We start from the raw sequence: 46,846 nt of genomic DNA on the forward strand, positions 1-46,846 counted from the left end.
CGGCATGCGGATGGGCTTGGCGGCATGGCCGCCGCTGCATCTCACCTTGGCGGTCGCCGGCGCGGTGGCGCTGTGCGTGCTTGGCGGTTTCCTGTCGAAATTCCCGGCCATGGAATGGCTGCGCTGGCTGGGCGAGCACTCACTGGTCGTCTATGTCGCCTTCACCATCCCGATGTCGCTGTTTCGCGGCGCGGCACTCGCAAGCGGCCTCCTGACCGACACCGGCATGCTCAGCCTGGCGGTGCTGCTGGTGTCGATCATCAGCCCGGTGATCCTCTACTTCATCGTCCAGCGCATCGGTTTCGGCATGTTCCTGTTCGAGCGGCCAGCCTGGGCGCATGTCGACGACGGCAGCGCCGCGCAAGCTGCGTCGAAAACACCGCTGCCTGCCGCCGCCACCCAGTCAAGCCGGACATAACAAAGCCGCAAGAGGCCCTGCAGCCTGCCTCAGCCGTCCCGCAGCCAGACCAGCATCTCGCCGGGCTCGCGGTTGTCCCAGGCGAAATAGGGGATGGCGGTCAGGCGCGTCTCGACCTTGGCCGGCGGTTCGGAGCGATAAAGCCCGTCCTGCCAGCCGTCGCCGGCATCGGCTTGCGCCGTGGCTGCAAGCGTCACCACGCCGCCGAGCAGGTCCGGTTCGTCATGCGCCTCGATGCCGGCTGTGCGCGGCAGGGTCAGTCGATGCAGGCTGGTGTCATTGTCGGTCGCCTCGACGCAGTAGATCAGCGGCCCGCGCGACAGCGCGACGCGGCCGGCATCCTGCCGCACCTCGGGATTGGCATAGAGCCGCTCGATCGGCATTTCGAGGTCGAGCCTGACACGGTCGCCTTTTTTCCAGCTGCGGCGGATGGCGGCGTAGCCGTCGCTGGTCACGTCCTCGAGGTCGATCGTCTCGCCGTTGATTTCGAGCCTGGCGGCGGAACTCCAACCCGGCACCCGCAGATGCAGCGTGAACTCCACTGCGGCCTGCGGCTCGACCGTGATCTCGACCGAGCCGTCCCAGGGATAGCGGCTCGCCTGCGTCAGCGTCACCGGCACGCCCGCTATGTCGAAGCGGGCGGTGGAGTCGCCATAGAGGTGCACGGCCAGCGCATCGTCGGACAGGCTGTAGAAATAACTGCCGATGGAAGCGACCATGCGCCCGATATTGGGCGGGCAGCAGGGGCAGCGGTGCCATTTCCATCTGTTGTGCTTGCCCCGGCTTTCCAGCGGGTTCTCGTAGAAGAACAGCGAGCCGTCGAGCGACAGGCCGGAGATCGAGCCATTGTAGAGCGCGCGCTCCATCATGTCGGCATAGCGAGCGTTCGGCCCCATGCCGAGCATGCGGCTGGCCCAGAACACCAAACCGACCGAGGCGCAGGTCTCGGCATAGGCGGTTTCGTTGGGCAGGTCATAGTCGCTGGTGAAACCCTCATTGTGCGCCGACGGCCCGAGCCCGCCGGTGATATAGAGGTTTTTCGTGGTGAGGTCGTCCCACAGCCGGTCGAGCGCCAGCCGCAGCGTGTCGTCGCCATATTCGGTGGCGATGTCGGCCATGCCCGAATAGAGATACATGGCCCTGACCGCATGGCCGACGACCTTGTCCTGCTCGCGCACCGGGATGTGCGACTGGCTGTATTCATAGGTCTTGAAATGATAGGCCTTCGGATCGGCGCCGCGAGCGCGGGCCTCCTCGTCGAAATAATGCGGCTCAAGGCCACGCTGGTCGATGAAGTATTTGGCCAGCTCCATGTATTTCCGCTCGCCGGTCACCCGCGCCAGCTTGACCAACGCCAGCTCGATCTCCTCATGGCCGCAATAGCCCTTTTTCTTGCCGGGCTCGGGGCCGAGTACCGAGGCGATGTGGTCGGCATAGCGGCACATGATGTCGAGCAGCTTGCGCTTGCCGGTCGCCTGGTAGTAGGCGACCGCGCCCTCGATCAGGTGGCCGGCGCAGTAAAGCTCGTGGCAGTCGCGCAGATTGGTCCAGCGCTTGCCGGGCTGGATGCGCTGGTACCAGCTGGAGAGATAGCCGTCTTCCTGCTGCAGTCTGCCATACATGTCGATGACGGCGTCGATCTTCTTCTCCAGTTCGGGATTCTTGCGCCGGTAGAGCGAATAGGCCGCGGTCTCGATCGTCTTGCCGAGATCGGAATCCCAGAACATCTGCGTGGTCACCGTCGAACCGGTGAAGCCGGGGGAGGCGGCCTCGTCGGGCGACGGCGAGTGGAACGGAATGACGATGCCGGGCGAGGGACGGTCGGGGTCGATCTGCTCCAGCATGCGCGCCTCCACGCAGCGGTCGTAAAGGATGTCGGCGGTGCGCGTCGCGACCGCCTCGGCGCGGTCGCCCCAGAAGCCGCGCACGTCGACCTGCGGCACCGGCAGCGGGCGGAAGGCGAGCTTGGGCCTGGCTGTGGTGGCGGGCCGGGGGGATGGCGATGCTGTCATGAACTCACTCCATTCGATCGATTACTTGACGGCCCCGGCCATCAGGCCGCGGATGTAGAAGCGCTGCAAAGCCAGGAACAGGATCAGGCAGGGCACCATCATCACGGTGACGCCCGCCTGCACGGCGCCCCAGTCGATGGCGCCGAAGCGGCCCGACTGAAGCGCGGTCATCATCACCGGCAGCGTGAATTTGGACTGGTCGGTCATCAGCACCAGGGCAGCGAGGAACTCGTTCCAGGCGCCAAGGAAGGCAAACAGCGCGATGGTGACGACGCCAGGCCAGACCAGCGGCAGCATCACCTTTATGAGCATGGTGGCGTTGCCGGCGCCGTCCATGCGAGCGGCCTCCTCGATCTCGCGCGGCACCGCGTCGAAGGCGTTGCGCATCATGAAGATCGAGAACGGCAATTGAAGCGTCACATAGACGCCGACCAGCCCGGTCAGCGTGTTGTGCAGGCCAAGCTTGGTCAGCACCAGGAAGATCGGCGTCAGGATCGACTGGAACGGGATCATGATCGTCGACAGGATGAGGACGAAGAACAGGTCCTTGAACGGAAACCGAAACCGCGAGAAGCCGTAACCGGCGAGCACGCTGACAATGACCGACAATATGACGGTCATCACCGAGACATAGATGCTGTTCTGCGCCGAGACCCACAGGCCGTCGCCGAAACTGTTCAGCGTTTGATAGTTCTCGAGCGAGAAGCCCGTGGTCGGCCAGGGCGGCAGCGGCGGCAGGCGCGCCTCCTGCGCCGGCTTGAAGGCCGACAGCACCGTCCACACGATCGGCGCCACGAACAGCAGCGAGGCGATGATGCCGGTGGAGTGCCTGGCGAGGCGGGCGGCGAGCTTGCCTCTGGCTGATATCGCCTGCGCCATCAGTCGAGCCCCTCGGGCTTGCGCAGCAGCCAGAGCTGGACGAGGCTGAGCGCCACCAGAATGACCAGCAGCACCATCGACAGCGCCGCGCCATAGCCGAGCTTGAACGACACGAAGGACTGGTTGAAGATCCAGTAGACCGCCGTCAGCGTCTGGTTGCGCGGGCCGCCGCGCAGGATGATGTAGAACTGGTCGAAGGCGAGGATCGAGCCGGCCACCGACAGGATCAGCGCCAGCGCCAGCGTGCGGCGCATCAGCGGCAAGGTGATCGCCCGGAACCTGGCGAGCGGCCCGGCGCCGTCGATGACGGCGGCCTCCTGCAGGTCCTGCGGGATCGATTGCAGGCCGGTCATCAGGATGATCATGGTGAAGCCGGCGACCTTCCACACCACCATGGCGATGATCGACCAGAAGGCCGGCTGGAAGGTGGCGAGCAGGTTGAACTTCCTGTCGATCAGGCCGAGGTCGTAGGCGGCGGGGCTGAACAGGCCGGAATCGACGTTGAGCAGCCACGACCAGAGCAGGCTCGCCGAGGCGAAGCCGACCACCGCCGGCATGAAGAACATGGTGCGGTAGACATTGGTGAACGGGGGCGGCCGCTCGATGAAGATCGCCAGCGGAAAGGCGACGGCGAAGATCGCGATGGTGACGACCAGCGTGTAGTAGCCGGTGAACCTCAGCGCGTTCCAGAACCTGGTATCGCGCAGGATTGCCCAGTAATTACCGAGGCCTATGAAGGAATGCTCGCCCATCAGCGGCCAATTGTGCAGCGACATCCACGCCGTCATGCCGAGCGGGATGACGAAGAACAGCATGACGAGCGCGACCGCCGGCGCGACATAGAGCAGGCCGATCCACTGCCGGCGCCCAGCGCCGACGAGCTTGCGGGCGCGGGGCGGGGCGGTGGTTGTGATGGTGGTCATGGCTGCGCGCTCGTTCTTCCTTCTCCCCTTGTGGGAGAAGGTGGATCGGCGCGCAGCGCCGAGACGGTTGAGGGGTGCGCCAAGCAATGAGGCAGGTGCGATTTCGAACTTGTTGCCAAGCTGGAGCACCCCTCATCCGACCTCGCTTCGCGAGGCCACCTTCTCCCACAAGGGGAGAAGGGAGAACCAACCCTCCGACGCTCCGAAGCGGAGATGCAACCGAGTCTTCTCAACGCGATAGCCCTGCCATTTGAACCAAAACAATTTCCGGCCGCCCGCCCAGGGAGACAGGCGAGCGGCCGGACAGGCGCCTATTTCTGCGGCGCCTGGTCGATGATCGACTGCATGGTTTCCTGGGCGTTGGCGATCGCGCCATCGACGTCGTCGCCGAAGAACACCTCGTTGATCATCTGCGTCCATGGGCCGTTGGCGGAGTTGATCAGGTCGTTGAACACCACCGAGTAGGGGGTCTTGCCCTTCGCCATCGCCTCGGCGGCGATCTGGTAGCGCGGATCGAGATCCTTGAGCGCGTCCTTGGCGATGTCGCCGCGCACCGGCAGGCTGCCGTATTTGGCGAGGATGGTCTGGCCCTCGAGCGAATAGGCGAAGTCCAGGAACTCCTTCACCACGGCGAGCTTCTTGGTGCCCTTGGTGACGACGAAATTGTCGCCGCCGGCAAAGGACGACCAGTTGCCATCCTTGCCCGGCAGGAAGGTGATGCCGTAGTCGACATTGGGATACTGCGTGTTGAGCGCGCCGATGGCAAAGGCGCCAGAGGGCGAGATGCCGATATTGCCGGCGGCGAAGGCGGCGAAGAAATTGGCGCCGGTGTCGGTCTGCGCGCCCGCCGGCACCAGGTCCTTCTTGACCATGGAGCGGTAGAGATCGATGGCGCCACGCAGCTGCGGGCTGTCCAGCGTCGCCTTGGAGCCGTCCTCCGACAGGATGTCGCCGCCAGAGGCCCAGATCAGCGGCGTGAAGGTGAAGATGTTGCAGCCGCCGCAATTGCCGGAGAAATAGAAGCCCTTGATGTTGCCGCCAAGCGCGTTGACCTTCTCGGCATCGGCCTCGATTTCGGCCCAGTTGGTCGGGCCTTTTTCTGGGTCGAGGCCGGCCTGCTTGAACAGCTTCTTGTTCCAGATCAGCACCGAGGCGTCGGCCGAGAAGGGCAGGCCGTAAATATGGTCCTTGTAGGTGCCGGTCTTCACATGCGCCGGCGACAGGCTGGCGAAATAGGGCAGGGACTTGGCCCAGTCGGTGATGTCCTCGAGCTGGCCGGCGGCGGCGAAGGACGGGGTGTAGATCAGGTCGAGCGAGAGCGCGTCGGGCGCCGTGCCGCCGGCGGCGGCCGCGCCATATTTTGGGATGATCTCGGCATTGGGGATGATGTCGAGCTTGACCTGGTCCTTGTTCGCCTTGTTGAAGGCGTCGACGATCCTCGGCATGAAGTTCGAGCCGTCGGCGCGCACCCAGATGTTGGCGGTCTCGGCGGCGGCAAGTTGCAGGCCGCAGCCCAGAGCGGCAGCGGCCAGGGCCAGTTTGGCAATCAGGTTCCTCATGTTCTCCTCCTCCAGGGTTGGCCGCTGTCCGCGGCTTGGCGCCGATCGCGTGGCGCTTTGTTTCAGCCGTCCGGCGGACGGCCGCAGGACTGACGCACCACCAGCCGGCACGGCAGTTTTCTGATGCCTGGCGCGGCGGATTTGCCGCCGACCAGGGAAAGCAGGGTCAGCCCGGCCTCGCGGCCTAATGCTGCCAGGTTCATGTCGACCGAGGTCAGCGGCGGGCGGGTCGCCTCGGCCACGATCTCCCAATTGTCGAAGCCGATGACGCCGACATCATTGGGCACGCCGAGGCCGCGTTCGCGCAGAGCATCGATGACGCCGCGCGCGATCTGGTCGTTGCCGCAGAAGACAGCGTCCGGTTTTTCGCCGTTGCCATCGAACAGTTTCGCCACGGCGTCATGTCCCCAGGCCTCAGACCAGGCGCCGAGCAGCGGCTCGATCACCGGCAGGCCGTTTTCCGTCAAGACGGCGCGGTAAGCCTGAGCCCGTTCGTGCACCACGGCAAAGCTCGCCGGACCGGTGACATGGGCGATGCGCTTGCGGCCGAGCCGGCGGAAATGCTCGATCGCCAGCCGCGCCCCGCCGCCATCGTCGGAGACGAAGGCGACAGCGTCGGGATCGGGCTGGGTGAAGGCATAGATCACCGGGACGCGCAGGTTGGACAGGTCGACCGGCAAATGGCGGTCGATGCGCTTGCCGGTGGCGATGATGCCGTCGACGCGCTTGTCGAGCATGGCCTCGACATGGAGCTGGCCGAGGCGCGGATCCTCCTCGACATTGCACAGGAACACCGAAACGCCGGCATCGACCAGGGCGTCCGATATGCCCGACATCAGTGGCAGCGAGAAACGGCCATAGGTATCGTTGGTGAGCAGGCCGACGGTGAAGGAGCGCCGCCTCAGCAGGCTCTGCGCCAGGCTGTTGGGACGAAATCCCAGGCTGCGCGCCGTCTCGCGGATGCGCTCGCGGGTCTCGGCCGTCATGCGCCCCTGGTCATTGAGCGCCTTCGACGCGGTGGCGACGCTGACGCCGGCCCGGGCGGCCACGTCGCGCAAGGTGACGGGCTTGGGAAAGACCGGAACTGGCTGATCGTCCGATGCCATCGCGGCAAGAATCCTTAGCTGGGAAAAGGTTTTCCCTTATCGGCCGGAATAAGGCCCGGCCAATGGCCGAGCCTGATCGGGGCTGTCTGGAAAAACCTTTTCTCAACTCAGGCTAGGGCACATCAAAGACCTGTTCAAGAGAAAAATTTGCAGTCGCTGGCGCGATCGGATTTTGCGTGAGGGCGCGGCCAATCGGTGCCGGGTCCACGCCGTGCGCATTCATGGACTCAAGACCGCTTCGGCAGCTTCTCAGCGGAAATCATCCGATGTCAGCATATACAAGCTCTTGTGGGTGCGGCTGTAGGCCTTGGCGGCGACGTCGTGGATCGTGGAACTCGACCTGTCGAAGGCGGCAAGATAGCCGGCCTCGTCGGCGGTGGTGTCGGGCTGCATCCTGGTCATGGCATCGGCGGCCACGGAGAAGGAAATCTGCAGCATGCCGTCATGGCCGACGAAGCGGATGCGTTGACCGGCCACGTCATAGCTGCGGCTGCGGTTGGGGAAGGTCAGGCTCATGTCTTGACCCCCGTTGCGGCGGCCTTCTTGGCCACCCGTTTCGCCTTCGGCGTCGGGTTCAGCGCTTCGGCCACGCGGTCGGCTTCTTCCTTGGCCAGCCGCAACTCCCTCAGCCGTTTCGTCTTGATCTCCCTGGCACGCGCCTCGGACATGTATTCAGCGGTCGCCTTGTTGTGCTCCGCCGTCTTCTTCTGCTTGTCGACAAAGCGGGCTTGGGCTTTTTCCATCAGAGTCTGATTGCCATCGGCCATCGAACAAATCTCCTTCATGCTGAAATCGTGAAAACGAACTTGTCCGATAAATAGGCGCTCGGCAGGAAAAATTCAATCTTTCGAATTATTTGGCGCTTTGCCGGCGCCGAGAAAGCGAGCGCTGAAATAATACTTTTGAATATTCTCCCGCGGCCAAGATTATCCTTGCCTCCGGGAAATGTAGGTCGGGCCGAGGTGCCAACGGACGCTATTTCGAACGGAAATCCGTTTCGCACCTTCCTGAAATTGCCTAGGATGGTCCGGTGGTCGATTGGGGGCGTTTGCGGAAAACGGAACCGCGATTCTGTATACGGAGACAAGCCATGTTTGCCGCCAAGGCCATCGACGCCTCCAACAAGGCCGAATTCTACCGCGACCTCGCCAAGCAATTGAAGGCATTGCTGGAGGGCGAGGGCGATTCCATCGCCAACGCCGCCAACACCTCGGCGCTGATCTTCCAGATGGTGCCCGACCTCAACTGGGCCGGCTTCTACTTCCTGGCATCGGACGAGGAACTGGTGCTCGGCCCCTTCCAGGGCAAGCCGGCCTGCGTGCGCATCACTGTCGGCAAGGGCGTGTGCGGAACGGCGGTCGAGCTCGGCACTTCGATGCTGATCAAGGACGTGCATGATTTCCCCGGCCACATCGCCTGCGACGCCGACTCGCGCTCCGAACTGGTGGTGCTGCTGGAAGACGAGGAGGGTGTCTTCGGCGTGCTCGATCTCGACAGCCCGACGCCCGGCCGTTTCGACAGTGCCGACCAGGCCGGCATCGAGGCGCTGGCGGCAATCTATGTCGCGGCGACTTCGTTCGAGGATTGAATCCGGCTCACAAACAGATTCAGACAAGGCCTCCTGGAGCGGTTCAGAGTTTGATAGAATCTCTGACCCGCTCTAACTTCTTGTTTTTACTCAACTCCCAAGGGGAAGCGCTAGGCGCTTCTCCCGGGAAAACCGCTACGCACTTTTCCTGGAATTGCTCTAAGCCCTTGTTTTGACAGATGCCGTGTGCCCCTATGCCTTCACGCGCAGGGACAGGCGGATCAGGCCAGCTTCACCAGCATCAGGCTGAAGCCGCCGATGAACAGGAAGGCGCAGAAGGCGAGCGCCAGCGGGCGCAGGCCGCGCGAGCGAAGCTGCGAAATGTCGGCCTGCAGGCCCATGGCGGCGAGCCCCATGGTCAGCATGATGGTGGTGGCAAGCACTATCGCCTGCTTCACTTCGGCCGGTACCGCCACAAGGCTGTTCAGCGCCACGACGGCGACGAAGGCGGCGACGAACCACGGCATGGGCGGGCGCGCCGCCGAGGGGTCGCCGCTCTTGCGGCGTGCCATCAGGCCGAGCGCGATGACCATCGGCGCCAGCATGGCGACGCGCGTCAGCTTGGCCACGGTGGCGATCTCGCCGGATTGGGTGCCGTTCTGGAAACCGGCGCCGATGACCTGCGCCACCTCATGGATCGAAGCGCCCGCCCACAGGCCAAAAGCGTGCTGGTCGAGGCCAAGCAGCGGCGCCAGCAGCGGGAAGCCGAGCATGGCGACGGTGCCGAACAAGGTGATCGAGGCGACGGCATAGGTGACGTCCTCATCGCGCGCGTCGGTGACGATGTTGGTGGCCACGATCGCCGAGGCGCCGCAGATCGAAGTGCCGGCGGCGATCAGCTGCGCCAGCTTGGCATCGACGCCGATCAGCCGGCCGAGCGTGATGGTGAAGAGGAAGGTGGCGCCAAGGGTCGCCGCCACGATGCCGACGCCGCTGGCGCCGATCGAAACCACCTGGCCGAGCGTCAACTGGAAGCCGAGCAGCACGATGGCAAAGCGCAGCAGGCGCTTTTGCGAGAAGGCGATGCCGGCCCTGGCGTGCGCCGGCGTGCCGAGCACATTGGAATAGACCATGCCGGCCACGACGGCCAGGATCATCGGGCTGAACAAGGCGAAGCCGGAGACATTGCGGGCGGAGAAGGCGACGGCCGTGATCATCGACACCAGCACGATCCCGGGGATGATGCCGTTCCACAGGGAATCGAGGCGCTTGCGGCCCCGCGCCAGATCGGCGGAAATCCTGCTTTTCGGAATATCGTTCGCGATGCGGGTCAGGGAAGACAATGCAATTCTCCAGGCGGGTATCCCGGGGAAATGCCATTTCATAATCGATCTTTCCAACGAATTATTTTGGTTGGAATGATCTATTTTTACGAACGATTGGCCGTCCAAACGGTCTCAAGGACGCGTGTGCGCATTGCTCATGGCTTGGCGATGCATCGCACCGAGCTGCGAGAACGCAATCCGTCGGGCTACAACATGTCCTGCCACCGCCGTGCGCCATGAATGACACGCACGATCTCCGCACCGTCGTCCGTTTGGCGATAGAGGATCAAGTAGTTTCCCGCAGGGAACGTGCGCAAGCCCGGTCGCACTTCCGGCCGGGCAATGCCCATGCCCGGCATGTCGGCGATGCGTTCGCAATGGGCATGGATTTCGTCATACCAACGCAACGCCGCCGCAGGACTGTCCTCGGCTATATAAAGCGCGATGGCTTCGATATCAGCTTCGGCCTCCGGTCGAAGGCGTAGCGTCATCGCGATGTGCGCTCGGCAATCCTCGCATCAAGCTTGCCTTTGATCCGGGCGAAGGCATCGCGGCCGTCGACCGGATCGCCGCTTGCCATGCCTTCGTCCCAAAGCCGGCCTAGCTCGTCGATGGCTTGGTCGCGTTGCATCCGACGAAACTTCCACTCGCGCAAGGCCTCGCGCATGACTTCGCTCGCCGAAGCGTATTCGCCCGCCGCAACGGCCTCGCGCATCATGGTTGCCATTTCGGGCGTGAGGGCAACGCTCACTTTCTCGACATTCGCCATCGGCGGGTTCTCCTACCTGGGCAAAGTAGGCAAGTTTACCACCGGCTGCAAGGAGGCCAGGTGGCGCATGACATCAAAGCTGCGCCTCGATCGCCGCCTTGTCGATCACCGACCAGACGTTCCTGATCCTGTCGTTCAGATATTCATAGAAGACGTTCTCGCTGAAGGAGACCTTTTTGCCATTGATGGGCAGGCCGAGGAACGTTCCCTTGGGCGTGCAGTTGAACTGGAGGCGGCTGGCGATGAAAGGCGGATCGGAGATCAGCAGTTGCACATCGAAATAGAGGTCCGGAATTTCCCGAAAATCCCGCTCCAGCATGTCGCGATAGCCTGACAATCCGACGCGGTCGCCATTGTAGTGCACCTCGTCATGGACGAAGCGGTGCAGCCTTTGCCAATCCTGGTTGTTGAGGCAGTCGATATAGCCTCGATAGAGATCGGTTTCGGTCACGGTGATGGCTCCGTTGCTGACGCTTGGACGAGATCATGCTCGACCGGAAGATAGAACGACCGTGGGCACAGTCCAGACGTTCCAGCCCGGTACCGGAATGCATCGACCAGCAGCGAGCACGCTGATGTCGCAGTAGGCATGCGCGCTCTACGACCCAGCCGGATGAGGTCGACATCAACAAGATCCTGTCTAGGCCGACGGCGCAGGAGTGTTGAAACAGCGCTGACAGTTCGACGGCTCGCTTGCGTTCATGACCCACATGCTCGGACGATCGGTTGAAACATCAACCGCGTCGTCATCCACGGGCGGAGCAGCCGCGTAGCGGCGTCGCGAAGACCCGAGGATCCATGCCGCGACCTTGGTGGCAGGTGCAGCGGAGCCCGATTCTGCACCGCTGCGGCGCCTGGAAGTCGCGGCATGGATCCTCGGGTCTGCGCCGCGTCGCTACGCTCCTTGCTTCGCCCGTGGATGACGAAGTCGGGGGCTTGGGCCAATCCCCAGATCTTGACGCACCGCTCTTCCTGCGCCAGCGTGCCGCCATGTTCGCTCGCGCGCCCGCCAACACCAAGCGACGCCGCTCCTGCATAGCGCGGAGCGGCAGGCTGATTGCGCGACGATAAATCCGGCACGATAGATCCGGTTTGTTCGTTTCCCGCCCCGCCCGCACCATCAGCCGGCGGGGTTTTCATGTATGGAGCCTTTTGATGATTGCCAATCCTTCCATCCGGTTTCGGCCGGCCGAGCCTGCCGACGCCGCCGCGATCAGGGATATCGTGCGTGCCGCCTATGCCAGATGGGTGCCGGTGATCGGCCGCGAGCCGCTGCCGATGCGTGCCGATTACGACAAGGCTGTCGCCGAGCATCCGTTCGATCTCGCCGTCGAGGACGACCGCATCGTCGGCATGATCGAGACTTTGCTCGCCGACGATCACCTGTGGGTCGAGAATGTCTGCGTTGCGCCGCAGGCGCAGGGCAGGGGCATCGGCCGGCTGCTGCTGGAGCGCGTGGAAACCAAGGCGCGCGCGGCAGGACGCGCGGAGCTCCGCCTGTTGACCAACGGCGCCTTCGAAGCCAATGTGTCGCTCTATCGCAAGCTTGGCTATACGATCGATCGGGAGGAGCCGTTCCTGAACGGAACGACGGTCTATATGAGCAAGCGGCTTGTTGGATGCCCACCAACCGGAGCGTGAGGATGGCTGCCAGGATCAAGCTCAAGCAACTCCCCGGCCTGTATGCGATTTCGCGGCTTCAAGCCGGTGACGGCATTCCTGCCTGGGCTGACGGACCGGGCTTCGTCAGCGTCACCAGAACCGACGACGAGCTCTCGATCACCTGCCTTCAGGATCGCGTGCCGGATGCCGTCAAGCACGATCGCGACTGGGTCGCCTTCAAGTTGCAGGGGCCGTTTGCGTTCGACGAAACCGGCATTGTGCTGTCCGTCATCAGGCCGCTGTCGGAAAACGGTTTGGGCATCTTCCTGGTATCGACCTTCGATGGCGACCACCTGCTGGTGAAAGCGACAGACGAGCCCGCGGCTAGAGGATTTCTGGGCGAAGCCGGGCATACGCTGCTCTAGGCAGCTCATCGCCGGCCGCTGATCAACGATTGGCGCTCTGGCTCAATCCCTGGCGCGCTGGCTCAACCATTTCTGGGGTTGCGTTTGACAGCGCCGTTCGCGCATCGTTATTTCTAGCCCGATATCACGGCCGGACCGGCCATGCGGCACTCCCAGGGAGAAACCATGTCACACGATCTGCAGTTCTATATCGATGGCGCGTGGGTCGATCCTGTGGTGCCCAACACGCTCGACGTCATCGATCCGTCGAATGAAGACGCCTTCGCGCAGATCTCGCTCGGCTCCAAGGCCGATGTCGACAAGGCGGTGGCCGCCGCCAAGCGCGCCTTCAACACATACGGCTTCATCTCTGTCGAGGAGCGCCTCGATATCCTCAACCGCGTTATCGAGATCTACAAAAAGCGCAGCAAGGACCTGGCGCTCGCCGTATCGCGCGAGATGGGCGCGCCGCGCCAGATGGCGCTCGACAGCCAGGTGGGCGTCGGTCTCGCGCATTTGCAGAAGATGGCCGAGACGCTGAAGAATTTCCAGTTCCGCCATGTCAAGGGCAACCATCTCGTGGTCAAGGAGCCGATCGGCGTCGTCGGCCTGATCACGCCGTGGAACTGGCCGCTGAACCAGATCACCTGCAAGGTGGGTCCGGCACTCGCCGCCGGCTGCACCATGGTGCTGAAGCCGTCCGAAATCGCGCCGCTCGACGCCATCATCTTCGCCGAGATCATCGACGAGGCCGGCTTGCCGAAAGGCGTGTTCAACCTCGTCAACGGCGACGGCCCAGGCGTCGGCCAGGCGCTGTCCAGCCACCCCGACATCGACATGATGTCGTTCACCGGTTCGACCCGGGCCGGCATATTGGTGGCCAAGGCGGCCGCCGACACCGTCAAGCGCGTGCATCAGGAGCTTGGCGGCAAGTCGGCCAACATCCTGTTTCCGGATGTCGACCTCGCCACCGCCGTCAGCAAGGGGGTCGCCGGCTGCTTCGGCAACAGCGGCCAGTCCTGCAACGCGCCGACCCGCATGTTCGTGCCGCGCGACCGCCACGACGAGGCCGCGGGATACGCCAAGGTCGCGGCTGAAAAATTCACCGTCGGCCCGGCCGACGGCGCCAACACCAGGCTCGGCCCTGTCGTCAGCCAGGTCCAGTTCGACAAGATCCAGGACCTGATCCAGAGCGGCATCGACGAGGGTGCGACGCTGGTTGCCGGCGGCCCCGGCCGTCCTGCCGAACTCAACCGCGGCTACTATGTCAGGCCGACCGTGTTCGCCGACGTCACCCACGACATGCGCATCGCGCGCGAAGAGGTTTTTGGCCCGGTGCTGGCGATCCTGCCCTACGACACGGTCGAGCAGGCGGTCCAGCAGGCCAACGATACCGTCTACGGCCTTGCCTCCTACATCCAGGCCAAGGACCTGCAGAAGGCCCGCGACGTGGCGGCGCGCATGCGCTCGGGCAATGTCTACATCAACTATCCCCAATGGGACGCCGGCCTGCCCTTCGGCGGCTACAAGCAGTCCGGTAACGGCCGCGAATATGCCGAATACGGGCTCGAGGATTTCCTCGAGATCAAGGGCATCGCGGGCTATGAGGCGGCGGAGTAGTTCTTTGGCCGCAGCGTAGCTGGAGAGGGGCCGGCGCCGCCCCTCATCTGCCTGCCGGCATCTTCTCCCCCTATAGTGACGGGAGAAGGACGCTTTCGCGGATGATTTCGCCAATCTCCGGCATTGCGAAGGCGGCGCCGGCATTGCGGCCTGCATCTTTCTCCCCGTCACTATACGGGGAGAAATGTCCGGCAGGACAATGAGGGGCGGCGCCGACCTCGGCGATTAGCGGTCTCGGTCACAAGGCCCACACTGATATGCTCAGCCATACCCCCCCATCCTTGCCAATTGGCAGATACATGCTATATATCTGCCATTAGCGAGGTCTAAACATGCAGCTTCAAGCCATCACCACGACGCCGGCCGCGGTCGGCTCAGCCATATCGGATGAAGAGGCCGGTGCGCTGGCGCGCTCCACGGTCAATCTGTTCAAGGCCTGGAACCTCACCGACTTCGAGGCCTGCGTGCTGCTTGGCGGCATTTCGGCCCGCACCTGGGCGCGGTGGAAGGAAGGCGGCATCGGCCGGATCGACCGCGACCTGCGCACCCGCATGGCGCATCTGATGGGCATCCACAAGGGGCTGCGCTACCTCTTCACCGAGCCGGCGCGCGGCTATGCCTGGATCCGCAAGCCCAATGCCACTTTCGGCGGGCAGTCGGCGCTCGACCTGATGCTGCGCGGCGACATCTCCGATCTCGCGGCGATGCGCGAATGGCTCGACGCGGAGCGTGGTGCATGGTGAGTGGACTGGCGGTCCGTCGCCGCGTCCACTGGCCACAGACCTATCGCATCATCCGCTCCATCCATCCGCCGATCGACCTGTTCGAGGATATTGCCGACCCGCGCGACTGGGAGGCGCTGGCCGCCGTCGAGGAGAAGACCAACCCGCGCATCCGGCTCGAGTTCGGCGATCTCGGCAAGGTGCCGGCCGCAAGGCGGGTTTCCGGTCCGGGCGCCAGCTTCGTCATGGCGCCTTTCGTGCATTGCTCGACCTTGCGGCCCGGCCGCTTCTCGGACGGCAGCTACGGCATCTATTATGCCGGCGACAGCGAGGACGTGGCGCTCGCCGAAACCATCCACCATCACCAGAAATTCATGCGCGCGACCAACGAGGCGCCGGGCTGGACGGCCGATTTCCGCGTGCTGATCGGCAGCGTCGACCGCGACCTCGACGACGTCAACGCGGTACCCGGCGTGCTCGACCCGGACGACTACACGGCGTCGCAGGCGGAAGGGCGGGCGCTGCGGGCCTCGGGAAGCGACGGGCTGGTGTGGAACAGCGTGCGCATGCCGGACGGGGAGTGTATCGGCATCTTTTGGCCCGACGTCATCGGTGTCCCGGTCCAGGGCCGCCACTACAGTTACCACTGGGACGGCGGCCGCGTCGACTTCGTGCGCCAGCACGACACCGGCAAGGTGCTCGAAGTGGTGTGAGCAGGGCAGGGCGGCTTGTCCTCACGCCAACGCCGCCGCCAGCAGTTTCGCCTGCGGCGTCAGCGCCTCGAAGCGGCGGGCGCACAGATTGAGCTGGCGCGTGGCCCAGTCATCGCCGAGCCGCAGGCTGCGCAGCGTGCGGGCCGAACGGCGCGCCGCACTTTCGGGCACGATGGCGATGCCGGCGCCTTGCGAGACCAGCCGGCAGACATTGTCGAGGCCGGGCACGCGGATGCGGAAGTGCAGGTGGCCACCGAGCCTGGCGGCCTGGCGGGTGATGTGCTCCTGCAAGGGATGGCCGGCGCTCAAGCCGACGAAGGCTTCGCCGAGAAGGTCGGCAAGGCTGGCGGTCTGGCCTTCGAGGCCGGGCCTGTTCCGCGCCGTAATCACCACCAGGCGGTCGACGAAGAACGGTTTTTGCTCGAGATGCGAAAGGCCGGCCCAGGTCGCGGCGATGCCAAGATCGGCGGCACCGTTCGCCACCGCCTCGGCGATCTCATGGCTGGGGCGTTCGTCGAGCTCGATGTCGATCCCGGGATGCGCGACCAGGAAGGCCGGCAGCGTGTCGCGCAGGAGTTCGCTGGTCGCCGCCGTGTTGGCCATCAGCCGTATGCGGGCGCGCAGGCCCGTGGCATAGGTACCGAGGTCGCCGGCCATCGCCTCGATCTGGTTCTGCACCGCGCGCGCATGGTGGAGCAGCGCCTGTCCGGCCGCCGTCGGCACCACGCCGCGCCGGCGCCGCTCCAGAAGCGGCGCGCCGAGGCTTTCCTCCATGCCCTTGATGCGCGCGCTGGCCGAGGCCAGCGCCAGGCCGGCGAGTTCGGCGCCATGGGTGATGCTGCCGCGTTCGGCCACCAGCAGGAACAGCCTGAGATCGGTGAGGTCGAAGCGCATTTCTCGCTCCCGCAAATCGTGTCGTGCCAGGCTCAGCCTTCGTTCACGCCGAAGGCTGGCAGCGCAACTTCCACATTGTGGGCGGCCCGCATGTCAGTCAAATCATTTGCGACGGAGATAAGCTATGCGTGAAAAAACATCAGGCCGGCAAGGGCTAGGCATTCTTGAAAGCGCAGCGATCGTGCTGGCGATCGCGGTGGCCTCGCTTGCCATGGCGCAAGCGCAGCCTGGTTCGCAGGGATGCGCCGTGGCGGCGGCTTCCGTCAGCCGCGATGCCGTGCCGGCAAGCCCGGATGCCGAGGCGACGGACATGTTGTTGCATGATTGACCGGATTGGCATGCTCGAGTTCCATCCATAATGAACGTCCATCCATGCTAAGCGCCGGGGCCGTCGCCTTCATCGGCGCCGTTTTTCTCGCCGCCGGCCTCGTCAAGGGCGTCGTCGGCATGGGGCTGCCGACCGTGGCGATGGGCCTGCTGGCGGCGGCCATGCCGCCGGTTGAGGCCGCCGCCTTGCTGTTGATTCCGTCGCTGGTCACCAATCTGTGGCAGTTGTTCACCGGTCCATCCTTCCGCGGGCTCTGGAAACGGCTGTGGACGATGATGGCCGGTGTCGTCGTCGGCACCGTGACTGGCGCCGGCCTGCTGACCGGCGCACACACGATGATCGCCTCGGCCGGGCTTGGCGCCGCGCTGATGCTCTACGCGCTTGTCGGCCTGGCCAAGGCCGGCTTCACCACGCCGGCGCGCCACGAGGCCTGGATATCGCCGCTGGTCGGCGTGGCGACCGGGCTGGTCACCGGCGCCACCGGCGTTTTCGTCATTCCGGCGGTGCCATATCTGCAATCGTTGCGGTTGGACCGGGAAGACCTGATCCAGGCGCTTGGCCTCTCCTTCACCGTATCGACCTTGGCCCTCGGCTTCGGACTGTTCAGGGCCGGCGCGCTTGCCTCGCCGACGGCGCAATTGACGGGGTCGGTGCTGGCCCTGGCGCCGGCGCTGGCCGGCATGGTGGTCGGCCAGGCGCTGCGCCAAAGGATGAGCGTCGAGACTTTTCGCACGGTGTTCTTCGCCGGCTTGCTGGCGCTCGGGGCCTATCTTGCGTTGGAGGCTGCGCTGCAGGGCTAGTCTAAAAAAGCCAGCCCCAAAACCTCTTTCGAGTGTTTCGGCGGGGCCCGGCATTTTGGAGGATCAAGCGGTGCGCTTGCGTGCCTGCATGACGCTCAGCCATATGGCCGAGACGAGAAAATAGAAGGCGCCGAACGCGGCATAGGGCGCGATATCGGTGATGCCGGGCGTCGCGGCGCCGATCGCCTGTTTGATGAAGAAGCCGCCGGCAAGCGCCGACTGCGCACCGCTCAGCACCATCGCCCATTGCGCGCCCGCCCGCCAACGGCGCACGCCGGTGGCGAGCTGGAACAGGCCGGAGAGAATGGCCCATGCCCCGAACACCGCCAGGACCGCGTGCGGGCCCTGTCCAAGGGCGATGAAGACCGTGATCGCCGTGATCGTGCTGACCGCCGCGTTGAGCGCCTGGCTGGGATTGGCCTTCAGGCCGCCGCTGCGCTGCGCGTCCAGAACATTGGCGATCGCGTCCCAGGCGGGGTAGGCGACCAGCAGTATCGCCGCGACCGGCGGCGCGCTTTTGCCAAGGGTGAAGGCCGCCGCCACCCACGCGACCGAAAAGCCGGCGCGGAGGAAATAATATGACTTCAGCCACTGCGATGCGGCAACGCCGCTGGGCGCCTGGATGGTTTGAGTGCTCATTGGAACGTCCTGTCTTGTTGGATGGCCCGAGGCTGAGAGGCGGCGGGTTGACCCGCTTGATCACGCCCTCAGGGTTGGATGATTGGAACAGCCCATTCTCGCGCCCTCGGCGCGGGAATGGCTTTGCGCCAAGGCGAAAACAGCGCATAATCAATGGGAATGCGCTATCCTTGCCAAGGAATGTATGAGAACCGGTCGGCCATATCCATGATTGAATCGCCTGAAAACTTGACCATTCTTCCGGATGGAGGGCCGCGTGCGGGTGTCTCCGGCGACCTTCTCTCGCATGTGCTGGCGCAGATCAGGCTTACCGGCGACGAGGTCTTTTCACGCACGCTGGCGGAGGCGGAGCAACTCGATCTCGACGAGGGGCAGGCTCATATCGTCGTGGTGACCGCCGGCGCGCTGCGCATGGAGAGCGAGGACCAGGCCGCCGCCGTCATCGAGGCCGGCGACCTCGTGCTGCTGCCTCGCGGTCCCGGCGCGTCGCGGCTGGTGGCGTCGCATCCGCGCGTGGCGATCGTCGTCTGCCGCTTCTGGTTCGATCCGGACAGCCTGCGGGGGATGATCTTCGCCTTGCCGCACTGCATTCACATCCAGCGTGCCCAGGGGGCAGGGTGGGTCGATGGAATGCTGCCGTTCCTGATGGTCGAAACCAGCGGCGCCCAGCCGGGTGCTGCCTTGATGATTTCCCGCATCATCGATCTCATGGTCATCCGCACCTTGCGCAGCTGGGTGCATGAAGGGCACGCGACGGGCTGGCTCGGCGGGCTTTCCGATGCCCGCATCGCCCGTTCCCTGAAGGCCATCCACGAAAGGCCGCTGCAGCGGTGGAGCATCAATGAACTGGCCGACAAGGCCGGCATGTCACGTTCGAGCTTCTGCGAGCGCTTCGCCGCGCTCGTCGGGCGTTCACCGCTGCGCTACCAGAATGAATGGCGCCTGGGCCTGGCCCGCGATCTGCTGGCCAGGCGGGACGCGCGCGTGGGCGAGATCGGCTTGCGCATCGGCTACGAATCCGAAGCCGCCTTCAGCCGGGCCTACAAACAGCTCTTCGGGCACCCGCCACGGGTTGAATATGCGCTGACGAATGAACCCGGCAAGCAGCCCTGACCGGCGGCATTTTTTAAAAAGTGAGGTGCGGGACCTACCGCACCACCAGCACCGGGATCTCGGTGTAGGACAGCACCTCCGCCGTCTGGCTGCCCAGAAGCAGCCTGCCCAGCCCGCGGCGGCCATGCGAGGCCATGACGATCAGGTCGCAGTCTTGCGCCTTGGACAATTCCAGGATCGCTTCGGCGGGCCGTTTGTCCTCGACATGGACCAGTTTGGCGGAGACGCCGGCGGCATCTGCGGATGCCTTGCATTTGTCGAGCACTTCCCTGCCATAGCGGCGCGATTCTTCCTGGAAGACGGCCAGTTCATCGCCGGCGGCATAGCCGGCCATGGCGCCGCCCCAGGCGAAGATCGGGAATTGTTCCGAAACGGTGACGAAGGTGACGGCGGCGCCGAGGTCCTTGGCCAAAATGAGGCCCTGGGCGACGCCCTTGCCGGCCAGTTCCGAGCCGTCGGTGGCGATGAGCAGATGTTTGTACATGATGATCCGACCTGTGATGCCTGATTACTCTCCAACATAGATAGTTATGCCTCCGCGCTCATTCATTGAGCCAAAGCGGCGGGGATCAGGGCCAGCCAGGGATTCGATATCCAGAGCTTGGTGTCCCGGGCGGTCAATCGTTGGTGTCGGCGCTGCCCCTCATTGCCCTGCCGGGCATTTCTCCCCGTAAACTGGGAGAAAGAAGCTGCCTCAACGCCGCGGCCTCACTTGCAACGCTGCCGATTGGCGAAACCAGCGGCGACAGCGTCCTTCTCCCGTTTACGGGGAGAAGATGGCGGCAGCCAGATGAGGAGCGGCGCCGGCGCATCGAGAAGAGGCATGAATTTCGCCAGCCGGATTCCCCTTCGCGAAATCGTCCTCTAAGGTGCCGGCAACTTTGAAAGGCATTCCATGAGCAGCGCGTTTCCACAGATCCATCTGGTCCGGCATGGCGAGACCGCGTGGAGCCTTTCGGGGCAGCATACAGGCCGCACCGACATGCCGCTGACGCCGGCCGGCGAAGCGGCGGCGCGCGGTGTGGCGGACCGCTTGAAAGGCCTGTCGTTTTCGCAGGTTTGGACGAGCCCGTCGCAGCGCGCCTACAACACCAGCGTGCTTGCCGGCTTTGGGGCCGCGAGCCTCAAGCTGGACGATCTGCAGGAGTGGGATTACGGCGCCTATGAAGGGCGCACGACCAAGGAAATCCTGGCCGAGCGGCCGGGCTGGAACGTGTTTCGCGACGGTTGCCCGCAAGGCGAGACGGCGGCCGATGTCGGCGCCCGCGCCGACAGGATTATCGATCGCCTGCGCAAGGCCAATGCCGACATACTGATTTTTTCCAGCGCGCATTTCCTGCGCGTGCTCGCCGCCCGCTGGCTCGGCCTGCCGCCGGAAGGCGGGGCGCTGTTCGTGCTCGACACGGCCAGCATCAGCGTGCTGGGTTATGAGCATGATCTGACCGAGCCGGTCGTGCGCAAGTGGAACGGGAAGTAGGCAGGCCACATCAACCAGATGCGGTGACGCCTATCGTCTTCGTCATCCACGGGCGAAGCAAGGAGCGAAGCGACGCGGCGCAGACCCGAGGATCCATGCCGCGACTTCGGGGCGCAGCCACGGTGCGGAATTCTGCTCCGCTGCGCTTCACGGCAAAGGTCCCGGCATGGATCCTAGGGTCTCCGCGACGGAGCTGCGCTCCTGCTTCGCCCTAGGATGACGACGTGTTGGGTGGCTTTGGCTAATTCCGATGCTGGACGCTAATCAACTCAAACCGCGCGCCCGCCTCCTACCTCTCGAACTTCCTGATCGCCTCGGCGGTGATGGGCTGGAAGAAATTCACCAGATTGCCGTCGGGGTCACGGAACAGCAGCGAGCGGTTGCCCCAAGGCATGGTGGTCGGCTCCTGCACGGTCGTCTTCTTGATGAGGTCCGACAGCCGGGCGAATTCGGCATCGACGTCGCCGACGCGGAATTCGAGGATGGCGGTGTGGTTGTCGGCGGGGCGGGCGATGTCGCCGCCGAACAGCATCAGGGTGCGCGTGCTGCCGATTGCCAGCGTGCAGGCCGGGGTCGCCAGTTCGGCGAAGTCTTCCGTGTATACGGTCACCGGCATGCCGGTGATCTCACCGTAGAAGCGCACGAGGCGCTGGACATCTGACGTGATGATGCGGACAGAGACGAAATTCATCGCATTGGCTCCTTGATCTCGAAGCCGCGAGCGGGCTTCCCAGCCGATGCATAGACCAGGCCTCCTGACAGCTTTCTGTCAGGAGAGGAGTTGTGACGGTTACGCTTCGGGTTCGGTCCAGACCGGCGGCAGGCCGAAAGCCGCGAACAAATCGGGGCCGAGCGGGCCGACATAGACCGTCAGCGCGGTGATCCGGCCTTCGGCCGGCTCGATGACGTGCAGCGATTGCGCGCGCCATTCCGGGTCGTGAAACCGCTGCGCGTAGATCGCGACCGCGGGCTGGCCGTTGGCCCTTGTCGCCACCGCGCGATAGCCGGCGTAATTGTTCCACACGGTCTTGAAGAAGTCGTGGATCGCCTGGCGCCCCTGATACCAGTCATGCCATGGCGGCATGTGGTAGGTGGCGTCTTCGCGCAGCAGTTCGACGAAGCCATCGAGATTGGCGGCCTCCCAGGTGCTGATATAGCGTTCGAGCAGCAGGTCCTCGTCGGGGCTTGGCCGCGCGCGCTGCAGTGGCCGCCCCTTTGGAAAGCGTTCGCCAAGTGTGGCGCGCGCCCGCTGCAAGGCACTGTTGACCGACGCCGTCGAGCCGCCCAGCAATTGAGCCGCCTCCAGCGCCGACCAGCCGAGCACGTCGCACAGCAAAAGCACGGCGCGCTGCCTGGGCGGCAGAAGCTGGATCGCCGCGACGAAGGCCAGCCGGACGGCCTCACGGGTTTCGTAGCGTGCGTCCGGCCCGGGTGCGCCATCGGCGAGATCGGGCAGCTCGGCGTCCGGGTAAGGTTCCAGCCAGGCGAGTTCGGCGGCCGGCCCGGCAGCGGCGCGGCCTTCGGTCGACGGCCGTGCGGGCTCTTCGAGAATGCGGCGCGCCGACGACCTCGCCTTGATCGCGTTGAGGCAATTGTTGGTGGCAATGGCGTAGAGCCAGCCACGCGGCGAGCCGTGGCCGCCGAATTGCGCGCGGCCGCGCCATGCCTTCAGGAACGTGTCCTGGACGAGGTCGTCGGCCTCGTGCAGCGAGCCCATCATCCGGTAGCAGTGCAGCTTGAGTTCGCGGCGGTGGGTGGTGGTCAGGCGCTCGAAGGCCGGCCGGTCGAGGACCGGCCGGCCCGATGGCCCGGAAGCGCCAGGAGCATCCGTCATTTCAAGTCCACTGTAACGATTTCGGGCCATCCTGCGCGCCTCACGCCGCCGCCGCAAGGCCGCTGCCGCTCACCGTGAAGGCGGTGCCCTGGATCTTGCCGCCGGCAAGCGTCACCACGGCGCTGGCGACATCGGCGGGCGTCTGCATATCGGTCATGCTGGCCAGGAAATCCGCCGGGCTGATGCCGAGATAGGCCGAAACGCCCGATATGCCGCGCTGGCCGACGCCGGTGCCGGCCATGATGCGCATCGGCGCCAGCGCCATGAAACGCAGGCCGAGGCCAAGCCGGTCGGCTTCCTTCTGGCTGTGGGCGGCGAGGAACAACTGCATGCGCTTGGCGCCGGAGTAGCCGCCGGAATTGGGCGGGCCGCCGCTGAATGCAGCGCCGCTGGAGATCAGCACCACGCGGCTGCCGGGCTTCAGCCGGCCGCGCAGCGCCGCCTGGCAGAACAGGAAGGACGCCTTGACGTCCATTTCCCAATTGGCGGAGAATTCGTCCCAGCCCTGGTCCTGAATCGGTGCCGATGGGGCGAAGGCACCGGCGCAGATCACCAGCACGTCCGGTTCGAGAGCGGCGAAGACCGCATCGGGGGCCACCTCCTGCGTGGCGTCCGCCACGAGCGTCTTTACGCCTGACGCCTCCCAGGAGAGTTCCTTCAGAGCGTCCGCGCCCCGGGCGACGGCGAGCACGGTTGCTCCCTCGCTCAGCGCCGCCTTCACGATGGAGCGGCCGACGCCCCGGCTGCCTCCGACGACGACGACATTTTGACCTTGCAACGATCCCATGGTTCACCTCGCTGTTCCGGCCCGGAGGAATTCCGGCGCCTGATGATCAGGACAGCCGAGGCGGGTGGAATTCATCGGTACGTCGGTAAAATCTTTCCGGGGCGCCTGTCAGGCGGCTCTCATTCGTTCGCCGCATGGCCCTCGAGGGCGCGACGTTTGCTCAAGCGCGCAGCAACGCCAGAGCCGATCCATTGCCAGAAGCAAAACGCATCGGCGGTATCCAGATTCTATTCTGATAACCAAGAATTGATTGGAAGTACTGCGCCCGTGATTGGCGATTGGCTCGAAAGCCATCCTAAAACTGTCGGCGGGTGAATTAATTCATAAGGCTGAGGGGAGTTGATATGATCCGCCGCACAACGGGTATCATGACGGTGCTTGCGCTTCTGGGGTTTTCGGTCTGTCCAGCCGCCGCGTATACCCACTCGTTCAGCTATGAAAAAACGGCACTCTCCGGACAGGAGATTTTTCTCTACGGAGGATCGACCCTCAACCCCGACTGTTCGAAGGCCGGCAAGGATGATTTGAGGGCAATTTCCGGACCAAGTCATGGAAAGCTGATGATTATGAACGGGAAGACCTATGCGCACTACGCCAAGAAAGATGCGCGTGCGAAATGCGATTCGCGCAGGGTCGACGGGATCAAGGTCATGTATCGGTCGGCCCCCGGCTTCAAAGGGCGAGACGAGGTGACTTTGTCCCTTCATACCTTCTATGGATATGCGTCCAGGACGGTCATCAGGATCAACGTCGAATAGCAGATTCGTTTTTTGGCTGGTGGCGCCGCGCCGCTTACTCAGCCAGCAACGCCAGTTCCTCCGCCGTCAAATGCCGCGCAGAACCCTTGGCGAGGTCGCCCAGGCGGAGCCGGCCGATGGCGATGCGGATGAGGCGCTTGACCTCGATGCCGTGGGCGGCAAGCAGGCGGCGGATGTGGCGGTTCTTGCCTTCGTCGAGCACGATCTCCAGCCAGGCGGTGCGGCCGCCGCTGCGCAAAAGCGTGATCGCGTTGGCGGTCAGGGTCTCGCCGTCGAGGGTGACGCCCGCGCGCAACCTGTCCAGCGTCGTTTCATCCGGCACCGTGGCGACCTGCACGTGATAGGTCTTGGGCAAATGCGAGGCCGGATCCATCAGCCGGTTGGCGAAGTGGGTGTCGTTGGTCATCAGCAGCAGGCCTTCGCTGGCCTTGTCGAGACGGCCGACCGGCGAGACATAGGGCAGGTCGAGCCCTTCGAGACAGGCATAGACGGTGTCGCGCCGTTGCGGATCGTCACGGGTGGTGACCAGCCCGCGTGGCTTGTTCAGCATCAGATAGACCTTGCGCTCGGCAACGACCGCATCGCCATCGACGACGATGCGGTCGCGGTTCATGTCGACGCGCAGCGCCGCGTCACGCACCACCTTGCCGCCGACGCGCACGCGGCCCGCCGCGATCAGGACTTCGGCCTGCGTGCGCGAGCACAGGCCGAGTTTTGACAGCGCGCGGTTCAGGCTGACGCCGGGAGGTCCGGCGCTGCGGGGCTTGCCGGCTGGCGGCCGGCCGGGCGAAGGTGGTCGTGCTGCCATGCTGTTGCCGGTGATCCGTTCCAGCGGACAGATGCCACGGGCGAGGCGGGCACCGCAAGCCGGGCGCGGCCGGTCTGTTTCCTGTCCCAGCAACAAGCGCTTCAGGCGGATGGCTCGGCCATCACGATGAAATTGCCGCAGGTGTCGTCGAAGAAGGCCGATGTCACCGGGCCCGTGCGTTCCGGAGGCCCGAGAAATTTCACGCCGCGCCCGGTGAGCCGGTCGAACTCGGCGTGGATGTCGCCGACGGTGATGAGCGCCGCCGGGAAACGGGCGTCGTAAAGCGCTTGCTGCGCGGCGCGCGCCGGCGGGGCGCTGTTGGGTTCGAGCACCAGTTCCGTGCCGCCATCGTCGGGTGCCACCACCGTCAGCCAGCGGATTGGACCGCTGTCGTGATCATGCTTTTTCACAAAACCCATGACCGAGGTGTAGAAGGCCAGCGCCTTGTCCTGGTCGTCGACCTTGATGAGGATATGGCGAAGCCGCATGGTCGATTTCCTTTTATTCGCATGGGGTTGACGTCCGTACCTAATCCAGGCTGTTGAAGAACGCCGTCAGCACCGGGGCGTGCGCGGCCGTCTTCAGCATGTGGTTCTGGCCGGGCAGCGTCTGATAGCTTGCATTGGGCAATGCGTTGGCCAGGGCCTTGTTGCCATGCCGCATCCATGGCGGGCTCTTGCCGCCGTCGCTCACCAGTACCGGCACGCGCAGCGAAGCCCAGCGGCTGGGATCGAGCGGCTTGCCAAGCTGATCGCCGCCGACGATGGCGCCATCATGCGGCAAGGTAGGCGCCACCGCCTTGAGCCGTCGCCAGATCGGCATGAGCTTCATGAAGACGATGAGCAGGCGGGGCATGCCCACCGATTTGAGGAAGGCGGTCACGCCGTCGCCGCTCCGGCCTTCGGCCACGGCGGTCTCGATCGTCGCCCAGTCGGCCTGCGTGGTGGTGCGGCTGTCGTCGACGATCAGCGGCGCTTCGTAGAGCGCAAGCTTCTTGATGCCGGGCAGGCGGGTTGCCGCCATAAGCGCAAGCACGGCGCCCGACGACATGCCCCAGACATAGGCCTCGCCGCCGGCCGCCCGCAGCACGGCCTCGATGTCGTCGACCTCGCGTTCGACCGCGTAGGGCGCGGTGTCGCCGCTGCCGCCACGGCCACGACGGTCGTAGCGGAATACGGTGAAGTTGTCCGCGAGCGCCTTGGCCAGCGGACCGCTCGGCCCCATCGTGCGCGAGCACAGCGCGCCGTCGACGAGGATGAGCGGATGGCCCTGGCCGCGGCGCTCGCAGGCGATCGGCGTTCCGTCCCGCGACAGCACGGTTTCAATGGACGGTTTCGCGTTCTCAGCCGGCATGGTTGGCTTCCCGGTCTATCAGCTGCTCCAGCCGGTCGAAGGTCTGCATCCAGCCGCCGCGCATGCCGAGCGCCAGCAGGCGCTCGCGGTCGGCGGCACTCGCCAGCGTTACCTCGAAATGGACATGGGTCCGCATGCCGTCGGGCGTGAAGGTCACGGTGTGGCGGCTCCGGCCCGGCGGATTGCCGGCCCATTCGCGGATTTCCGGATCCGGTTCGTCGCAATAGCTCAGCCTGACGTTCTCGACGACTTCGAGATAGCGGCCCTGATTGCGATAGAGCGCGCCGCTGGCGGTCAGCATATCGATGCGCCAGCGGCCGCCGACGCGCACGTCGAGCACGCAGTGAGGAATGGTGCAGTCCCTGATGCCCCACCATTGCGCCACCAGTCTGGGGTCGGTCCACAGCCGAAAGACGCGCGCCACCGAAGCCTGGAACAACCGTTCGATGGCGAAGCTGCGCTCGGCTGCATCTTGGACGCGCTCGCTCATTTCGGCTTGTCCGCGCCGCGCCGCAGCAGATCCTCCATGCGGTCGAAGCGGCCTTCCCACAGCTTCCGGTAGTCGTCGAGCCAGCGGTCGATGTCGCGCAGCGGCTTGAGTTCGATGCGGCTCAGATGTTTCTGCGCCGCCCGGCTGCGGGTGACGAGGCCGGCCTGCTCCAGCACACCGACATGTTTGGAGACGGCCCGCACGGTGAGCGCGAAAGGTTGCGCGAGTTCGGCGACCGAGGCCTCGCCATCGAGCAGCCGGGCAAGGATCGCGCGCCGCGTCGGATCGGCGAGCGCGGCGAATGTCTGGTCGAGGGAGAATTCAGCAGCCATTTACGGAACCAATCAGTTCTGGAACTAATTGGTTCCGTATAGAGCTTGCCTTACCTCGTCAACAAGGTTCCGGAGAGAGCTGGGGCGCTCGCCGGGAAGGAGTTTCCACCCCGGCAAGCCTGGCGTTGGAAGCTCAGGCGGCTGCCTTCTCGGCCGCGATGCCGTTCAGGATCTGGATCGCATCCGCCGGCAGGTCCAGTTCGGCCGCCGCCAGGTTCTCCCTGAGATGCTCGACCGACGAGGTACCGGGAATGAGCAGGATGTTGGGCGCGCGGCGCAACAGCCAGGCGAGCGCCACCTGCATGGGTGTCGCGCCGAGCTTTTGCGCGACGTCGGCAAGCGTGCTCGACTGCAGCGGCGTGAAACCGCCGAGCGGGAAGAACGGCACATAGGCGATGCCGTCGGCGGCAAGCTCGTCGATCAGCGCGTCATCCTCGCGGTGGGCGATATTGTATTGGTTCTGCACGCAGACGATGTCGACCATGCCGCGCCCCTGCGCGATCTGTTTGCGGGTGACGTTGCTCAGGCCGATATGGCGCACAAGCCCCTGGCGCTGCAGTTCGGCGAGCGTGTCGAGCTGCGGCTCGAGCGACCCTTCGGCGGGTCCGTGGATGCCATGCATGGAGCGCAGGTTCACGACCTCGATCACATCCAGTCCGAGATTACGCAGATTGTCGTGCACGGCCTGCGTCAACTCCTGAGGCGACATTGCGGGGATCCACGATGCATCCGCGCCGCGCCGGGCACTGATCTTGGTGACGATGGTGAGGTTGGCGGGGTAGGGGTGCAGCGCCTCGCGGATGATCTGGTTGGTGACGTGGGGACCGTAGAAATCCGATGTGTCGATGTGGTCGACGCTGCTGGCAATCGCCTCGCGCAGCACGGCAAGGGCTGCCTCGCGGTCCTTCGGCGGGCCGAAGACGCCCGGTCCAGCCAGTTGCATGGCGCCGTAGCCGAGGCGCTTCACGGTGCGGTCGCCGAGCTTGAAGCTTCCGGCCTTGCTGATGTCGGTCATGGTGTCGTCTCCATTGGATCAGCCAGATATAGACAAGGCGCGCCTGCGCGATAATATGGTGCAATCGGCACAGCCTGTGCGGAAAGGCGAACAATGGCGGCGAATCTGGGCGACCTCCAGGCATTCATGGCGGTGGCGCGCGCCGGCGGTTTTCGCGAGGCGGCCCGGGTGGGCGGCGTCAGCGCCTCCAGCCTCTCGGAGACGGTGCGGCGGCTGGAGAGCGAACTCGGCGTGCGGCTTCTCAACCGCACCACGCGCAGCGTGGCGCCGACCGAGGCCGGCGCGCGCCTGCTCGAACGGCTCGGTCCCGCGCTCGGCGAGGTCGAGGCAGCGCTCGACGTGGTCAACGGTTTTCGCGGCCGGCCGGCCGGCACGTTGCGGCTCAACGTGCCTGTGGTGGCGGCGAAACTGGTGCTGCCGCGCCTGTTGCCGCCCTTCCTCGCGGCCTATCCCGACATTCGCCTGGAAGTGACCGCCGAGGACAGTTTCGTCGACATACTGGCGAGCGGCTGCGATGCCGGCATCCGCTATGACGAGCGGCTGGAGCAGGACATGATCGCCGTGCCGATCGGCCCGCGCCGCCAGCGCTTCGCCACCGCCGCCGCGACGGCCTATCTCGACCGGCGCGGCCGGCCCGAGCACCCGCGCGACCTGCTTGATCACGCCTGCCTGCGCGGACGCTTCGCCAGCGGCTTCACGCCGCCCTGGGAGTTCGAACGCGACGGCGAGGAGGTGAGCGTCGAGCCGACCGGCCCGCTGCTGGTCAGCACCGGCACCGCAATGGCGCTCGCGCTCGAGGTGGCCGTCGCCGGCTGCGGCATTGTCAGTCTGTTCGAGGACTGGCTGCATCCCTATTTCGACGATGGCAGGCTGGAGCCGGTGCTGGAGCCCTGGTGGCAGGAATTTTCAGGCCCGTACCTCTACTATCCCGGCCGCCGCCTGACGCCGGCGCCGCTGCGCGCGTTCATCGACTTTGTCGCTGGGATGCGGTGGGACTGATCCCGGACCGAAATCGTGCCGCACATCGCGCCGGCCTTTTCGGCCTGTCGCCACGATTGCTTTCGACCAAAGGGCAAATCCCCGATGTAACACTTTGTTGTCATTGAGGGCCTATCGAGGAGGCGATACGGCGAAAGCCCGGTAAAAGGAAAGGCGCGCGATGGGTTCGCCCTGGTCCGAATTGCTGGCCAATCTCGCGGTCGTCGCGATGTTCGTTTCGGTCTGGATCCACACCCATGTGTGGCTGGATCGCTGGCCGGCCGCCGCGAAGGCAGCGGCCTTCGGCCTGCTGATGGGCGCCGGCGCCATCGTCCTGATGCTGACACCCATGCAGTTGCAGCCGGGCGTGCTCGCCGATCTCAGGGCGACGATGATAGCCGTTGCCGGCTTCTTCGGCGGTCCTGTCGCCGGCATCGTCGCCGGGGTCATGGCCGGCGCCTTCCGGACTTTCGAGGGCGGCATCGGCGCCTTCGCCGGCGCGGTGGGCATCGCGGCCGCCATGCTGGTCGGCGTTGCCGGCAACCTTGCCCTGAAGGGCCGCCGCGCCACCATGATCGACATCATGATCCTTGGCGCGGCCGCGGCGGCGGCGTCACTGCTTGGCCTCAGCGTCCTGCCGCGGGATGTCCTGCAGATGGTTCTGCCGAAGGTTGCGCTGCCGTCCTCCCTGCTCATCTTCGTCTCGGTGGTTTTGTCGGGGCTGACGCTCTACCAGGAGCGGCGTCGCCTCGAAGCGCTGCAATCCCGGCGCATCTACAAGGCCGTGGTGGAGACGCTGCCCGATTGCCTCAACGTCAAGGATCTCGACGGGCGGTTCATCGCGGCCAATCCGGCAACGGCGGAACTGATGCATGCGGCCGATGCCAAGGCACTGATCGGCAAGACGGATTTCGACTTCTTTCCGCGTGAGACGGCGCAGGGCTTCCGCGAGGACGAGCTTGCCGTGCTGGCCTCGGGCGCCTCGTCCACCATCGAACAGCGCCTTCACCACGAGGACGGCACCGATGGCTGGCTGGCGACCTTGAAGGCGCCCTTTCGGGATCGGAGCGGAGCCATCATCGGCCTGATCACGCACAATCGCGACATCACCGTTCGCAAGCAGCTTGAGAACGAGCTGGCGGAAAGCCAGGCAAGGCTCGGAGACGCCCTGACGCACATGGCCGACGGCCTGGTGATGTTCGATCCGGACGGCAGGCTGGTGCTGTGCAACGCCCGGTACCGCGCCATGTTTCCGAAGACGGCGGACATGAGGGTGCCGGGTGCCGATTACCGCGACATCCTGCGCGCCTCGGCGGAGCGCGGCGAAGGGACCACGCCGCCGGACGCGGTCGAAGACTGGATCGCCGGCATCATGGCCGCGCAGAAGCTCGTCAGTCACCGCCAGGTCCAGCTTGCCGACGGGCGCTGGCTCGATGTGCGCACCCGGCCGACTGGCGATGGCGGCAGCCTCAGCGTGTTTTCCGACATCACCGAGGCCAAGCAGGTCGAGGCCGAACTGATGGCCGCCAATGAGAAGCTGAACCTTCTGGCGCACCGTGACGGCCTGACCGAACTGTTGACGCGGCGCGCCTTCGACGAAGCGCTGGCGCGCGAATTCGCCCGCGCCAGCCGCAACGCAATGCCGCTCAGTCTGCTCATCATCGACGTCGATTGGTTCAAGCGGTTCAACGACTATTACGGCCATCCGGCGGGCGATGAATGCCTGCGCGTCGTCAGCCGCTGCATCGAGGCGGCAGCCCGCCGGCCGGCGGACGCGGCCGCCCGCTATGGCGGCGAGGAGTTCGCGCTCATCCTGCCGGAGACCGATGCGCGGGGCGCCTTCGTCATCGCCGAAAACCTCAGGAGCAAGGTGCGCAACCTCGCTCTTGGGCATGCCGGCAGCGAAAAAGGCATCGTTACCGTCAGCATCGGTGTCGGCACCTTCGATGCCGGTGGCGCCGCCATGGAGATCGCCGATCTTTTGAATCGTGCGGACGAGGCGCTCTACGGCGCCAAGGCCGCGGGGCGGGACCGAGTGCATGGATGGCGTCCTCACCTCAGCGACCAACGCGCGACCGGTTCGCGGCGCAAGACTTGAGTCTTCCTAGGCCTAGGGCCGGGCTGCCGGGTAGAATCCGAGGGTGAACTGGCGATTGCCTGAATGAGGATTCGGCGGGCGCCTCTCTCTCAGTTGCTTCAACCGTTGTGGCCTGAATCCATGCTTACGGGATCGAGCTTCACAAGCCGAGCTTTCGCCTCGCCGACGCGTTGTTGCGCGGATCGTATCCTGTCGCAAAGCCTCAGATTGATACCGACGCCACAGTCCTCGTCCAGCATCGCGTTTGCACGTTCCAGGGCAAGTTCCGCTCGGTTGAGGCGCTGCCTCGCCCGGGCCAGTTCCAAGGTCAGAAGTTCCATTACTCCGCTTCCGTGGTTGCGGTCCCTTCCACTGGGAAACCCTCGCCGATTGGTTTGGTTCCGGGCTGTTCGGGCGCGGCTGCATTCGCTGGCGCGCATGCCCATGATGCCCGTCAGGACGGCCTCGGACGGGCAATGCTGGTGTCGAAAGTGCCTGGGAGGACAGGGGCGCCACCGCGGCCGGTCGACGATGTCGTCATCGTGTCAACCGGCACAATGATGACCATGCGAGCGTGCTGCTCCGGCCATAATGGCTTTCCGAAAAGGAACAAGGTGCTGGCGAGAAAACAAACCAGCAAGAGGATGGCCAAGGTGTTGGCGATGATGTCACCAAGTTGCATTTTCCCTCTCCTCCAAATCACGCATCGACAATCGTGAACGGGCATCAGCGGATGCCGAGCCCTCCGCCAAAGCAGGCGGGGCTGTCCTTCTCGAAGCGGGCTGCTACCAGCTCGACGTGAAGGTGACGAGCAATGCGGGGATCAACGCCGATAACGGGACCGCCATCAGCAGCACCATCTCGATAAGACGGGTTTCCTTGTCGCCGAACATCACAACCTCCTCCCGTCTCGGCCCGATGCCGGGGAATTCAGGGTTCGCTCACCAACTGGACGCAGTGAGCGAACCCTATTGGCGCAGGAAGGGACGTAGCTGCGCCAATTCGCTAAAAACATGGGGCTGCTTGCTGATATCAGTCAGCTGCCTGCCATCACGGAGCGACAACGAGTGCGAAAGGCGACCGTTCCCGGCGGGAGCGGCGGCAGGACCATTGCGTTCTTGAATGGGACCTAAGTCCGAGGTTGGCCCGACCGAAGCCCGACCGGGGAACGTTCATCCGTGCCTGAAGTTCGATCCTCAGCGCGGCGACAATCCTGTGCTGTGCCGATTTCAAATGGAGGAATTCATGAACAAGAATCTTGCCGCCGTAGCCGCGGTTCTGTTGCTCGCGGGTGTCGGCGCAGCCGCCGCCGAAGACGTCATCATCCAGCCCGAGCAGGAAACGGTGATCAAGGAATATGTGAAGAAGCAGCCGCTGGCTTCGGTGAAGGTTCCCGGCGTCGAACTCAGCCTCGGCACGGCTCTGCCCGACACGGTCGAGCTTCACGAAGTCCCCAATGTCAAATATCGCTACACCGTGATCGATGACCGGACGGTGATCGTGGATCCAGGCACCCACAAGATCATCAAGATCATCCAGTAACAACGCCCGGCCCGCCACCGGACTGGTGGCGGACCGGCTGCAAAGCGGGTTGCCCGCGCAATCAGAACTTGCGCGGGTCGATACCCTTGGTGCCCGGCCCATAAGGGCTTGGATAAATCTCGCCGATGGTCATCAGTTCGATCCCGCCGTCGAGCGTCGAGCCGATGATCCTGACCTCGGGATCATCGCAGCAGAACTCCCAGATCACCTGCCGGCATTCGGCGCATGGCACGCCGGAATAGGGGCCGTGGCAGACGACGCCCCTCTAACGGCTTGCCACCTTGTGGCGCAGAACGAGGCGGTATTCGTGCCAGATCAGCCAGATGACGACGAGGTCGAATATGGTGAGCACGATCAGCCCCGCGGAGTGGGTATAGCTGAAGCGGTAGAGCTGGTAGACGATGAACAGCAGCAAGGCGACCAGTGAGGCTGGATAGGCCCATAGCTTCCCCCTCAGCAGCCCCGCCACCAGGGCAATCTTGATGAGGCCATGGCTGAGAAGGTAAAATGCGTAGAAATGCTGCGTTCCGACGGAGAAATGGTTCGCCGCGTTCATCAGATGGCCGGCGATGGAATCATGCGGGTCCTCGACCAGCTCTTCCTGCGTCAGCCTGTTCACCAGCGACACGATGGTGCTGGTGCTGACAAAGGCGAGGAGCAAGCCGCCGACGCATTCGATGAGCGCATGTGCGCCCTTTAGCAGCAGGCTGACTTCGAAAATCTGGTGGACACGCTGCTCGTTCATGGCTCTCCTGCCATTTGGTGTGGCGGCTCGACGATAAGGTGAATTGATGGACGTGACGGCTACACATTGGATCAATTCGGCGGCGGGAATAAGCCCGGCGCTGGATCTGATCATGATCTCGGTGACGAAATTCGGTGTCCCGCTCCTGATCGCCTGCGTGGTCCTGCAATGGTGGAGCAGGACGGACCGGACCCACGTCCGCCATGCCGCGATCGCGGCGGGGTTGTCTTTCCTGATCGGACTTGGCGCCAACCAGATCAGCCTGCTTTTCGTGCATCGCGTGCGTCCCTACGACGCCGGTGTGACCCATCTCATCATTCCCGCCAGCGCCGACTGGTCGTTCCCCTCGGATCACGCGACGGCGGCTTTCGCCATCGTTGCCGCACTCGCCCTGCAGGCGCTTCCCGGACGCGCGCTGATTTTCGGAGCCGTGGCGGTGCTGATCTGCTGGTCGAGGCTGTTTGTGGGCACCCATTACGTCACGGATGTGCTTGGCGGTGCCTTGACCGGCATTGCCGCTGCGGTACTCGTCCGCGCCCTCTACCGTGAGGATTCGCGGCTTGACCGGCTGGCGACAAGTATCCTGTGATGGAAATCGGTCGTCGAACAGACCCGGCGTACAATCCTGCCGGGGCAAGTTCGGAAAGACCGGTCCATAATGTTACCCGGCGTGGTTCCGGTCGCGTCGCTGGCGCAATGTCGCTGCGTCCATGACCGATTTCCCAGACGCCTCGGCTATCGTCAAGGCCATCGCCATCGATGCCGACCCGGCCAAGGTCTGGCGGGTGCTGACGACGCCGGCACTGATCGCGCAATGGATGTCCGACGAAGAGCTTGATGTCAGCCTCGAGGCGCATGCCGGCGGCGCGATCGTGATACGCGGCGTGCTGCATGGCATGCCGTTCGAGAACCACGGCGCGGTCCGGGCCTTCGAGCCGGACAAGAGCTTCGCCTACAGCTATTGGAGCACGCTGTCGGCCTCGCGCCTGGCTGATATGCCGGAAAACCACACTGTGGTCGGCTTCGCACTCGAGCCGGCGGATCAGGGAACGCTGCTGACCTTGACGCTGAGCGGCTTCGCCGAACCGTCGATCCGTCCGCATGCCAATCTTTACTGGGGGCCGACCTTGCGGATCCTGAAGGCGATGTGCGAACGCCCCTAAGGGGTGCTGGGCTTCATCGACGGGTCCGTCGCGTCTCGCTCCTTGCGGCGCCGGGCGAGGTCGCGGATGCGGTCGGCGACCTTGCTGTCCACCGGGTTGTAGACGGTCAAGCTGAGGTCCGGCCGGCCATCGACCGCGAAGGCCGAATATTCGAGCTCGATGTCGCCGAGCTCGGGGTGCTTCAGGCGCTTGGTCCCGTCACCATGGGCGAGCACGTCGTTCTCCCGCCACAGGGTGGCGAACTCGGGGCTGGCGCCGCACAGTTCGTCGACGAGCTGGGCGACCTCGGACACCGCGCCGGCGCGCGCCGCGTCGGCCCGGAACGCGCCGACGACGAAACGGGCAAGGTTCTCCCAATCGTGCTGCTTGGCGCGGATGGCGGGGCTCAGGAACATGAAGCGCAGTATGTTGCGCTGGCCGTGGGGCAAGGTGCTGTAGTCGGTCATTACGACTTGCGCGGCGCTGTTCCAGGCGACGACATCCCAGGTCGCCGTCTTGATCAGGGCAGGGCTTGCCTCGAGCGTGTCGATCAGGCGCTGCAGCCTGGGGCTGACGCCGTCGGCGCGGAGGTAGCGGACCTCGGGCGGACGCCCCAGCCCCAGCATGAAAAGATGTTCGCGCTCGGCCTCGGTCAGCAGCAGGCCCTTGGCGATGCGGTTCAGCACGTCGGCCGAGGGTGCGCCGCCGCGGCCCTGTTCCAGCCATGTGTACCAGGTCGGGCTGATGTTGGCGCGCTGGGCAACCTCTTCGCGGCGCAGCCCAGGCGTGCGCCTGCGCCCGGAGAAGCCGAACGACGAGGGGTCGAGCCGGGTGCGCCGGTCTTTCAGGAACGCAGCGAGCGAGCCGTTGGAGGCGTTGGGCATCCTGTTAGCCATTATACCATGATAAGATCACTACTTTAATGGAATAATAGAGCAGCGATATTACGCAGGCAACCCAGGAGATTTTGCATGCGTATCTTTCTCACCGGCGCGACCGGCTTCATCGGTTCGGCGCTCGTTCCCGAACTTCTTCAGGCCGGCCATCAGGTGGTCGGCGTCACCCGTTCCGAGGCGGGCGCGCAGGCGTTGGCAGCCGCCGGCGCCGAGGTGTATAGGGGGACCCTCGAGGATCCGAAAGGCTTGCGTGACGGCGCGGCCAAGGCGGAAGCGGTGATCCACACCGCGTTCGACCATGATTTCTCGCGGTTTGTCGAGAACTGCGAAAAGGACAGCCATGTCATCGCCGCGCTTGGCGAGGCGCTCGCCGGCTCCGACCGGCCGCTGGTGATCACGTCGGGCGTCGGCATGGGCAGCCCCGGCCATGGCCAACTGGCGGTCGAGGATGTCTTCAACGCCGGTCACGCGAATCCCCGCATCGCCTCGGAACTCGCCGGCAATGCCTTGTTGGAGGCCGGCGTCAATCTTTCGGTACTGCGCCTGCCGCAGGTGCATGACACGAGGAAGCAAGGCCTCATCTCGCCGCTCATCGAGATCGCGCGCCAGAAGGGCGTTTCGGCCTATGTCGGCGAAGGCCGCAATCGCTTTTCGGCGGGCCATGTGCTCGATGCGGCGCGCCTCTACCGGCTGGCGGTGGAAAAGCGGCAACCCGGCGCGCGCTATCACGCCGTCGGCGAGGAAGGCGTCGAGGTGCGCGCGATCGCCGAGGCGCTTGGCCGGGGCCTGAACCTGCCGGTCGTTTCGATCGCGCCGGAAAAGGCGGCGGAGCATTTCGGCTGGATGGCGATGTTCGCTCCCATGGACCTGCCGGCCTCCAGCGCGCTGACCCAGGCGCGGCTCGGCTGGCATCCGACCGGCCCGACGCTGATCGCCGATCTCGACGCGATGCGATACTGAGGGGTGGTAGCAACGTTCGGAATTGGCCGAGGCTTCTAAACTTCGTCATCCCAGGGCGCAGCAGGAGCGAAGCTCCGTCGCGGAGACCCTGGGATCCATTCCGTGACCTGGGCCGAAGAGCGCAGCGGAGCAGAATTCTTCACTGTGGCGGGGCTCAGGAGTCCCGGCATGGATCCTCGGGTCTGCGCTGCGTCGCTACGCTCCTTGCTCCGCCCGTGGATGACGAAACGATGGAGGCATGCAGTCCAAAAACGCAAGCACGAGATCAGCCAGGGCTGACGGCGTAGCGTAGTTGGACGAGGCCATGCGCCAGGGTTTGGCAGCTTTTGAGAGACAGCCGCATCTTGCCCGCCAGGCCGGCCTCGCCGAACTCGACAACGCCCTGGTTCGCCGCCCGCGCATCGAGCGCGGGGGCAATGAGAAGGCTGAGCTCATCGACAAGCCCGGCCGCGAAGAAGGAGCCGTTGATGCCGGCGCCGCCTTCGAGCAGCAGCCGGCTTATGCCGAGTTCGCGCCCGAGCACGTCGAGCATCGCGGCGAGATCGATGTCGGGCGTTTGCGAAACGACATAGGACACGCCGTCGGCGGCGAGTTCGGCCAGATGGGTGTCCTCGACTTCACGCCCGAGCAGCACAACGACATGATCGCCGCCGATGTCGGGTTTGGCGAAGTGCAGCTTGCCCGAGGCATCGAGCGCCACGGCATAGCTGCCCGCATCGCGTCGCGCGAAATGATGCGGCCGCTCGACCTTGCCAGCATGCGCAGGCGGGTGCGCGCCGGCCTTGCTCATCTCGGCCATGGTGACGCGGCCGACGATCCAGGCGTCGCCTTCGAGGTCGTTGTGGATCTGTTCATAGAGGCCAGACCATTCGGCCCGGCTGCCGTCGGGGCTTTCGGTATAGCGGCTCGGATGAAGGCCGCCGTCGAGCGAGGCAAGCATATGGCAGATGATGTGCGGCTTCATATGGGTGTCTCCGTTTGTCGGCGTTGGCCAGTCCAAAGGTAATGCCGGGTCGGAAAAATGGAAGTCGACGTGGCGTGCCTTGAGGCTCCAAGCCCCGGCAGGTAGCATGACGGGATTTCAGCGACCCGGACCAGAGCATGGCGAACATGATCCTGTTTCACTCGGTTCTTGGCCTGCGCCGGATCGAACGTGATCTTGCCGAGCGCGTCCGCGCCAGCGGCCATGCCGTCACGCTGCCAGACCTTTATCAGGGTGCGGCGACGGACGATCTCGATGAAGGATTCGCAATCAAGGCACGGATCGGTTGGGACGCCATCTGCCTAAAGGCGCGGGAGGCTTTGGCCTCGACGCCAGGCGATGCGGTGCTGGCCGGCATCTCGATGGGCGCCGGCGTGGTGGCGGAATTTTGGGCGTCGCGTCCGCTGGCCGCTGGTGTCCTGCTGTTGCATGGTTTGGCGACCGTGCCAGCGAACACGCGCCCGGGCCTGCCGGTTCAACTACATGTCGCGGACGCCGATCCACTTTTCCCCGAGCCGGATGTCCGCGCCTGGCAGGAAAGCGCGGAGGCAGCGAGAGCGGATGTGCAGGTCTTCCGCTATCCAAACTCGGGACATTATTTTTCCGACCCGGCACTGCCCGACTATAATGCTGCAGCGGCCGCGCAACTTTGGAGCCGCACTTTGACGTTCCTGACATAGAAGAGCCTTCAGGCCCCAAGAATCCAAAATTCAGACAATTCCGACAAGTCGCTGTCCGGCTCTGTTATATCGATGTTGCACAAACGGTTGACCCTGGGTTAGCATCCTCTTGTTGACGCCGATCGGAGGAGTTTTGGCGGCGGTCAGCTGGAGCGGCATGCGTTCTTGGCGCAAGGAGGATGCTCCAACACTTTAACCGGCGCATGATCCTTCCTGAAACCGGTCCCGGTTTTTAGGGACAGTGCGCTTCTGTGGAGGAGGAACCCATGAACAGACGCGAATTCCTGATGACGTCCGTGGCCGCGGGCGCCATGATGCTGGTCGCACGCTCGGCTTTCGCCGAGGACAAACTCACCATTCTCGGCTCGGTGCCCAGTCTCGGCTTTCCGTTCTTCGTGCACATGCTGAACGAGATCAAGGCCGAAGCGCAGGCGCAAGGCGTCAACCTGACCGAGAGCGACGGCCAGAACTCGGCCACCAAGCAGACCGCCGACATCGAGGCGGCCCTGGTGCAGAAGGTCAACGCCATCGTCATCTCGCCGCTCGACGTCAACGCGCTGGCGCCAGCCATCGAGGAAGCGGTCAAGGCCGGCGTTCCCGTGGTGACGATCGACCGCCGCGTCGACGGTGTCCAGGGCATCCTTGCCCATGTCGGCGCCGACAATGTGAAGGGCGGCGAGGCGGAAGCGAGCGCCGTGGTGGCGGCATTCCCCAATGGCGCCAAGCTGTTCCACCTGCAGGGCCAGCCGGGCGCGGGTCCCGCGATCGACCGCAACAAGGGCGTGCACAATGTGCTCGATCCGCTGAAGGACAAGTACCAGATCATCTATGAGCAGACCGCCAACTTCGCCCGCGCCGAGGCGCTGACGGTGACGGAAGCCGGCCTTGCCGCCAACGGCAAGCCGGACGCCATCATCTGCGCCAATGACGACATGGCGCTGGGCGCGCTCGAAGCGTGCGCCGCGCGCAACTTCAGCGACGTCAAGATCTACGGCTTCGACGCGCTGCCCGAAGCGCTGGTCGCCGTGCGCGACGGCAAGCTCGCCGGCACGGTCGAACAGTTCCCCGGCAAGCAGTCGCGCACCGCCGTGCAGATCGCGGTCGCCTACGCCAAGGACAAGACCGAGCCGAAGGAGAAGCTGGTGCTTTTGACGCCCATCGTCATCGGCAAGGACAATTTGGATAAGGCGGAGCGGCTGAACGAGACGAAGTAGGCTGGATTGGTCAGGCCGGGGGGGCACGCCCCCCTCTGGCCTGCCGGCCATCTCCCCCACGAGGGGGGAGATCAGCAGCTTCTTTCGACCGCGCCTCTCTTGCAACGTTTGAGACTGGCGAAAGCCTTCACGACATCCAATCTCCCCCCTCGTGGGGGAGATGTCCGGTAGGACAGAGGGGGGCGTGCCCCGCTGCCTGCCGCAATCCGGGAGCCATCCTTGCCAGCTGAAGCCGCATCCCCCGTCCTGCTTGCCGTCGAAGGCGTCACCAAGCATTTCGCCGGCGTCACCGCGCTGAACGAGGTTTCGCTCGACATCCATCCCGGCGAAATCCTCGGCCTGCTTGGCGAAAACGGCGCCGGAAAATCGACGCTGTTGAAAATCCTGTCCGGCGTCATGCCGCCGTCCAGCGGCCGCATCACCTTCGACGGCGCCGACTATCAGCCGGCGAGCCCGCAGGACGCCAAGCGGCTGGGCATCGTCACCATCTACCAGGAGCTCAGCCTGATCCCGACGCTGACCGTGGCGGAGAACATCTTCATCGGCCGCGCGCCGACCGGGCCGCTTGGCCTGGTGAGCTGGCGCAGGATGGAGCAGGATTCCCGCGCCATCATTGCCCGCGTCGGTCTTTCCATCGACCCGATGACGCCGGTGTCGGCGCTGTCGGTGGCCGAACAGCAACTGGTCGAGATCGCCCGCGCACTGTCGCTGAAAAGCCGGCTGATCATCATGGACGAACCGACCTCGGCGCTGACCGAGACCGAGGTGCAGCGGCTGCTGTCGATCATGGACCGGCTGCGCAAGGACAAGGTCGCCATCATGTTCGTCACCCACCGGCTGGAGGAGGCATCCGCCATCTGCGACCGCATGACGGTGCTGCGCGACGGCAGGCTGGCGGGGCATCTCGAGCGTCAGGGCGGGCCGATCAAGCTGCCCGCCATCATCGAGAAGATGGTCGGCCGCGCCGCTTCCGAACTTTACGCGCGGCCCGCCCAACGCGCGGTGGCCGGCGATGTGGTGCTGTCCGTGCGGGGCTTGCGCACCGTGCGCGACCCCGAGGCGCCGCATGCCATCGTGCTCGACGGCGTCGACATCGACCTCAAGGCCGGCGAGATACTCGGCGTTGCCGGGCTCGTCGGCTCGGGCCGCACGGAGCTCGCCCGCGCCATTTTCGGCGCCGACCGCATCGCGGCGGGCACGATCACGCTCGACGGCAAGGAAATAGCACCCGCATCGCCGGCCGACGCCATCAAGCTCGGCATCGGCCTGGTGCCGGAGGACCGCAAGCACCAGGCGATCTTCGCAGCCCTTGGTATATTGCCGAATTTCTCCGTCGCCTCGCTTGGGCGCTTCAGCAACGGCTTCGGCTTCATGGCCGAGCGGCGCGAGCGCGACGCGCTGTCGGGTTTCCGCAAAATGCTGTCGATCCGCATGGCCTCGGCCGAGCAGGCGATCGAGGGCCTGTCGGGCGGCAACCAGCAGAAGGTGATCCTGGCGCGCTGGCTGGCGCGCGACCCGAAAGTGCTTGTTGTCGACGAGCCGACGCGCGGCGTCGATGTCGGCGCCAAGGCGGAGGTCCACCAGATCCTGGTGCAACTGGCAGCGCGGGGCATCGCGGTGATGATGATCTCGTCCGAACTGCCCGAGGTGCTGGCGGTGTCGGACCGCATCGTCACCATGCGCAAGGGGCGCATCACCGGGCAGATGCCAGGCGTCGAGGCAAACGAGGAAAGACTGATGGAATTGATGGCGCTCGACAGGCAGGATACGCCGGCACAGGACGCGGGGGGACAGGCACGATGAGCATCGCCGAGGAACAGAACCAGCGCGGCGGCGTGACGATCGCGCGGCTTTTGATGAGCTTCGGGCCGCTGCTGTTCCTGGCCGCCCTCGTGGTCGTCTTCACCGTGCTGAAGCCGAGCTTCATCGACCCGATCAACCTGTTCAACATCACGCGCCAGATCTCGATCACCGGGCTGATCGCGCTCGGCATGACCTTCGTCATCCTCACCGCCGGCATCGATCTTTCGGTCGGCTCGCTGCTCGCCTTCTGCGGCATGGTGGCGGCCGTGGTCGCCAAGGGCGGCACCGCCAATACGCTGTCGCTGTCGACATCAGGCACGCAGGGCTATGGCTGGTTCGCGGCGCTGCTGGCCGCCGTCGTGGTCGGCGCTCTCGCCGGCGGCGTGCAGGGGTTCGCCATCACGAGGCTGAAAGTACCGCCCTTCGTCGTCACGCTGGGCGGGCTGACGGTGTTTCGCGGGCTGACGCTGACCATCTCCAATGGCGGCCCGATCTCCGGCTTCGATGCCTCCATGCGCTGGTTCGGCACAGGGCTGATCGGCCCGGTGCCGGTGCCGGCGCTGATCTTCGCCATCGCCGCCATATTGTGCCACATCGTGCTGCGCTACACCCGCTATGGCCGTGCCGTCTACGCCGTCGGCGGCAATGCCGAAGCGGCACGGCTGTCGGGCCTGCGCGTCGACCGCATCCTGGTCTCGGTCTATGTCATCGTCGGCTTCTTCGCCGGGCTTGCCGCCTTCGTGCTGTCGGCCAGGCTGAATTCTTCCGAAGCGGTCGCCGGCATCGGCTACGAGCTGACCGTGATCTCGGCCGTCGTCATCGGCGGCACCTCGCTGTTCGGCGGCATCGGCTCGGTCGGCGGCACGGTGGTGGGGGCTGCCCTGATCGGCGTGCTGCAGAACGGGCTGCAGTTCAACAACGTGTCGTCCTACACGCAAAGCATCGTCATCGGCCTGATCCTGATCCTGGCGGTGGCGTTCGATCGCTGGCTGAAGTCGCGGGTGAGACGGTAGGGGTGCGCGGCACCATGGCCGCGTGCAGCGGATGCGCGGCCAGTTCCCGGCCCGGTTGCAAAACATCGGCGCCTTGCTAGAAAGGCTTGGGCGGGTGGCGTCATGAGGAATGCTCATGGTTGCCGACATCATCAGACCGATCAGCTTGAGTTTTTCGCTGCTGCGGCGGTTCTGGCCGCAGCTCGTGGCACTGGTGCTGGCCGGGGTGCTGGCCGGCGATCTCCTCATGCAAGTGGCGGCCAAGGTGGCGCTCGCCAACCATTTCGCCGGGCTTGCCATGCTCACCCTGGTGGCGCTGGCGCAACTGGTGGTGACGGTGGCGATGTTCCATGTGCTGCGGCCGGGCCTGCCTAATGTGCTGGCCGCGCAGCGCGGCGCGGACAAGGCCGCCGAGAGCAAAGTCGCTGGCAACGAGGCGAGCGATGCCGACCGGCGCGGCTCGCGGCTGGTGCGCATGATCACCATCGCGCTGCTGCCGTTCTTCGCCTACTACGCCGCCTGGGGATTTCTTGGCGACATCGTGCGGCAGTATTCGCGCGCCTCGCTCGACCAGGCCGGTTTCGGCCAGAGCGGCAATGTGCTCGACGTGCTCGATTCGCGCTGGCTGCTGATTTCGGTCGCCGTTTCCTGGCTGATCCGCCGGCTGGCCAAATTCATGCAGACGAAGACGACAGCAACGTCGTTCTGGCAGATCGTCGTGGTGATCTGCGAGACCAACTGGATCTTCGTCGGCCTCTACGTCATCAGCCGCTGGAAGGACAGTGCGCTGCAATGGCTGATGAGCCGCAATTTCTGGTCCGTGCTGCAGGCGTCCATCGATGGGCTGGCGAGCCCGGTACCGGTCGCGACGGCCGCACCAGTGGTGACGGCGACGAGCGCCGCACCAGTGGTGCCGGTCGAGATCACCTCGATCACGGCCTCGATGGTGGCGGTCAGTCTGTTCTTCTACATGCTTTTGCCGCTGATCTGGCTGGTCATGGCGGCGCTGATCTACGGCTATGAGGTGCGCGACGAGGCGGCGCTGATGCGGGTCAACAGCCGCGTCGAGCGGTTCGGCCAGCGCTATGCCGGACTGCCGAAATTCCTGCGCGACTTCGTCGAGCATTTCATCGCCGGCTACCGTTCGCGCTACCTGCCGATCGCCAATGGCGTGCGGCTGACGGTGAGTTCCAGCCTGGTGCTGCTGTGCACGCTGATCGTCGGCTACCGCCTGCTCGACTGGGGCGCCGCCTGGCTGTGGCTTGGCGCGACAAGGCTGATCGGCCCGCACGAGCTCGACGTCTGGCAGATCCTTTCGCATGGGGTGACGCTGCTGTTCGGCAGTCCCTTCCAGGATTCCTCCACCGGCATCCTGATCGAGCCGATCAGGATCTGTTTTCTCGCCGCCGTGCTGGAGACGGCGTTCTCGCTGTCGAAGGGGGCGGGGAATGGAGTTAGTGAAGCCGCGGCGTAGGCGTGCGTTCCTCTCCCCGTATAGTGACGGGGAGAAAGTAGCTATTTCGGCGGCCTTTGAAAACGCAGGTACCACGGCCGCTCGCTGCCCAGGCCGACGGCCGGGCGGATGGTTTTCACCGCGTCCTCGGGCACGATGAAAGTGTCGCCGACGGTGATGACGTCGCCTTTTCTGGCGCCGGAGAAGATCGCCTGGGCGCAGTTCATCGCGCCCTCCGGCAGGCTGACGCCGGAGATGAAATCGGGCAGCCAGCGACGGCCGGCGGCGTCGGTCAGCATCAGCTTGCAGCCCAGCCATTGTTTACGCAGGTCCGGGTCGCCGATGGTCACGGTGAAGGTGGCGATGACGGCGAAGGCGTGGTCGGGCAGGCGGCCGGCCTTGCCGCCGCGCAAATCGGCCAGCTTCCAGCCGCTGCCGCCGAACGGCACGGACTGGCCGAACTCGACATCCCTGGCGATGAGGTCCTCGCCATGCAGCCATTCGCGCACGCTGTCATAACTGGTCTCGGCCAGTGTCAGCGGCAGCAAGATGGCGAGCGCCAACAAGCCGCCCCGGCGCCATTTTCGCTCGGCTTGCGGGTCGACGGCCGGTTCCGTCGAAACGGCGCTCATGTCTTGCCCTGCGGTGTCTGGCCCTGCGATGTCTGGCCCGGCGCGGCATCGAGGTCGAATTCCGGCAGGATGTCGGACGGCTGGCCGTCAGCGCCGGTCGGCAGCGCATCGAGGCTGATACGGGCCTGCGCGTCGAGCGGGCCGAACTGGCGCGCGGCGATCAGCAGCCTGGCGCCGCGGATCTGGTCCGATGGCACTTCGAAGACGAACAGGCCGCGTTTGTCCAGGCCCGGATCGACGCCGTGCGGCGGCATGTCCTGGCGGTAGCCCAGCCGCTCCGTCTGGTGATAGCGCAACCCGGTCGGGCCTTGCCAGGTGCCGTCGGCCACCGCCGTGGAAGCGCCGGTCGCGGTGAGGCTTGTCGTCGCCACCACCCACAGGCCGCTGGTCGTCAAAAGCTTTTCCTGGCCGAACTGGCTGGCCTTGAGCTGGCGCGCGAAGATCACCTTGTCGAGCCTGACAGCGAAGCTGCGCGCGCGCACCGTGTCGTTCATCGCGCCATCGATGGGAATTGGTGCGGTGAGGTCGGCATAATGCGGCTTCGTCACCTGCATGCCGTAGCTCAGCGCCACGGTCGCGCAAAGGACCGCCAGATTGCCAAGCACGCGTATCCTCATGAGCCGCTCCCCGGCTGCCCGATCGCCGGCTGCCCAGTCGCCGGCAGGTCGGTGACCGGCAAGGTGACGGTGCCGAGCCGGTAGGGATTGTACCAGCCGGGCGTGCCATGGAGATTGTCGCGCGGCTTGAAGATCTCGGCGGTGACGCCGAAGGCGAGATTTGCCGGCACGGCGTTGTCGCCGGCAAGCGGCCAGACATAGGCCATACGCTCGGTCATCCCCGGATGCAGTTCCGGCGTCATCGTGGAATCGCGTGTCAACACGATCATCGGCGAGGAGTCGGGCAGGACAATGCCGTCCGGCGTGAAGACGTTGAAATAGCCCTTGTCGGATTGCGCGGTGCGGTTGGTCATGTCGACTTCCAGCACCAGCGCCTTCTGGCCTGGCTTCAGCGGCACGCCATGGACCCCGGCATGGCTGACATAGGCACGCACCGGCTGCAGGCGCCAGCGTCCGGCGTCGATGACGGCGTCTGGCGGCAATTGCGGTGGACCATGGGCGGGCAGGGCGCCAAACGCCCCCATCACGCCGGCGACAAACAAGGCGGCGATGGTTCCCGCGCCGGCCGTTATCCAGGTCTGAATTTTTGAGCGGGCGGTCTTGAACATTCCAAACCATGCACGTCGAACGAACAGCCACCCACCCGCAATCTAGGAAGAAAAGGCAGGGATTGGAACCCGCAAATGGCTGGTCCAGCCGTGCCGAGCCTCAGGCTGCTTCGAGCGCCCAGAGATGATGGCCGTAGCGACGGAAGAAGCGCGCGACGAGACGCTGCTCTTTCGCCCTGGCGAGATCAGGCAAGCGCCGTTCCTGGCGCCAGCGCGGCATGTTGCGCCAGCCGGCGATGAAACGGGCAGCATCCTCGATGGCTTCATGCGCCGACAGCGCCGGGCCGATCGCGGCCAGGAACAGAGGCTCCGACTGCTTCATTTCGTCGATGACGGCCTTGCGCCTGAAATGATCGAGACGGGCTTGCGCGATGCCGTTGCGGCGGATCGCCTCGAAGGCTTCGAGCAAAGCGGGACTGTCGCCGGTGTAACCGCAGGCGCGGGCGAAATCGGCGGCATCCATTCTTGCTCCCGCATCCAGGCGCGGGTCATTCCACGCCGACTCACATATGCAAGTCATATATAAGCATAACTCAAACAGGCATAGAAGAAAGACTTTTGGAGGAGTTTGGAAACTGCGACTCGACTCCCGCTTCAAAACACGGGAAGATAGGAACAAATCAGAAACAAAAGGACAGGGGATGATGGCGTTGCCGGGCAGGGAAGCAGTGATCGCGCAGGTCGCCTCGCTGTCGGTCGAGTGCGCCGATTGCGGCCGCAACAGGTGGTGGCGGCCCGATCAGTTGAAGCGCTTCGGGGTCAACGGGAACACGCCGCTGGCCGCGTTGTCGGGCCGCATCGTCTGCTCGGCCTGCCGTGCCGACGGGCTGCCAGGCACGGCGGTCTCGATCCAGGCAGCGTTCATCGACGAGCGCCAGCGCGTGCGCAGCGAGGCACGGATGCTGGGCGATCGTGAGGTGCTGGTGGAGGCGAGGCGGGCTTGAGCAAAGGACGTGCCGTCATGGACGATTTCGCCAACATTGTGACGCGATGCGGCAACCCAGCACCTTCTCCCCGTCACTATACGGGGAGAAGGTGCCGGCAGGCGGATGAGGGGCGGCGCTGATTTGGCGGAATTGAACTTCTATTCTGATGGTGCGAGGGAGTTTGCAAGCTTGGTCGTTTTCTTTGAGGTGGCATTCGAGACGCCACTTGCCGAAATCTTGGTGCTGCCCCTCATTGTCCTGCCGGTGTCCAGCCGATAGATGGGTAACAGATTGAACCGGATACATAGGTAACAGTTCTCCCCCTATGCATCCGCCGCAGCGCCAAGCGGTTTGGTTGGCGCGGCGCTGCGGCGGACGAGCTTCATACGTC

At 64.9% G+C, this 46,846-nt stretch carries 58 protein-coding genes (1 of these 58 running past the window's edge); 24 read left to right on the forward strand and 34 right to left on the reverse strand.

Annotation, left to right across the window (positions count from 1 at the left end; genetic code table 11):
- Window positions 1-418, forward strand: the 3' portion of a protein-coding gene (locus tag EN861_RS30330) for an acyltransferase family protein (protein WP_135867370.1). Its footprint begins 683 nt before the window's first position; only the last 418 of its 1,101 coding nucleotides appear in the window; its start codon lies off the left edge, out of view; its stop codon occupies window positions 416-418.
- A gap of 29 nt (window positions 419-447) precedes the next feature.
- On the opposite strand, the gene EN861_RS30335 is transcribed toward EN861_RS30330, so the two are convergent.
- The 7 genes from EN861_RS30335 to EN861_RS30365 form a co-directional block, all read right to left on the reverse strand.
- On the reverse strand, window positions 448-2,430 hold the full coding sequence (locus EN861_RS30335) for a glycoside hydrolase family 127 protein (RefSeq protein WP_135867371.1): 1,983 nt from the start codon (window positions 2,428-2,430) through the stop codon (window positions 448-450).
- A 21-nt stretch (window positions 2,431-2,451) separates the two neighbouring features.
- Window positions 2,452-3,309: a carbohydrate ABC transporter permease gene (locus EN861_RS30340; protein WP_127870185.1), complete on the reverse strand. Its 858-nt coding sequence runs from the start codon at window positions 3,307-3,309 to the stop codon at window positions 2,452-2,454.
- Complete coding sequence (locus tag EN861_RS30345; RefSeq protein WP_135867422.1) at window positions 3,309-4,232, reverse strand: sugar ABC transporter permease; 924 nt, start codon at window positions 4,230-4,232, stop codon at window positions 3,309-3,311. The genes EN861_RS30340 and EN861_RS30345 overlap by 1 nt, the downstream gene beginning before the upstream one ends.
- A gap of 311 nt (window positions 4,233-4,543) precedes the next feature.
- The gene (locus EN861_RS30350) at window positions 4,544-5,791 is read right to left on the reverse strand and encodes a sugar ABC transporter substrate-binding protein (RefSeq protein ID WP_127870186.1); all 1,248 of its coding nucleotides are present in this window, start codon (window positions 5,789-5,791) and stop codon (window positions 4,544-4,546) included.
- 62 nt (window positions 5,792-5,853) lie between these two features.
- Window positions 5,854-6,897 carry a LacI family DNA-binding transcriptional regulator gene (locus EN861_RS30355; protein WP_135867372.1) on the reverse strand — a complete coding sequence of 348 codons (1,044 nt, stop codon included), beginning with the start codon at window positions 6,895-6,897 and terminating at the stop codon, window positions 5,854-5,856.
- A gap of 249 nt (window positions 6,898-7,146) precedes the next feature.
- Window positions 7,147-7,413 (reverse strand): DUF1488 domain-containing protein, encoded by a 267-nt coding sequence (locus EN861_RS30360; protein WP_135867373.1) that lies wholly within the window; start codon window positions 7,411-7,413, stop codon window positions 7,147-7,149.
- Window positions 7,410-7,664, reverse strand: coding sequence for a hypothetical protein (locus EN861_RS30365; RefSeq protein ID WP_127280276.1), 255 nt, complete (start codon window positions 7,662-7,664; stop codon window positions 7,410-7,412). The genes EN861_RS30360 and EN861_RS30365 overlap by 4 nt, the downstream gene beginning before the upstream one ends.
- 323 nt (window positions 7,665-7,987) lie before the next feature.
- Between EN861_RS30365 and EN861_RS30370 the strand changes: the two genes are divergently transcribed.
- A complete protein-coding gene (locus EN861_RS30370; protein WP_135867374.1) occupies window positions 7,988-8,485 on the forward strand; it encodes a GAF domain-containing protein in 498 nt (165 codons plus the stop codon).
- A gap of 221 nt (window positions 8,486-8,706) precedes the next feature.
- Here EN861_RS30370 and EN861_RS30380 read toward each other — a convergent pair whose 3' ends face one another.
- From EN861_RS30380 to EN861_RS30395, 4 genes are all read right to left on the reverse strand, one after another.
- Window positions 8,707-9,768, reverse strand: coding sequence for a YeiH family protein (locus EN861_RS30380; RefSeq protein WP_127280278.1), 1,062 nt, complete (start codon window positions 9,766-9,768; stop codon window positions 8,707-8,709).
- Window positions 9,769-9,956: 188 nt separating this feature from the next.
- Complete coding sequence (locus EN861_RS30385) at window positions 9,957-10,241, reverse strand: type II toxin-antitoxin system RelE/ParE family toxin (RefSeq protein ID WP_135867375.1); 285 nt, start codon at window positions 10,239-10,241, stop codon at window positions 9,957-9,959.
- Window positions 10,238-10,519 carry a type II toxin-antitoxin system ParD family antitoxin gene (locus tag EN861_RS30390; protein WP_135867376.1) on the reverse strand — a complete coding sequence of 94 codons (282 nt, stop codon included), beginning with the start codon at window positions 10,517-10,519 and terminating at the stop codon, window positions 10,238-10,240. The genes EN861_RS30385 and EN861_RS30390 overlap by 4 nt, the downstream gene beginning before the upstream one ends.
- A 73-nt stretch (window positions 10,520-10,592) precedes the next feature.
- Window positions 10,593-10,970 carry an ester cyclase gene (locus EN861_RS30395; protein WP_127870188.1) on the reverse strand — a complete coding sequence of 126 codons (378 nt, stop codon included), beginning with the start codon at window positions 10,968-10,970 and terminating at the stop codon, window positions 10,593-10,595.
- 704 nt (window positions 10,971-11,674) lie between these two features.
- Here EN861_RS30395 and EN861_RS30400 point away from each other — a divergent pair.
- The 5 genes from EN861_RS30400 to EN861_RS30425 all read left to right on the forward strand — a co-directional run bounded on the left by EN861_RS30400 (window position 11,675) and on the right by EN861_RS30425 (window position 15,580).
- Window positions 11,675-12,160, forward strand: a complete 486-nt coding sequence (locus tag EN861_RS30400) for a GNAT family N-acetyltransferase (RefSeq protein ID WP_135867377.1) — start codon at window positions 11,675-11,677, stop codon at window positions 12,158-12,160.
- Between the two features lie 2 nt (window positions 12,161-12,162).
- Window positions 12,163-12,546, forward strand: coding sequence for an ACT domain-containing protein (locus tag EN861_RS30405; RefSeq protein WP_135867378.1), 384 nt, complete (start codon window positions 12,163-12,165; stop codon window positions 12,544-12,546).
- Window positions 12,547-12,711: 165 nt separating this feature from the next.
- Window positions 12,712-14,145, forward strand: a complete 1,434-nt coding sequence (locus EN861_RS30410; protein WP_135867379.1) for an aldehyde dehydrogenase family protein — start codon at window positions 12,712-12,714, stop codon at window positions 14,143-14,145.
- 332 nt (window positions 14,146-14,477) lie between these two features.
- Window positions 14,478-14,888 (forward strand): MbcA/ParS/Xre antitoxin family protein, encoded by a 411-nt coding sequence (locus tag EN861_RS30420; RefSeq protein WP_135867380.1) that lies wholly within the window; start codon window positions 14,478-14,480, stop codon window positions 14,886-14,888.
- Entirely contained in the window at window positions 14,882-15,580 is a 699-nt protein-coding gene (locus tag EN861_RS30425) for an RES family NAD+ phosphorylase (RefSeq protein ID WP_135867381.1), read from the forward strand. The genes EN861_RS30420 and EN861_RS30425 overlap by 7 nt, the downstream gene beginning before the upstream one ends.
- A gap of 21 nt (window positions 15,581-15,601) precedes the next feature.
- Here the strand turns inward: EN861_RS30425 and EN861_RS30430 are convergent, their stop codons facing one another.
- Window positions 15,602-16,474 (reverse strand): LysR substrate-binding domain-containing protein, encoded by an 873-nt coding sequence (locus tag EN861_RS30430; RefSeq protein WP_135867382.1) that lies wholly within the window; start codon window positions 16,472-16,474, stop codon window positions 15,602-15,604.
- Window positions 16,475-16,598: 124 nt separating this feature from the next.
- Between EN861_RS30430 and EN861_RS30435 the strand changes: the two genes are divergently transcribed.
- Complete coding sequence (locus EN861_RS30435) at window positions 16,599-16,802, forward strand: hypothetical protein (RefSeq protein WP_135867383.1); 204 nt, start codon at window positions 16,599-16,601, stop codon at window positions 16,800-16,802.
- A 44-nt stretch (window positions 16,803-16,846) separates the two neighbouring features.
- Window positions 16,847-17,602, forward strand: a complete 756-nt coding sequence (locus EN861_RS30440; protein WP_135867384.1) for a sulfite exporter TauE/SafE family protein — start codon at window positions 16,847-16,849, stop codon at window positions 17,600-17,602.
- 63 nt (window positions 17,603-17,665) lie between these two features.
- Here EN861_RS30440 and EN861_RS30445 read toward each other — a convergent pair whose 3' ends face one another.
- A complete protein-coding gene (locus EN861_RS30445; protein WP_135867385.1) occupies window positions 17,666-18,241 on the reverse strand; it encodes a DUF308 domain-containing protein in 576 nt (191 codons plus the stop codon).
- A 207-nt stretch (window positions 18,242-18,448) separates the two neighbouring features.
- On the opposite strand from EN861_RS30445, the gene EN861_RS30450 reads away from it, so the two are divergent.
- The gene (locus EN861_RS30450; protein WP_127870190.1) at window positions 18,449-19,354 is read left to right on the forward strand and encodes an AraC family transcriptional regulator; all 906 of its coding nucleotides are present in this window, start codon (window positions 18,449-18,451) and stop codon (window positions 19,352-19,354) included.
- 34 nt (window positions 19,355-19,388) lie between these two features.
- On the opposite strand, the gene EN861_RS30455 is transcribed toward EN861_RS30450, so the two are convergent.
- Complete coding sequence (locus EN861_RS30455) at window positions 19,389-19,838, reverse strand: universal stress protein (RefSeq protein WP_127281313.1); 450 nt, start codon at window positions 19,836-19,838, stop codon at window positions 19,389-19,391.
- A gap of 411 nt (window positions 19,839-20,249) precedes the next feature.
- Between EN861_RS30455 and EN861_RS30460 the strand changes: the two genes are divergently transcribed.
- Window positions 20,250-20,831, forward strand: coding sequence for a histidine phosphatase family protein (locus EN861_RS30460; RefSeq protein WP_127280127.1), 582 nt, complete (start codon window positions 20,250-20,252; stop codon window positions 20,829-20,831).
- Between the two features lie 289 nt (window positions 20,832-21,120).
- Here the strand turns inward: EN861_RS30460 and EN861_RS30465 are convergent, their stop codons facing one another.
- From EN861_RS30465 to EN861_RS30475, 3 genes are all read right to left on the reverse strand, one after another.
- Window positions 21,121-21,522: a VOC family protein gene (locus EN861_RS30465; RefSeq protein ID WP_127280128.1), complete on the reverse strand. Its 402-nt coding sequence runs from the start codon at window positions 21,520-21,522 to the stop codon at window positions 21,121-21,123.
- A gap of 99 nt (window positions 21,523-21,621) precedes the next feature.
- Window positions 21,622-22,665: an RNA polymerase subunit sigma-70 gene (locus EN861_RS30470; RefSeq protein WP_135867386.1), complete on the reverse strand. Its 1,044-nt coding sequence runs from the start codon at window positions 22,663-22,665 to the stop codon at window positions 21,622-21,624.
- A gap of 40 nt (window positions 22,666-22,705) precedes the next feature.
- Window positions 22,706-23,452, reverse strand: coding sequence for an SDR family NAD(P)-dependent oxidoreductase (locus EN861_RS30475; RefSeq protein ID WP_135867387.1), 747 nt, complete (start codon window positions 23,450-23,452; stop codon window positions 22,706-22,708).
- Between the two features lie 344 nt (window positions 23,453-23,796).
- On the opposite strand from EN861_RS30475, the gene EN861_RS30480 reads away from it, so the two are divergent.
- Complete coding sequence (locus EN861_RS30480; RefSeq protein ID WP_135867388.1) at window positions 23,797-24,210, forward strand: hypothetical protein; 414 nt, start codon at window positions 23,797-23,799, stop codon at window positions 24,208-24,210.
- A 34-nt stretch (window positions 24,211-24,244) separates the two neighbouring features.
- On the opposite strand, the gene EN861_RS30485 is transcribed toward EN861_RS30480, so the two are convergent.
- The 6 genes from EN861_RS30485 to EN861_RS30510 form a co-directional block, all read right to left on the reverse strand.
- Window positions 24,245-25,018 carry a pseudouridine synthase gene (locus tag EN861_RS30485; protein ID WP_135867389.1) on the reverse strand — a complete coding sequence of 258 codons (774 nt, stop codon included), beginning with the start codon at window positions 25,016-25,018 and terminating at the stop codon, window positions 24,245-24,247.
- Between the two features lie 101 nt (window positions 25,019-25,119).
- Complete coding sequence (locus tag EN861_RS30490; protein ID WP_135867390.1) at window positions 25,120-25,506, reverse strand: VOC family protein; 387 nt, start codon at window positions 25,504-25,506, stop codon at window positions 25,120-25,122.
- Between the two features lie 40 nt (window positions 25,507-25,546).
- The gene (locus EN861_RS30495) at window positions 25,547-26,371 is read right to left on the reverse strand and encodes an alpha/beta hydrolase (protein ID WP_135867391.1); all 825 of its coding nucleotides are present in this window, start codon (window positions 26,369-26,371) and stop codon (window positions 25,547-25,549) included.
- Window positions 26,361-26,861: an SRPBCC domain-containing protein gene (locus EN861_RS30500; RefSeq protein ID WP_135867392.1), complete on the reverse strand. Its 501-nt coding sequence runs from the start codon at window positions 26,859-26,861 to the stop codon at window positions 26,361-26,363. Before EN861_RS30500 ends, EN861_RS30495 begins: the two co-directional genes overlap by 11 nt.
- A complete protein-coding gene (locus EN861_RS30505; protein WP_135867393.1) occupies window positions 26,858-27,193 on the reverse strand; it encodes a metalloregulator ArsR/SmtB family transcription factor in 336 nt (111 codons plus the stop codon). Before EN861_RS30505 ends, EN861_RS30500 begins: the two co-directional genes overlap by 4 nt.
- Window positions 27,194-27,326: 133 nt before the next feature.
- Window positions 27,327-28,208 carry an aldo/keto reductase family oxidoreductase gene (locus EN861_RS30510; RefSeq protein ID WP_135867394.1) on the reverse strand — a complete coding sequence of 294 codons (882 nt, stop codon included), beginning with the start codon at window positions 28,206-28,208 and terminating at the stop codon, window positions 27,327-27,329.
- A 93-nt stretch (window positions 28,209-28,301) separates the two neighbouring features.
- Here EN861_RS30510 and EN861_RS30515 point away from each other — a divergent pair, with 93 nt between their 5' ends.
- Together EN861_RS30515 and EN861_RS30520 are read left to right on the forward strand one after the other, a co-directional pair.
- Window positions 28,302-29,207, forward strand: a complete 906-nt coding sequence (locus EN861_RS30515) for a LysR family transcriptional regulator (RefSeq protein WP_135867395.1) — start codon at window positions 28,302-28,304, stop codon at window positions 29,205-29,207.
- Between the two features lie 160 nt (window positions 29,208-29,367).
- Window positions 29,368-31,284, forward strand: a complete 1,917-nt coding sequence (locus tag EN861_RS30520; protein ID WP_135867396.1) for a diguanylate cyclase — start codon at window positions 29,368-29,370, stop codon at window positions 31,282-31,284.
- 98 nt (window positions 31,285-31,382) lie between these two features.
- Here EN861_RS30520 and EN861_RS30525 read toward each other — a convergent pair whose 3' ends face one another.
- Together EN861_RS30525 and EN861_RS30530 are read right to left on the reverse strand one after the other, a co-directional pair.
- Entirely contained in the window at window positions 31,383-31,604 is a 222-nt protein-coding gene (locus EN861_RS30525) for a hypothetical protein (RefSeq protein ID WP_127278834.1), read from the reverse strand.
- A gap of 113 nt (window positions 31,605-31,717) precedes the next feature.
- Window positions 31,718-31,945, reverse strand: coding sequence for a polymerase (locus EN861_RS30530; RefSeq protein WP_135867397.1), 228 nt, complete (start codon window positions 31,943-31,945; stop codon window positions 31,718-31,720).
- Between the two features lie 563 nt (window positions 31,946-32,508).
- On the opposite strand from EN861_RS30530, the gene EN861_RS30535 reads away from it, so the two are divergent.
- A complete protein-coding gene (locus tag EN861_RS30535) occupies window positions 32,509-32,805 on the forward strand; it encodes a DUF1236 domain-containing protein (RefSeq protein WP_135867398.1) in 297 nt (98 codons plus the stop codon).
- A gap of 61 nt (window positions 32,806-32,866) precedes the next feature.
- Here the strand turns inward: EN861_RS30535 and EN861_RS35630 are convergent, their stop codons facing one another.
- Window positions 32,867-33,013 carry a hypothetical protein gene (locus tag EN861_RS35630; RefSeq protein ID WP_167531333.1) on the reverse strand — a complete coding sequence of 49 codons (147 nt, stop codon included), beginning with the start codon at window positions 33,011-33,013 and terminating at the stop codon, window positions 32,867-32,869.
- A gap of 57 nt (window positions 33,014-33,070) precedes the next feature.
- Entirely contained in the window at window positions 33,071-33,550 is a 480-nt protein-coding gene (locus EN861_RS30540; RefSeq protein WP_135867399.1) for a DUF2127 domain-containing protein, read from the reverse strand.
- Between the two features lie 46 nt (window positions 33,551-33,596).
- On the opposite strand from EN861_RS30540, the gene EN861_RS30545 reads away from it, so the two are divergent.
- A complete protein-coding gene (locus tag EN861_RS30545) occupies window positions 33,597-34,139 on the forward strand; it encodes a phosphatase PAP2 family protein (RefSeq protein WP_135867400.1) in 543 nt (180 codons plus the stop codon).
- A 121-nt stretch (window positions 34,140-34,260) separates the two neighbouring features.
- Entirely contained in the window at window positions 34,261-34,713 is a 453-nt protein-coding gene (locus tag EN861_RS30550) for an SRPBCC domain-containing protein (protein WP_135867401.1), read from the forward strand.
- Here EN861_RS30550 and EN861_RS30555 read toward each other — a convergent pair.
- Complete coding sequence (locus EN861_RS30555; RefSeq protein ID WP_135867402.1) at window positions 34,710-35,588, reverse strand: helix-turn-helix transcriptional regulator; 879 nt, start codon at window positions 35,586-35,588, stop codon at window positions 34,710-34,712. The genes EN861_RS30550 and EN861_RS30555 overlap by 4 nt on opposite strands.
- A gap of 75 nt (window positions 35,589-35,663) precedes the next feature.
- Here EN861_RS30555 and EN861_RS30560 point away from each other — a divergent pair, with 75 nt between their 5' ends.
- Window positions 35,664-36,548, forward strand: coding sequence for an SDR family oxidoreductase (locus tag EN861_RS30560; RefSeq protein WP_135867403.1), 885 nt, complete (start codon window positions 35,664-35,666; stop codon window positions 36,546-36,548).
- A 265-nt stretch (window positions 36,549-36,813) separates the two neighbouring features.
- Here EN861_RS30560 and EN861_RS30565 read toward each other — a convergent pair whose 3' ends face one another.
- Window positions 36,814-37,512: a RibD family protein gene (locus tag EN861_RS30565; RefSeq protein WP_135867404.1), complete on the reverse strand. Its 699-nt coding sequence runs from the start codon at window positions 37,510-37,512 to the stop codon at window positions 36,814-36,816.
- 137 nt (window positions 37,513-37,649) lie between these two features.
- Here EN861_RS30565 and EN861_RS30570 point away from each other — a divergent pair, with 137 nt between their 5' ends.
- The 5 genes from EN861_RS30570 to EN861_RS30595 all read left to right on the forward strand — a co-directional run bounded on the left by EN861_RS30570 (window position 37,650) and on the right by EN861_RS30595 (window position 43,693).
- Window positions 37,650-38,210: a dienelactone hydrolase family protein gene (locus EN861_RS30570; protein ID WP_135867405.1), complete on the forward strand. Its 561-nt coding sequence runs from the start codon at window positions 37,650-37,652 to the stop codon at window positions 38,208-38,210.
- A gap of 266 nt (window positions 38,211-38,476) precedes the next feature.
- Window positions 38,477-39,424: a substrate-binding domain-containing protein gene (locus EN861_RS30575; protein WP_135867406.1), complete on the forward strand. Its 948-nt coding sequence runs from the start codon at window positions 38,477-38,479 to the stop codon at window positions 39,422-39,424.
- 219 nt (window positions 39,425-39,643) lie between these two features.
- Complete coding sequence (locus EN861_RS30585; RefSeq protein ID WP_135867407.1) at window positions 39,644-41,227, forward strand: sugar ABC transporter ATP-binding protein; 1,584 nt, start codon at window positions 39,644-39,646, stop codon at window positions 41,225-41,227.
- Window positions 41,224-42,240, forward strand: a complete 1,017-nt coding sequence (locus EN861_RS30590) for an ABC transporter permease (RefSeq protein ID WP_127278997.1) — start codon at window positions 41,224-41,226, stop codon at window positions 42,238-42,240. The genes EN861_RS30585 and EN861_RS30590 overlap by 4 nt, the downstream gene beginning before the upstream one ends.
- Before the next feature lie 115 nt (window positions 42,241-42,355).
- A complete protein-coding gene (locus EN861_RS30595) occupies window positions 42,356-43,693 on the forward strand; it encodes a hypothetical protein (protein WP_135867408.1) in 1,338 nt (445 codons plus the stop codon).
- 41 nt (window positions 43,694-43,734) lie between these two features.
- Here EN861_RS30595 and EN861_RS30600 read toward each other — a convergent pair whose 3' ends face one another.
- From EN861_RS30600 to EN861_RS30615, 4 genes are all read right to left on the reverse strand, one after another.
- The gene (locus EN861_RS30600) at window positions 43,735-44,304 is read right to left on the reverse strand and encodes a hypothetical protein (protein ID WP_135867409.1); all 570 of its coding nucleotides are present in this window, start codon (window positions 44,302-44,304) and stop codon (window positions 43,735-43,737) included.
- The gene (locus EN861_RS30605; protein ID WP_135867410.1) at window positions 44,301-44,921 is read right to left on the reverse strand and encodes a hypothetical protein; all 621 of its coding nucleotides are present in this window, start codon (window positions 44,919-44,921) and stop codon (window positions 44,301-44,303) included. Before EN861_RS30605 ends, EN861_RS30600 begins: the two co-directional genes overlap by 4 nt.
- Window positions 44,918-45,529, reverse strand: coding sequence for a hypothetical protein (locus EN861_RS30610; protein WP_135867411.1), 612 nt, complete (start codon window positions 45,527-45,529; stop codon window positions 44,918-44,920). The genes EN861_RS30605 and EN861_RS30610 overlap by 4 nt, the downstream gene beginning before the upstream one ends.
- Before the next feature lie 100 nt (window positions 45,530-45,629).
- Window positions 45,630-45,992, reverse strand: coding sequence for a hypothetical protein (locus tag EN861_RS30615; protein WP_127279002.1), 363 nt, complete (start codon window positions 45,990-45,992; stop codon window positions 45,630-45,632).
- Window positions 45,993-46,173: 181 nt separating this feature from the next.
- On the opposite strand from EN861_RS30615, the gene EN861_RS30620 reads away from it, so the two are divergent.
- Window positions 46,174-46,473: a hypothetical protein gene (locus tag EN861_RS30620; protein ID WP_135867423.1), complete on the forward strand. Its 300-nt coding sequence runs from the start codon at window positions 46,174-46,176 to the stop codon at window positions 46,471-46,473.
- Between the two features lie 15 nt (window positions 46,474-46,488).
- Here EN861_RS30620 and EN861_RS35900 read toward each other — a convergent pair.
- A partial coding sequence (locus EN861_RS35900; protein ID WP_210235200.1) for a hypothetical protein occupies window positions 46,489-46,846 on the reverse strand: 358 nt, incomplete at its 5' end.

This window comes from Mesorhizobium sp. M8A.F.Ca.ET.218.01.1.1 (assembly GCF_004791165.1).
In the GTDB taxonomy this organism is placed as follows: domain Bacteria; phylum Pseudomonadota; class Alphaproteobacteria; order Rhizobiales; family Rhizobiaceae; genus Mesorhizobium.

Coding starts and splice junctions, on each gene's coding strand:
- EN861_RS30460 (WP_127280127.1), top strand. CDS start 20,250: ATGAGCAGCGCGTTTCCACAGATCCATCTGGTCCGGCATGGCGAGACC.
- EN861_RS30515 (WP_135867395.1), top strand. CDS start 28,302: ATGGCGGCGAATCTGGGCGACCTCCAGGCATTCATGGCGGTGGCGCGC.
- EN861_RS30445 (WP_135867385.1), bottom strand. CDS start 18,241: ATGAGCACTCAAACCATCCAGGCGCCCAGCGGCGTTGCCGCATCGCAG.
- EN861_RS30420 (WP_135867380.1), top strand. CDS start 14,478: ATGCAGCTTCAAGCCATCACCACGACGCCGGCCGCGGTCGGCTCAGCC.
- EN861_RS30615 (WP_127279002.1), bottom strand. CDS start 45,992: ATGGATGCCGCCGATTTCGCCCGCGCCTGCGGTTACACCGGCGACAGT.
- EN861_RS30490 (WP_135867390.1), bottom strand. CDS start 25,506: ATGCGGCTTCGCCATATCCTCATCAAGGTCGACGACCAGGACAAGGCG.
- EN861_RS30385 (WP_135867375.1), bottom strand. CDS start 10,241: ATGACGCTACGCCTTCGACCGGAGGCCGAAGCTGATATCGAAGCCATC.
- EN861_RS30350 (WP_127870186.1), bottom strand. CDS start 5,791: ATGAGGAACCTGATTGCCAAACTGGCCCTGGCCGCTGCCGCTCTGGGC.
- EN861_RS30465 (WP_127280128.1), bottom strand. CDS start 21,522: ATGAATTTCGTCTCTGTCCGCATCATCACGTCAGATGTCCAGCGCCTC.
- EN861_RS30590 (WP_127278997.1), top strand. CDS start 41,224: ATGAGCATCGCCGAGGAACAGAACCAGCGCGGCGGCGTGACGATCGCG.
- EN861_RS30530 (WP_135867397.1), bottom strand. CDS start 31,945: ATGCAACTTGGTGACATCATCGCCAACACCTTGGCCATCCTCTTGCTG.
- EN861_RS30430 (WP_135867382.1), bottom strand. CDS start 16,474: ATGCGCTTCGACCTCACCGATCTCAGGCTGTTCCTGCTGGTGGCCGAA.
- EN861_RS30455 (WP_127281313.1), bottom strand. CDS start 19,838: ATGTACAAACATCTGCTCATCGCCACCGACGGCTCGGAACTGGCCGGC.
- EN861_RS30570 (WP_135867405.1), top strand. CDS start 37,650: ATGGCGAACATGATCCTGTTTCACTCGGTTCTTGGCCTGCGCCGGATC.
- EN861_RS30365 (WP_127280276.1), bottom strand. CDS start 7,664: ATGGCCGATGGCAATCAGACTCTGATGGAAAAAGCCCAAGCCCGCTTT.
- EN861_RS30335 (WP_135867371.1), bottom strand. CDS start 2,430: ATGACAGCATCGCCATCCCCCCGGCCCGCCACCACAGCCAGGCCCAAG.
- EN861_RS30370 (WP_135867374.1), top strand. CDS start 7,988: ATGTTTGCCGCCAAGGCCATCGACGCCTCCAACAAGGCCGAATTCTAC.
- EN861_RS30560 (WP_135867403.1), top strand. CDS start 35,664: ATGCGTATCTTTCTCACCGGCGCGACCGGCTTCATCGGTTCGGCGCTC.
- EN861_RS30485 (WP_135867389.1), bottom strand. CDS start 25,018: ATGGCAGCACGACCACCTTCGCCCGGCCGGCCGCCAGCCGGCAAGCCC.
- EN861_RS30575 (WP_135867406.1), top strand. CDS start 38,477: ATGAACAGACGCGAATTCCTGATGACGTCCGTGGCCGCGGGCGCCATG.
- EN861_RS30470 (WP_135867386.1), bottom strand. CDS start 22,665: ATGACGGATGCTCCTGGCGCTTCCGGGCCATCGGGCCGGCCGGTCCTC.
- EN861_RS30410 (WP_135867379.1), top strand. CDS start 12,712: ATGTCACACGATCTGCAGTTCTATATCGATGGCGCGTGGGTCGATCCT.
- EN861_RS30355 (WP_135867372.1), bottom strand. CDS start 6,897: ATGGCATCGGACGATCAGCCAGTTCCGGTCTTTCCCAAGCCCGTCACC.
- EN861_RS30555 (WP_135867402.1), bottom strand. CDS start 35,588: ATGGCTAACAGGATGCCCAACGCCTCCAACGGCTCGCTCGCTGCGTTC.
- EN861_RS30595 (WP_135867408.1), top strand. CDS start 42,356: ATGGTTGCCGACATCATCAGACCGATCAGCTTGAGTTTTTCGCTGCTG.
- EN861_RS30450 (WP_127870190.1), top strand. CDS start 18,449: ATGATTGAATCGCCTGAAAACTTGACCATTCTTCCGGATGGAGGGCCG.
- EN861_RS30520 (WP_135867396.1), top strand. CDS start 29,368: ATGGGTTCGCCCTGGTCCGAATTGCTGGCCAATCTCGCGGTCGTCGCG.
- EN861_RS30475 (WP_135867387.1), bottom strand. CDS start 23,452: ATGGGATCGTTGCAAGGTCAAAATGTCGTCGTCGTCGGAGGCAGCCGG.
- EN861_RS30340 (WP_127870185.1), bottom strand. CDS start 3,309: ATGGCGCAGGCGATATCAGCCAGAGGCAAGCTCGCCGCCCGCCTCGCC.
- EN861_RS30505 (WP_135867393.1), bottom strand. CDS start 27,193: ATGGCTGCTGAATTCTCCCTCGACCAGACATTCGCCGCGCTCGCCGAT.
- EN861_RS30480 (WP_135867388.1), top strand. CDS start 23,797: ATGATCCGCCGCACAACGGGTATCATGACGGTGCTTGCGCTTCTGGGG.
- EN861_RS30540 (WP_135867399.1), bottom strand. CDS start 33,550: ATGAACGAGCAGCGTGTCCACCAGATTTTCGAAGTCAGCCTGCTGCTA.
- EN861_RS30525 (WP_127278834.1), bottom strand. CDS start 31,604: ATGGAACTTCTGACCTTGGAACTGGCCCGGGCGAGGCAGCGCCTCAAC.
- EN861_RS30605 (WP_135867410.1), bottom strand. CDS start 44,921: ATGAGGATACGCGTGCTTGGCAATCTGGCGGTCCTTTGCGCGACCGTG.
- EN861_RS30500 (WP_135867392.1), bottom strand. CDS start 26,861: ATGAGCGAGCGCGTCCAAGATGCAGCCGAGCGCAGCTTCGCCATCGAA.
- EN861_RS30510 (WP_135867394.1), bottom strand. CDS start 28,208: ATGACCGACATCAGCAAGGCCGGAAGCTTCAAGCTCGGCGACCGCACC.
- EN861_RS30565 (WP_135867404.1), bottom strand. CDS start 37,512: ATGAAGCCGCACATCATCTGCCATATGCTTGCCTCGCTCGACGGCGGC.
- EN861_RS30535 (WP_135867398.1), top strand. CDS start 32,509: ATGAACAAGAATCTTGCCGCCGTAGCCGCGGTTCTGTTGCTCGCGGGT.
- EN861_RS30495 (WP_135867391.1), bottom strand. CDS start 26,371: ATGCCGGCTGAGAACGCGAAACCGTCCATTGAAACCGTGCTGTCGCGG.
- EN861_RS30390 (WP_135867376.1), bottom strand. CDS start 10,519: ATGGCGAATGTCGAGAAAGTGAGCGTTGCCCTCACGCCCGAAATGGCA.
- EN861_RS30550 (WP_135867401.1), top strand. CDS start 34,261: ATGACCGATTTCCCAGACGCCTCGGCTATCGTCAAGGCCATCGCCATC.
- EN861_RS30620 (WP_135867423.1), top strand. CDS start 46,174: ATGGCGTTGCCGGGCAGGGAAGCAGTGATCGCGCAGGTCGCCTCGCTG.
- EN861_RS30545 (WP_135867400.1), top strand. CDS start 33,597: ATGGACGTGACGGCTACACATTGGATCAATTCGGCGGCGGGAATAAGC.
- EN861_RS30610 (WP_135867411.1), bottom strand. CDS start 45,529: ATGTTCAAGACCGCCCGCTCAAAAATTCAGACCTGGATAACGGCCGGC.
- EN861_RS30600 (WP_135867409.1), bottom strand. CDS start 44,304: ATGAGCGCCGTTTCGACGGAACCGGCCGTCGACCCGCAAGCCGAGCGA.
- EN861_RS30360 (WP_135867373.1), bottom strand. CDS start 7,413: ATGAGCCTGACCTTCCCCAACCGCAGCCGCAGCTATGACGTGGCCGGT.
- EN861_RS30425 (WP_135867381.1), top strand. CDS start 14,882: ATGGTGAGTGGACTGGCGGTCCGTCGCCGCGTCCACTGGCCACAGACC.
- EN861_RS30405 (WP_135867378.1), top strand. CDS start 12,163: ATGGCTGCCAGGATCAAGCTCAAGCAACTCCCCGGCCTGTATGCGATT.
- EN861_RS30435 (WP_135867383.1), top strand. CDS start 16,599: ATGCGTGAAAAAACATCAGGCCGGCAAGGGCTAGGCATTCTTGAAAGC.
- EN861_RS30440 (WP_135867384.1), top strand. CDS start 16,847: ATGCTAAGCGCCGGGGCCGTCGCCTTCATCGGCGCCGTTTTTCTCGCC.
- EN861_RS30400 (WP_135867377.1), top strand. CDS start 11,675: ATGATTGCCAATCCTTCCATCCGGTTTCGGCCGGCCGAGCCTGCCGAC.
- EN861_RS30345 (WP_135867422.1), bottom strand. CDS start 4,232: ATGACCACCATCACAACCACCGCCCCGCCCCGCGCCCGCAAGCTCGTC.